This window comes from Mesorhizobium sp. M0522 (genome assembly GCF_040321085.1).
Lineage (GTDB): Bacteria > Pseudomonadota > Alphaproteobacteria > Rhizobiales > Rhizobiaceae > Mesorhizobium.
The window spans coordinates 1-54,572 of sequence record NZ_JAMYQW010000033.1 but is presented as its reverse complement, the minus strand read 5'-3'; the positions used below and the strand labels follow the sequence as shown (position 1 = coordinate 54,572).

The window sequence follows — 54,572 nt, the reverse complement described above, 5'->3', positions numbered from 1 at the left end:
TCAGCCTCTGCCGATGATCGCCTCGGCGGTCGTCGCCCTGGCAATCCTCGGCGTGCTGGCCTGGGTCTTCCTGGCCGGCCATTTCCCCTATCTGTGGCGCGAATGGATCACCAGCGTCGATCACAAGCGGATCGGCGTCATGTACACGCTGCTGGCGCTGCTGATGCTGCTGCGCGGCTTCAGCGACGCCGTCATGATGCGGTCCCAGCAAGCCCTCGCCTTCCAGGCGCCCGGCTATCTGCCGCCCGATCACTTCAACCAGGTCTTTTCCGCCCACGGCACCATCATGATCTTTTTCGGGGCGATGCCGTTCGTCATCGGACTGATGAACCTGGTCGTGCCGCTGCAGCTCGGCGTCCGCGACGTTGCCTTTCCGACGCTCAACTCGGTGAGCTTCTGGCTCACCGCCACCGGTGCGCTGTTGGTCAACATCTCGCTGGTGATCGGAGAATTCGCCCGTACCGGATGGCTGCCCTACCCGCCGCTCAGCGAGACCGCCTACTCACCGGGCGTCGGCGTCGACTATTATCTGTGGGCGGTGCAGATATCGGGCGTCGGAACGCTGCTCACCGGGATCAATTTCGTCACCACGATCCTGAAGATGCGGGCGCCCGGCATGAGCTACCTGCGCATGTCGATGTTCTGCTGGACCTCACTCGCCGCCAGCCTGCTCATCGTCGCCGCCTTCCCGATCCTCACCGCCACGCTCGCGATGCTGACGCTCGACCGCTATTTCGGCTTTCATTTCTTCACCAATGAAGCCGGCGGCAACATGTTGATGTTCGTGAACCTGATCTGGGCCTGGGGCCATCCCGAGGTCTATATCCTCGTCCTGCCGGCGTTCGGCATCTTCTCGGAGGTCATCTCCACCTTCTCCAGCAAGCCGCTGTTCGGCTACCGCTCGATGGTGGCCGCGACGCTCTTCATCTGCATCGTCTCCTTCATGGTGTGGCTGCACCACTTCTTCACCATGGGCGCCGGCGCCGACGTCAACGCCGCGTTCGGCATCGCCACCAGCATCATTGCTGTCGGTACCGGCGTGAAGATCTACAACTGGATGTTCACCATGTATGGCGGCCGCATCCGCTTCGCGACGCCAATGCTGTGGTCGCTGGGCTTTATGGTGACGTTCGTCATCGGCGGTATGACGGGCGTGTTGCTGGCCGTGCCGCCGGCCGATTTCCTGCTCCACAACAGCCTGTTCCTGGTGGCGCATTTCCACAACGTCATCATCGGCGGTGTGCTGTTCGGCGCCTTCGCGGGATATACCTACTGGTTTCCAAAGGCATTCGGTTTCCGGCTGCACGAGGGCTGGGGCAAGCTGGCCTTCTGGCTGACTCTGATCGGCTTCTACGTCACTTTCGTGCCGCTCTACGCTGTTGGCCTGCTCGGCATGACCCGCCGAATGCAGCATTTCGACGTGTCGGCATGGTATCCCTGGGTGCTGGCTGCCGGCGTCGGCATGTTAATCACTACCGCCGGCGTGGTCGCGCAGATCGTACAGCTCGTCGTCAGCATCCGGCAGCGCGCGGCGCTTCGCGACGCCACCGGAGATCCCTGGGACGGCCGCTCGCTGGAATGGGCCACGCCCTCGCCGCCGCCGGTCTTCAACTTCGCCGCGCTTCCGCATGTCGAGGGCGAAGAGCCCTACTGGAGCATCAAGCAGCGGGCACGCGAGCAAAACCGGCTGCGCGACGAGCCTGACTACGAGCCGATCGAGATGCCGCGCAACAGTCCCACCGGGTTCATCTGCGCCTTCTTTGCGACCGTAATGGGTTTTGCCCTCATCTGGCACATCTGGTGGATGGTGGCGCTCGGCGCTCTCGGTGCTTTGGCCACCTTCGTCGTATTCGCGTGGCGCGACATCCCCGAATACGTCATTCCTGCCGCCGAAGTCGCCCGGATCGACCGCGCCAACCGAAGTGCCCGCCGCGAGGCGCTGGTTACCTACACAGGGCCAAGGCCATGACCGCGATCGATGTTCGAGAGCGTGACCCTTACCGCCTCCATGGCGGGCACGGCCATGCACCTGGCCACGGCGACGGCGGCCCGGCACCGATCCGGATCGTCGTCGGCTACGGCTTCTGGATCTTCCTCCTGAGCGACATCGTGATGTTCTCGGCCTTCTTCGCGGCCTACGCCGTGCTGGCGGGCAAGACGGCGGGCGGACCAAGCGGGGCCGAGCTGTTCGACCTGCGCAACGTCGCGATCGAGACGGCGGCCCTGCTTTTGTCGAGTTTTACCTGCGGTCTCGCCAGCCTCGCCGTGACAGCGCGGCGAAGCTCCTGGTTCTATGTCGCGATGGCTGTCACTTTCGTGCTCGGCGCCAGCTTCATCCTGCTCGAGTTGCGCGAGTTCGCCCATATGGTTGCCCGCGATGCCGGACCGACGCGCAGTGCTTTCCTGTCGGCGTTCTTCACGCTGGTTGGATGCCATGGCCTTCACGTGACGGCGGGGCTGCTGTGGCTGCTCACGATGATGGCGCAGATCTTCGCCAAGGGATTCCGTGACGATATTCTTCGGCGTTTCATGTGCTTCAGCCTGTTCTGGCACGCCCTCGACATCATCTGGGTCGCCCTGTTCACGGTGGTCTATCTCCTGGGAGCAAGTCGATGAGCAATGCGGACGATCGCCACGCGCAACGGCGCGACACCGATGGGCTGGAGCGCTACGACATCGATACGGCGCCGGGTGACGAATACCTCGGCGACACCGAAGTCGGATCCGGGCTACGCGGCTATGTGATCGGCCTCGGGCTGGCAACGCTGTTGACCATCGCCTCGTTCTGGTTGCTCGGAACCAACCTGATATGGGCACCCGGCATTCCGGTGGCGCTGGTCGTGCTTGCGATCGCCCAGATGGGCGTGCATCTCGTCTTCTTCCTGCACATCACGACGGGGCCGGACAACACCAACAACGCTCTAGCGCTTGCCTTCGGCGTGCTGATCGTAGTTCTGGTGATTGGCGGCTCGATCTGGATCATGGCCAACCTCGACCACAATTTGATGCCGATGAACGCGATCATGAACATGAACCGCTGATGCATGTCGCGCAAAAGTGTGCAGCGGTTTTGTGATAACGACATGCGTAAAAACAAGAATCTAAAGCGCGTCGCATGAGGCCGATCGAACGCGACGCGCTTTAGCGATTATTCCGGCCGTTCGCCGCAGTTCATGCGACAGCGAGCTCCGGTCTCAAGCCCGTTCGAATGTGCCGACGAGCTCGGCCTCTCCCACGACGTGCGGCGCGGCCTGTTTCAGCACGTCTTCGACGGCAGCCTTCTCGTCGAGACGCAGCGTCTCGACGTCGACCGCAAGAAGCCGGAAATGGTAATGGTGGAGCCCATGCCCAGGCGGCGGCTGGGGGCCGTCATAATGAGGATTGCCGAAATCATTGACGCCGTGTCCGAGGCTCTCGGTCTTGGCGCCGGCGGTCGTGCCTTCGGGAAGAAAGTTCCGCTGTGCGTCGATGTCGTAGACCGCCCAATGACGGAACATGCCTGAAGGGGCGTCGGGGTCCTCGACGGCCAGGACGAAGCTTTTGGTTCCTTGCGGCGCGTCCGTCCACTCCAATGGCGGCGAGACGTTGCCGCCGTCGCGGGAATAGCGCGGCGGTATTTTTTCGCCATCGGCAAAGGCAGAGCTTTGAGCGTGAAAGCCATGGTCTCGATCTCCCTGGCTGAGGTTCCCGCATAACAACCGCGAGCCACCGATGTTCCGGGCAGCCACCTGGTCAAACCCGCAGCCGGCCGTTGGCCGGAACATTCGCCGAGGAAGCGGGTTTTTCGGTTCGGACGCATCGCCGCGGAATGGCGGCAAGAGGCTCGGCAATGGACGAAGGGCGCGACATGACCGGGCTAAGCGGTAAGCAACCAAGCGGGGCGAAAGGTGTTGTGGTCGCATTCTCCGTGCCGGGCGGCGAGACAATCTATACCCACGAGCGGGAAACCGTCGCTGCCGTTGCGCGCACGATTGCGGCGTTGAAGGGCTTTGCCTTCCGCCAGGGCCTGCGTGACGGCGGCGGTGACAGTGGCCGACTGTATTTCGTGCCGGACGACAGCCTGCTTGCCGTCGATGCGCTCCAACTGGGCATAAACGGGCCGGACGACCTCTTCGGCGGTGTGGTGCCCTGGCGCCTCGCAACCACCAAGGCCATAACCCACGAGCTGGTGGACGGATCGGCGGCACGGCCAAAAGAATGGCACGCCGGCTTCGGCAGGGCCGTCGCCGCGGCCGTACTGCCCGGTTACACCGCATTTTCACGCCACGACGCGCTGCGCGCAGCGCAACGTCTGCTGGAGCTCGGGCTGGTCCGGTTCAAGCCACCGCGCGCTTCGCGGGGCCGCGACCAGCACACCGCCGCGACGGTCGGCGATGTCGAAAGGCTGCTGGACCAATATCCATCCTCTGACCTAAGCGAATACGGCCTTGTTCTCGAAACGCAGCTTCGCGACATCGTTACGCTGAGCGTTGGCAGAACCATGATCGACGAATTGTCGATCAGCTATTACGGCACCCAGCGGACGACGACCGACAACGACGGACAGCCCGTTTACGGCGGATCCGATCTGGTCGTCGTGCGCGGCGGATGGGAGGCGCTGGATGAGCTGCGATTATCGCCGACGCTGGGTTTGGCCGTGGCGCAGGCGAGAACCTATGACGCAGCGATGGATGGTTATCCCGGATTTTTCGCCTCACGGCGCAACTACGACATCGGCCAAGGTGTCGATTCCTCGGGCATCTGGCGATCGGGTGTGCTGGAAGCCAGCTGGCGGATCGGTGGCAGCAGCAGCGCCGAGCTGGCAGCGATGGACGCCATGAAGCGCGACCCCGACATGCAGATCGTGCATGTCTCCGCCGTCAAGCAGTTCGGCAGCACTGCGCGGCTGCCGCCGAACGCAGCAATCCACTTCCACGGGGAGGACCCCGAGGAGGGTCAAATCACGCGTTATACCGTCGTCACCCAGGCGATCCGAGGGCCGATCGGGGAAGCCGGCCGATCGTCATTCTAGCCATGTCAGGTTGAAGTCAAGCACGCCTCCGGCAGGGAACATCCACCAATGGCCGAGTTTGTTTCGGGCAGGCAGCAAGTCAGAGACCGGAGGAAAAAATGATCGAGATGATTTCCGCTCCCCAGAACGTAGCCGCCTTTCGTGTCACCGGCACCGTGACGGCGGACGACTACGACAAAGTCATCCCGGCAATCGAAGCGAAACTGAGCGACCACAAGGACATCGGCGTCCTGACCGATCTTGCCGATTTCGAGGACATGACGGCTGGCGCCTTGCGGCGCGACCTGCAGTATGGGCTGAGCAAACTTGGCGAGCTCCACCGCTTCAAACGTGCCGCGGTGATTTCCGACAAGCAGTAGATCAAGGCCGCCACGGAAATGACGGACGCGCTGTTTCCGCAAATCGAGGCGCGGGTGTTCCCGGAGGACGAAAAGGCCCAGGCCCTGAAATGGGTGGCGGGCGTGCAATAGCGGCGTTGCCTGCAGGAGTGGTTACGGAAATGGCCATGCCAACCGTTTACGACAAACGACAGGATCCGGAAGGCCTCTGGGAGGTCTATGACAGCGAGAGCGACGAAGCCGTCGTGGTCGATGGATTGCCGCTTTCCGGTCTCGACGAAAGCGAAGCCGATGAAGCGATTGAAAAGCTCAATCGGGGCGATCTGACGTCGGACAACATCCCCGAGACGGTTCGGTCAGGGTGGCCTCCGACCAAGGACGGTTTGTGATGACAGCCTGACGGACGTCACCGAGGCGATCGGTCGCGGATCTACGACGAGGCCTTGACCCCGAGCTTGCGGGCCTTGTCCTCGAAGTCGTCACGAATGTCCTCGATCGTCGGCAGATGCAGTCGGCGCAGCTGGGCGTGCAACTTTTGGCAGCGTCGGAATTCAGGTCGCGCTTGAAATTGGTCGCGACCTCCTCGGCCGAGCCGTAACGGCGATAGCGCTCAATCTCGGTCTTCGTGGCCTGCTGGACATGTTCGAGCGTCTTGCGCTCGGCATCGGATTTTCCGTCCGGTTTGGCCCGCATGACCGGGTTGAAGGCTTTGCTGATAACGAATTCGACCAGTTCCTGCTGGGCGTGAGCCATGATTGTTCTCCCTCGAAGGAGGCCTGTCCGGGCCTAGAACGGTTCGTCGTTTCCCGGAAACGCTGAACCGCTCTATTTTTTCGTTTTGACGCAATTCCGAACGGAAAACCGTTCCACACTTTTACTGGAATTGCTCTAACCGCGGCGACAATTGAAGGTTCCTTGGCGGATTTCGTTACCGCTGCAGGTCAAGCGCAGTTCCTCGAAGTCACAGCCGAGCCTTGGTGGTGCGTGGCGTTGCCAGGAGCAGGCTTGTTTCGCTGCCGGTAATTCCGGGGATCAGGCGGATACGTCTCAGCACCGCATCGAACTCGCTCAGGGTCTGGGTTCCGAGTTCTATCACCAGATCCCAGCGGCCATTGGTGGTGTGGATGGTCGAGACCTCGGAGAAGCCGCCCAGCGCCCGAATGACGCGATCGGCGGCGTGGCCTTCGATCTCGATCATCATGATGCCACGCACGCGCTGATCGACCGCGTCGGCGCGCAGAATGACGGTGTAGCCGACGATGACGCCGTCCCTTTCAAGTCGCTCGATCCGGGACCTTACCGTTGCCCGGGAGACACCCAGGCTGACGGCAAGATCGGAAATGCTGCGCCGGGCGTCGTGCCGCAAAGAGGTGATGATCTGCTCGTCGAGCTGGTCCATGATTGCTCACAACGGAAGTAGATGATGCCACAATGGTAAGGCACTTCGACAAATTTGCCAATTTGACATGTTCATTCTGCCAGCGATGCCCGCTTCAATAAAGGCATCGTAATTCGGTGGGGTATGACAAATGCATTGCACAATCGTTGGGGCACCGATCCAGGCCGGCTCGGGTAGGATGGGCTGCGAGATGGGGCCGAGTGCGCTGCGCACGGCCGGCCTGGCCGGCGCGCTGACCGAGCTTGGCCATACGCTGACCGACCTCGGAACGATTGTCCCTGCCGATATGCGCCCTGTCGTACACGGCAATGCGGCGGTGAAGGCGCTGCCGGAAATCGCCGCCTGGACGGCGGCAATCAGCGAAACCGCCTATGCCGCGAGCGCCGATGCGATGCCGATCTTTCTCGGCGGCGACCACAGCATTTCGGCCGGCACGCTCGCCGGCATTGCCCGCCGGGCGGCGAATGCCGGCCGGCCGCTCTTCGTGCTGTGGCTCGATGCGCACCCCGATTTTCATACCCTCGACACGACGACCAGCGGCAATTTGCATGGTGTGCCGCTGGCTTATGCCAGCGGGCAGCCCGGCTTCGAGGGCTATTTCCCCCGCCTTGCAGCGCAGGTGGAGCCGGCTCGCATATGCGCGCTGGGGATCCGCAGCGTGGACCTGGCGGAAAGGGATGCATTGCGCAGAGCCGGCGTGACGGTCCACGACATGCGTTCGATCGACGAGCACGGCATCGCGCAACTGCTTCGCGCCTTTCTCGAACGGGTGAGCGCCGCCAACGGCATGCTCCACGTCAGCCTCGACGTCGATTTTCTCGACCCGTCGATCGCCCCGGCGGTCGGCACCACCGTCCCAGGCGGCGCCACCTTCCGCGAGGCGCATCTGGCGATGGAAATGCTGCATGACAGCGGCCTCGTCACCAGTCTCGACCTGGTCGAGCTCAACCCTTTTCTTGACGAGCGCGGCCGCACCGCCACGCTTTTGGTCGACCTGACCGCAAGCTTGATGGGCCGGCGGATCATGGATCGCCCGACGAGGGGGTTCTGAGCCATGACGGTCAATTTGAACATCGTTCCTTTCGTCAGCGTCGACCGCATGATGAAGCTGGTGCTTGCCATCGGCATCGAGCGCTTTCTGGTCGAGCTTGCCGCCTATATCGAAGAGGATTTCAGGCGTTGGGAGCTGTTCGACAAGACGCCGCGCGTCGCCTCGCACAGCATTGACGGCGTCATTGAGCTGATGCCGACCAGCGACGGGCAGCTTTACGGCTTCAAATATGTCAACGGGCATCCGAAGAACACGCGTGACGGCCGTCAGACCGTGACCGCTTTCGGCGTGCTTGCCGATGTCGGCAACGGCTATCCGATGCTGCTTTCGGAAATGACCATCCTGACCGCCCTGCGAACGGCGGCCAGCTCGGCGGTTGCCGCGAAATACCTCGCTCCCAAGGCCGCCCGGTGCATGGCGATCATCGGCAATGGCGCGCAATCGGAATTTCAGGCCATTGCGTTCAAGGCGCTGCTTGGCGTCGACAGGCTGCGCCTCTACGATATCGACCCGGCGGCCTCGACCAAATGCATGAAGAACCTTGCCGGCATGGGTTTCGACATCAAGCTCTGCGCGTCGGCGCAGGAGGCCGTCGAAGGTGCAGAGATCATCACCACGGTGACCGCCGACAAGCGGTCGGCAACAATCCTGACCGACAACATGGTCGGGTCCGGCGTGCACATCAACGCGGTCGGCGGCGACTGCCCGGGCAAGACCGAGCTGCATCGCGACATTCTGCTGCGCTCGAATATTTTCGTCGAGTATCCGCCGCAGACGCGCATCGAAGGCGAGAGCCAGCAGCTCGATGCGGACCATCCGATCACCGAATTGTGGCAGGTGATGACAGGAAAGGCAGCAGGCCGGACGGACGCCGGACAGATCACGCTGTTTGATTCCGTCGGCTTTGCGATCGAGGATTTTTCCGCGCTGCGCTACGTCCGCGATCAGCTTCAGCGGACCGGCCTTTACGAGGAACTAGACCTTCTGGCCGATCCCGATGAACCGCGTGACCTGTTCGGCATGCTGCTGCGCGCCGAAAAAGTGGCCGGGCTGGCGGTTGCCGGCAGCTGAGCTGCGATCCTGTCGGTCAGTCCTTCTTTTCCTGGTAGAGGCGCTCGGTGGCGCGGTCGCTTTCCCTGCGCTCCGCCGGGCCGCGACGGCGCTGCGTGAGCAGGGCGTAGGCGATCAGGATTGCCAGCAGCAGTGGACCGCCTGCAACAACGAGCAACCACAAACTAGTCTCAAACATCGAACCGTCTCCTTTCCTTCACAACCGGGAAGGACCAGAACCGTTCCTCCGTCTTATCGGAGGTCGCCCGCACGGCGTGGCGCGATTCAGGATTTAATGCTTCGAGCGGGGCGTTCCACGCCTTGTCTGCACTCAGGATGCCCTTATCTAGAGTCTTATCATTCGGTCACAGGCACTCTCTGCAAAGTGAAGGGAACCACAAGGGCTTTCCGACATTTGGTTGTTCAAGAGACAAACGTGCAGCCACACCGGCTCCGGGGCTAGGAATACCATGCGTGAGAATCAATCCGACGTCTTCGATCTGTTTTCCGAGGTTTACAAGAATGCGGCGCAGGAGGAGATAAGCCTCCAGCAATATCTGCTTGCCTGCCGCGAGGACAAGTCGATGTACGCCTCGGCGCCCGAGCGGATGGTCGAGGCGATTGGCGAGCCGACCTTTGTCGATACCAGCAAGGACGAGCGGCTTGGCCGTATTTTTTCGAACCGGACGATCAAGATCTATCCGACCTTCGCCGACTTTTACGGCATGGAGGATACGATCGAGCGTATCGCCGGTTATTTCCGCTATGCCTCGCAAGGGCTCGAGGAACGCAAGCAGATACTCTATCTCCTCGGCCCGGTCGGCGGCGGCAAGTCCTCGCTTGCGGAGCAGCTGAAAAGGCTGATGGAGCAGCGTCCGATCTATACGCTGAAGGTCGGCGGCCAGGTCAGCCCGGTGTTCGAATCGCCGCTCGGGCTGTTCGACCCCGACCGCATGGGCGACCTTTTGGAGGATAAATACGGCATCGCCCGGCGGCGGCTGAACGGCCTGATCTCGCCCTGGGCGGCCAAGCGCCTCGACGAATTGTCCGGCGACATCTCCAAATTCAGCGTCGTCAAGCTGATGCCGTCCAGGCTTCGCCAGATCGGCATCGCCAAGACCGAGCCGGGCGATGAGAACAACCAGGACGTTTCGGCCCTGGTCGGCAAGGTCGACATCAGGCAGCTGGAAAACTTCAGCCAGTCCGATCCGGATGCCTATTCCTATAGCGGCGGCCTGAACCGGACCACGCAAGGACTGCTCGAATTCGTCGAGATGTTCAAGGCGCCGATCAAGGTGCTGCATCCGCTGCTGACCGCGACCCAGGAAGGCAGCTACAACGGCACCGAGAATTTCGGCGCTTTCCCCTATCAGGGCATCATCGTTGCCCATTCCAACGAATCGGAATGGCTGCAGTTCAAGAACAACAAGAACAACGAGGCGTTCCTCGACCGTATCCTGGTGGTCAAGGTGCCGTATTGCCTGCGGGTCACCGAAGAGCGGCAGATCTACGAGAAGCTGTTGCGCGAAAGCGAATTGGCCTCCAGCCCCTGCGCTCCGGAAGTGCTCGATATCCTCAGCCGGTTCACCGTTTCGACCCGCCTGGCCGAACACGACAATTCGCCGCTCTACACCAAGATGCGCGTCTATGACGGCGAGAACCTCAAGGAAACCGATCCCAAGGCGAAGTCGGTCCAGGAGTACCGAAACGCGGCCGGTGTCGATGAAGGCATGACCGGCGTCAGCACCCGCTTCGCCTTCAAGATCCTGTCGCAGACCTTCAACTACGACACCGAAGAGGTGGCCGCCGATCCGGTGCATCTGATGTACATCCTGGAAGAGGCGATCAAGCGCGAGCAGTTCCCGAAGGAAACAGAGGCGGACTATCTCGATTTCATAAAGTCGGAGCTGGCGACCCGTTATGCCGAGTTCATCGGACACGAGATCCAGAAGGCTTATCTGGAATCCTATAGCGAATACGGCCAGAACCTGTTCGACCGCTACATCGCCTATGCCGATGCCTGGATCGAGGATCAGGACTACAAGGATACCGATACCGGCCAGATCCTCAATCGCGAGGTTCTGGACAACGAACTGTCGCAGGTCGAAAAGCCGGCCGGCATCGCCAATCCCAAGGACTTCCGCAACGAAGTGGTGAAGTTCACGCTGCGCGCGCGGGCCAGAAACCATGGCCGCAACCCATCATGGACAAGCTACGAAAAGCTGCGCGAAGTCATCGAGAAGCGGATGTTCGGGCAGGTCGAAGATCTGCTGCCGGTGATCAGCTTCGGCTCCAAGCAGGACAGCGTGACGGAGAAGCGGCATACCGAATTCGTGCAGCGGATGATCCAGCGCGGCTACACCGAGCGCCAGGTCCGCCGGCTGGTGGACTGGTACATGCGGGTGAACAAGGCGGGTTGAAGCCAGCCCGGGGTAACATATGCCGATCTTCATCGATCGCCGACTGAACCCGAAGGACAAAAGCCTCGGCAACCGGCAGCGTTTCCTGCGGCGGGCGCGCGAAGAGTTGAAGCGCACCATCCGCGATCAGATCCGCACCGGCAAGATCGCCGACGTGGACGCCGAGCATGCCGTTTCGATGCCGGCGCGAGGCACCGGCGAGCCGAGCTTCAAGGATGCCCGGAACAGCGGCAGCCGCCAGCACGTCCTGCCCGGCAACAAGCATTTTGCCCGAGGCGACCGGCTGCCTAAACCCGGCCAGGGCGGCGGCATGGGATCCGCCCCGGGGAGAACCGAATCGGAGGACGATTTCCGTTTCGTGCTGTCGCGCGAGGAGGTGCTCGACCTCTTTTTCGAAGACCTCGAACTGCCTGATATGGTCAAGCTCAACCTCAAGGAGATCCTCGCCTTCAAGCCGCGCCGGGCCGGCTTCGCCGCGACCGGCTCGCCGACCAACATCAATGTCGGGCGCACGATGCGCAACAGCCATGGCCGCCGCATAGCGCTCAGGCGCCCCAAGCAGGAGGCGGTCGACGCTGTCGCGCAGGAGATCGCGACGCTGGAGACGAAGCCGCAAAACGCCGAGATGCGGCAGCGCATCGTGGCGCTGCAGGAAGAGCTTGAGCGGCTGGAGCGCCGCCGCAAGCGGATCGCCTTTGTCGATCCGGTCGATATCCGCTTCAACCGCTTCGACGCCCAGCCGGTGCCGAACGCCAATGCGGTGATGTTCTGCCTGATGGACGTGTCCGGTTCGATGGGCGAACGCGAGAAAGATCTGGCCAAGCGCTTCTTCGTGCTGCTGCACCTGTTCCTGAAACGGCGCTATGACCGCACCGAGGTCGTCTTCATTCGCCACACGCACGAGGCGCAGGAGGTGGACGAGGAAACCTTCTTCTACAACACTCAGAGCGGCGGCACGGTGGTTTCCACGGCGCTCGAGGAGATGCACCGCATCGTCGAGCAACGCTATCCCAGCCGCGAATGGAACATCTATGTCGCCCAGGCCTCGGACGGCGACAATTTCGTCACCGATTCCGAGCGCTGCATCGCCTTGCTCGACGAACAGATCATGCGGCTTTGCCAGTATTTCGCCTATGTCGAGATCCTCGACGAGCGTGAGAGCCACATCTTCGGCGCCACCGACAACGGCACGTCGCTGTGGCGTGCCTACAGTGCGGTCAAGCTGAGGTGGTCGAACTTCCAGATGAGCCGCATCGCCACGGCGGCCGACATCTACCCGGTTTTCCGCCAGCTCTTCGCCAGACAGCCGGGTTATCAAAAGAGCGCTGAAAGAGGGGGCTGATGGCGAGCAAATCCGGGTTGCTGTTTTCCGGTTCCGACTGGGATTTCAGGACGCTGTCGCGTGCGTACGAGACCATCGAGGCGGTCGCCACGGAAGAGCTCCACCTCGACGTCTATCCGGTGCAGATGGAGATCATCTCCTCAGAACAGATGCTCGACGCCTATTCCTCTGTCGGCATGCCGCTGATGTACCGGCACTGGTCGTTCGGCAAGCACTACCTCTACCAGGAATTGCTCTATCGCAAAGGCGGACGGGGGCTCGCCTATGAACTCGTCATCAATTCCAATCCCTGCATCGTCTATCTGATGGAGGAAAACACCATGGCTCTGCAGGCCCTGGTGACGGCGCACGCGGCACTCGGCCATAACCATTTCTTCAAGAACAATTATCTGTTCCAGCAGTGGACGGACGCCAGCGCCATCCTCAGCTATCTCGACTTCGCCAAGGGCTACATTTCCCGCTGCGAGGAGCGGCATGGCGTCGATGCGGTGGAAGAGATCCTCGATGCCGCACATGCGCTGATGGAACAGGGCGTGTTCAGATATCACCGGCCGCCGAAACTGTCGTCGGAAAAGCAGCGCGAGGGCGTTCGCGAGCGCCTGGAATACGAGGAGCGTTCCTACAATGACCTATGGCGCACGCTGCCGCCTTCGAAGGACGGCACCAAGCCCCGCGAGACGGATACAATGGCGGAGCGCAGAAGATCGCTCAAGCTGCCCGAGGAAAACCTGCTTTATTTCCTGGAGAAGAACAGCCTGATCCTGGAACCCTGGCAGCGTGAGGTCATCCGGATTGTCCGCGTCATCGCGCAGTATTTCTATCCGCAGCGCCAAACGCAGGTGATGAACGAGGGCTGCGCCACCTTCGTGCATTACACGCTGATGAACCTTTTGTTCGACCGCGGCCTGATCGGCGAAGGCGCCATGCTGGAAGTGCTGCGCAACCATTCGAACGTGATCTTCCAGCCGGGCTTCGACGATCCGCGCTTTTCCGGCATCAACCCTTACGCGCTGGGCCTCGACATGATGCAGGACATCCAGCGCATCTCGACCGCGCCGACCGCCGAGGACCGCGACTGGTTTCCCGATATCGCCGGCAATGGCGACTGGCGCCAGACCCTGCTGGACGCCTGGGCCAACCATCGCGACGAGTCCTTCATCCGCCAGTATCTGAGCCCTACCCTGATCCGGAAATGGCGGTTCTTTGTGCTTGCCGATGCGGCCAACGATCCGCACTACGAAGTCGCCTCGATACACAATGAGCGCGGCTACGAGAGCATCCGCGCCGCACTCGCCCACAGCTACGACATCGGCGCCAGCCGGCCGGACATCCAGGTGGTGGACGTGGACCTGCTCGGCGATCGGCATCTGCGCCTGCAGCATAAGGTCAAGGACGGCATAGTTCTGGAAGGCGGCAGCCGCGACGCCACGCTGCGCCATATCCGCAAGCTCTGGGGCTACGAGGTCAGCATGGCTGCGGTCGACTCACAGACCGGCGCCACAGTCCACGAACGGTCGACCAGCCAGATCGGGGAATGACCGAACCGGACTTGCCGGCGAAGTCGGGTGTCGTTGCCTTTACCGGATCACCAACCACCCTAAGTACGCGCGCGCCACGAGGGCATCATTCAGGGAGCAGGAACATGCGCGCATTGATGATCGCCACCGTCCTTCTGGTCGCTGTCACGATGGCGCTCTCACTTGTGCACGCACTGGAATTGCCCGGCAAGTTGCGCCTCAAGGAGGCCACCTACAGATCAGTGCAGGCGATCTATTATCCCGGCTTCACGATCGGCGGCTTTGCCGAGATCGGCGGCATCATTGCCCTCGCCATCATGCTCTACCTGACGCCTTATCCAAGCGCTCGATTCTGGTGGACCTTGGCGGCGCTCGCCTTCTTGCTGGCGGAACGTGCGACCTATTGGTTGATAACGCATCCCGTCAATAATTTCTGGGTGCAAGACGTTGCCATGCCGAAATCAGCCGCGACGTTTTTTTCAATGTTCTCTCGAAAGCAGACCGGCGACTGGAGAGACTTGCGCAACGTCTGGGAGGCTTCGCATGTCGCCAAGGCAGGCCTGGCGATGCTGAGCCTCGTCTCAATTGCTATCGCCGCGACATTTTTTGCTGAATAGCGCCAGGGATCAAGACGGCCCTCGTCCGCCAACTTGTCGCCACGAACGCTGCATCCGAGATCAGGGAACGGAACCGGCGTACTATCTTAACGTCAAGCGATCCTGCCGTTTCAGCGGTCGGCGCGATGCTTGTTGTGGGCGCTTTCCTGGTGCTCGCCGCGAATTATGTTGCGGTCGTCGGGATCGGCAATGTCCTTCGGGTCCGATCTGAGCTCGGCACCGCGCCGGAACGCCTCGCGCTCTTGCCTGGTCTTTTTCAAATCCGCTTCCGCGTCGAAATCCTTGCCGGCGTTTTTCGTGTTCTCGCGCTCTTCGATAATGCGCAATTGCTGCTCATGAGTCTTTTTTCCGGCCATCGGTGACCTCCTTCTTTTGATTTTCCGCTTTCCCAGGGTCCAAATTCGCTACAGCCCGAAAGGATAGGTCTCGGGAAGGCCTGTCCCCGCATGTTCCGGCCCAAGCGGCGTCACGGCACTGGTTTCATCGAACCAGACGAAAGCATCGAACTGGCGGGCGAGCGAGGCGTCCGCATAATGGCTGTGGAGCTCGGTTTCGGGCCGGTAGATGACGCCGATAAAGCGTTCCAGCCGGCGCTCCAGAAGCCGTTCGCGCAGCGTGTCGTCGCGCTCGAAATCGAGCAGGAAAGGCGAGACGCCGCTGTCGTGGCAAAGCCGCTCATAGCTGTCGTTGTGGGAAGGCCGAACCGGTTTCACTTCCATGTCGCCGTCCCAGTCGGTGGCGGCGGCCACCGTCCCGGAATGCGTACTGAGCCCGATCAAGGCAACCTCGTCGCCAAAACGCTGGCGGCAGAGCTGGCCGATGTTCACTTCGTCCCTGACGATCCCCATCTCGGTGTAGCGGGCATCGCCGATATGGGAATTATGTGCCCATACCACCGCCTTGGCGTTCGGGCCGCGGGCCTGCAGCAGGTGCTCCAGCGTTTCGAACATATGGGTGTCGCGCAGGTTCCAGGATTGCGCGCCGCCGTAATACATGGTGCGGTAATAGCGCTCGGCGGAGGCGACCAGACGGGCATTCTGGCTCGCGTCGAGGAAATCGATGCCGTCCTGCTGCGCATAGTCGAGCTCTCTGGAAAGCAGTTCCCGGCATTGCTCGAGCACGGCCTTCTCGCATTTCTGGTAGCCGGAGGTGAGTGCGACACGGCCATAGGTGGCCGGGTCGTTCTGCCACGGCGTCAAGCAGCCGTAGCGTTCGCGCGCGATCCTTGCCGCCTGCGGATCGACCCGGTCGAGATATTGCAGGACCGCCGCAATCGATCCGCCCATATTGTAGATGTCTAGGCCATAGAATCCGGCCCGCCGGGAGGAAATGCTGATCCGCTCATTACGCACTCGCATCCAGTCGACGAACGCCGCGACGTCGGTGTTGCGCCACATCCAGGTGGGAAAGCGCTGGAAGGGCGGCGCGGCGCCCGGCCGCGGCGGTCGATGGCGGACGTAGCGGTCGATCGCCGCGGCATCGGGCCAGTCGGCCTCGACCGCGACGATGGTGAAGCCATGCTTCTCGATCAGCCTGCGAGTGATCGCGGCGCGCGCACGGTAGAACTCCGACGTGCCGTGGCTGGCTTCGCCGAGCAAGACGACGCGGCGGTCGGCAAACCGGTCGAACAGCGCACCGAAGGCCGGATCGTCGAAATCCGGAAGCGGTTCGGCGGCGGCCGCTATCATCTGCGGCAGGCTGCTCCTGCGCTGATGCCGGTGCGGAAGATCGGCCGCTATTTGGCTGTCGCTGCCTGGCTCGCCCCAGCCTTGCTCGCCGATCAGCGGAACAAACCGCACGCCGCCGAAATCCTCCTCGGTGTAGGTTGCGGCGCCGGTACGGATGACCTTGAGCAGGCGCTGCGAGTCGAATTCATCGCCGACCGGGATGACAAGCCGGCCAGCGACATCGAGCTGTTCTTGCAGAGCGAGCGGTGCGCCGGGCCCAGCGGCCGCAACCAGGATCGCATCGAAGGGTGCCGCCTCAGGCCAGCCCTTGGTGCCGTCGCCGGTGCGGACTTCGATATTGTCGTAGCCAAGCTTTTTGAACCGTTGCCTTGCCGTTTCAGCCAACGCGGCGTGGCGCTCGATCGTGTAGACGCGTTCGACGATCCGGCTCATTACGGCAGCCGCATAGCCCGAGCCGGTGCCAACCTCGAGGACGTGGTCGCCGGCTCCGACCTCGGCCATTTCGATCATGAACGCAACGATGTAGGGCTGCGATATCGTCTGACCTTCGGCGATCGGCAGCGGCCCGTCCTCATAGGCGAATTCTTCAAAGCCAGGATCGACGAAAGCCTCGCGCGGGACCTCGCGCATCGCCTGAAGGACATTGCGGTCGCGAATGCCACGGCGGCTCAAGTGGATGTCGACCATTTGGTTGCGGGCATGGGAGAGATCGAGCATCTTTTTGCTCCTCCTATGGGCCTCCGCTACAATCGCCCAAGCTGCTCAACGCCACCTCGGCCGGCTCGTATCTCAGGGCCTCGGCAGTCCCTTTGGATCCAAGCAATGCGGTGCATCTCCCTAACCGTTGGCAAGCCCCGAGGTTCCCCAAAAGACCGACCCGCTTTTGTCCGGCGAGGCGGGTTGCAGGATCGGCAATCGCTAGCCACGCCGCCCAAACTTATTTCAAGGCAAATCCTTTCTCCGACGCGACGCCACTCCAGATAACGACGGACGAGGGTATTCCGGAGGCATTTCCATGAACGACGAGGTCCGCACCGCTGCGCACACGACCGGCCTTGACCAGATCGATCTGATGGACCGCTACTGGCGCGCCGCGAACTACATCTCGGTTGGCCAGATCTACCTGCTCGACAATCCGCTCTTGCGCGAGCCCTTGCGGCCCGAGCACATCAAGCCGCGGCTGCTCGGCCATTGGGGCACGACGCCCGGCCTCAATTTCATCTATGTGCATTTAAACCGGATTATCCGTGAACGTGGTCTCGATGTCCTGTTCATCTGCGGCCCGGGTCACGGCGGCCCGGCAATGGTCGCGAACAGCTGGCTCGAGGGCACCTACAGCGAAATCTATCCCGAGGTCGGCGGGGACGAAGACGGCCTGCGAAAGCTGTTCCGGCAGTTCTCGTTTCCCGGCGGAGTGCCGAGCCACGCGGCTCCGGAGACACCCGGCTCGATCCACGAAGGCGGAGAGCTCGGCTATGCGCTGGTCCATGCCTTCGGCGCCGCCTTCGACAATCCGAACCTTGTGGTTGCCTGCGTCGTCGGCGACGGCGAAGCCGAGACCGGCCCGCTCGCCGCGGCCTGGCATTCCAACAAGTACCTGAACCCTGCATCCGACGGTGCCGTCCTGCCGATCCTGCATCTCAACGGCTACAAGATCGCCAGCCCGACCATCCTCGGCCGCATGGAAGACGAGGCGTTGCGCAGCCTGTTCCTCGGCTATGGCTACGAAACCTTTTTCGTGGAAGGCCATGAGCCTGCCCCGATGCATCGGGAGATGGCCCGCACGCTCGATACCGTGCTCGGCCGGATCCACTCCATCCAGGAGCCCGCACGAGCCGCGGGCTGGAAGGGAGAGCGGCCGCTGTGGCCGTTGATCGTGCTGCGCAGCCCAAAGGGCTGGACCGGGCCGAAAGAGGTCGACGGCAAGAAGGTCGAGGATTTCTGGCGTTCGCACCAGGTGCCGGTGTCGAATGCACGCGGCGACGCGGCGCACCGGCAGATCCTCGAAGACTGGATGCGCAGCTACGAACCGAAGACGCTGTTCGACGAAGGCGGGCATCTCCTGGCGGAGCTCGCGGCGCTGGCACCCACAGGGTCAAGACGCATGGGTGCAATACCCTACGCCAATGGCGGCCTGCTGAAACAAGACCTCGTGCTTCCCGACTGGAAAGGCCTGGCGCTCGACGTACCGCGTCCGGGCGGCACTGTCGGGGAGGCGACGCGGACCGTGGGGAGCTATCTTCGCGATGTGATCCGCTTGAACGCCGAGGCCAGGAATTTCCGGCTGATGGGACCCGACGAGACGTCCTCCAACCGCCTGGACGACGTGTTCGAGGTCACGGATCGGATCTGGATGGAGCGGATCGAGCCTTACGACGTCCATCTTTCCCGCGACGGCCGCGTCATGGAAGTGCTCAGCGAGCATCTTTGCCAAGGCTGGCTGGAGGGCTATCTGCTGACCGGCCGCCACGGCCTGTTCTCGTGCTACGAGGCGTTCGTCCACATCGTCGATTCCATGGTCAACCAGCACGCCAAATGGCTGAAGACCTCCGGCGAACTTGCCTGGCGCAAGCCGATCGCCTCGCTCAACTACCTGCTGACCTCGCATGTCTGGCGACAGGATCACAACGGCTTCAGCCATCAGGACCCGGGCTTTGCCGATTTCGTCGCCAACAAGAAGGCCGACACGGTCAGGCTCTATTTCCCGCCCGACGCCAACACGCTGCTGTGGATCACCGACCATTGCCTGAAAACCTACAACCGCATCAACGTCATCGTCGCCGGCAAGCAGCCGGCGCCGCAATGGCTGTCCGCCGAAGACGCGGAAGCACACTGCAAGGCCGGCGCCGGCATCTGGGAATGGGCCGGGACGGTTGCCAAGGACGAAGATCCGGATGTGGTCCTGGCCTGCGCCGGCGACGTGCCGACGCTGGAGACGCTGGCTGCAGCCGATATCCTGCGCTCGGGCATTCCGGACCTGAATATCCGCGTCGTCAATGTCGTCGACCTGATGATTTTGCAGTCGAATTCCGAGCATCCGCATGGCTTTGCCGATGACAGGTTCGACGCGCTGTTCACCAGGGCCAAGCCGGTCATCTTCGCCTATCACGGCTATCCCTATCTCATTCACCGTCTGACTTACCGGCGCGCCAACCACGACAACATGCATGTGCACGGCTTTCGCGAGGAAGGCACGACGACGACGCCGTTCGATATGGTGGTGGTCAACCAGCTCGACCGCTATCATCTGGCGCTCGCCGCGATCGCGCGTGTGCCGGGGCTGGCCGAGCGGGCGAAGGATCTTGCCGCGGCGTTGCACGGGAATTGGCTGAGCACACGGCCTATGTCCGCGAACATGGCGAGGACATGCCCGAGATCCAGAAATGGTCCTGGCCGCAGGACGGCGCGACGAGGGCCGGCGATTGATGCGACGATCGATCCTCGCGCTGAATGCCGGCTCTTCCAGCATCAAGTTCGGGCTTTACGATCTTGGAGTGTCCGCCGAGCTGGATCTTGCCTCGCGCGGTTCGCTGGATTTGGGCGATGCGCCAAGGCTGACCGCAAAAGCCGCCGATGGGGCGGTGCAGTGCGATCGGCCACTTGCAGCAGACGCATCGCCCGATTTAGGCATCGGCCAGATGCTGCAATGGATCGAGAACGAACTTGGCGGAAGGAAACTCATCACCGCCGGCCATCGCATCGTCCATGGCGGCCGCGACTTCGTCGAACCTGTCCGCCTGACGCCGACAATTGTCGAGGCTCTCGACAGGCTGACGCCGCTTGCGCCACTGCACCACCCGCGCAGCCTCGCGCCGATCCGGGCGCTTGCCGCGTTGCGGCCCGACCTGCCGCAGGTCGGATGCTTCGACACCGCCTTCCATCGGACCATCGAGCCTCTGGTCAGCCGTTTCGCGCTGCCGCGCCGCTATGAGGCAGACGGCATCCACCGCTACGGCTTTCACGGGCTTTCCTACGAATATGTCGCCGGCCGGCTCAAGCAGATATCGCCCGATCTGGCGGCGAAAAGAACCATCGTCGCCCATCTCGGCAACGGGGCGAGCCTGTGCGCCATGCGCGCCGGGCGCAGCGTCGATACGACGATGGGCTTTTCGGCGCTTGACGGCCTGGTCATGGGCACGCGCTGTGGCGCCATCGATCCGGGCGTGCTTTTGTACCTGCTGCTGGAAAGAGGCTTTTCGGGAGAGGCGCTGCAGCACATGCTCTATGAGGAATCCGGGCTGCTCGGCGTGTCCGGTATTTCCGGCGACATGCGCTCGCTGGAGGCCAGCGACGACCGCCGGGCGCGCGAAGCGCTGGAGCTTTTCGCCTTCCGCGCCGGCAGGGAAGTTGCCGCCCTCGCCAACACGCTGGGTGGCCTCGAATGCCTGGTGTTCACCGCCGGCATCGGCGAGCACTCGGCCACGGCCCGTAAAGCGATTTGCGACAGGCTTGGCTGGCTTGGCGTGGCGATCGACGAGGCCGCCAACCGCTCTCATGCCGCGCTGATGAGCCAGGCGGAGAGCAAGGTGGAAGTCCGCGTCGTGGCGACCGACGAAGAAGGTGTCATCGCCCGCCACACGCGCAAGGTGATGGAGGGGCCCGGCTGAGGCGGATGGCCTCGAATGGCGGCGCTTGCTCGACCGGCTACGTCGCGAGGGCGGCCGATCTGTTGAACACGATGGTCACCCGCGTTCCTTTGCCGGGGGCAGAATCCACCTCGAACCGGGCTTTGGCATTTTCGGTCAGCGATTGAGCGATCAGTGCTCCGAGCTTGCCGGGTTTCGGCCAGGTCTCGCCTTCGCTCGGTTTTTTCGGCTTCGGCGGACATTCCAAGCTTTCAATGTTTTGGGTGGGACCATGATCAATATTAGGTCGCTCGCCAACTGCGAAGTCCGCTCATTGCCACCACGCGGCCAGGCATGGCGGAGAGCCGAGATCGTGGTTGAGAAGCGGCTGAAGGCTCAGCTCGAATGGCTCTGCTCGACCAGATGGTATTTGTACCGGTCGCGAATATGCTCGTTGAAGAACCGGCCCTTTGACGAGGCTTTGCGGAATGCCGCGTGGACCTGCGGCGGCACGTCCTCGTAATCATAGCGGTTTCCGCTCGGGGCGAACCATACGGAGAGGATCCTCGTCGCCGGTTGGTAATCGATGCTTCTGATCGCAGTTGAAGGCATCCTCGACAGGTCCAATGCTCGGCAGTGCTCCATTCCATATCGTCATGTGAATAACCCTGCACGGAGAGCGAGGTTCCTTGCTACCGAAGCAGCCTTGCCGCTACGGGCCGGCTTCACCAAATACGGTTGATGCCATCGCCCAAGACATCGGCTGCAGCCCGCCAGGGCGATCTCTTTGCCGCCGCCGACGACCTGCCGGAAGGATTCCGCTACCGGCCCGAACTGATCACGCCGGACGAAGAAGCAGCGTTGGCGAGCCAGCTCGCAAGCCTGCCTTTTCAGGCCTTCGACTTTCACGGCCATCTGGCAAACCGGCGGGTGGTCGGTTTTGGGCTGCGTTATGATTACGACCGGCGCGAAGTCGTCGAGGCACCGCCGATACCCGGCTTTCTGCTGCCGCTCAGGGAAAAGGTTGCAGCCTTCGCCCGCCTGCCCGCCGAGACCTTCGTGCAGGTGCTGATCAACGAGTACCGGCCGGGCGCCGGTATCGGCTGGCACCGCGACAAGCCTCATTTCGAGGCCGTCGCCGGTGTTTCCCTGCTGGCCGCCTGCAGCTTTCGCCTGCGGCGGAAAAACGGCACGCGATGGGACCGCAAGACGGTCACCGTCGAGCCAAGATCGGCCTATCTGATGACGGGCGCCGCGCGCAGCGAATGGGAGCACAGCATTCCGCCGGTTGCGGAGCACCGCTATTCGATCACGTTGCGCACGCTGCGGCCGCAACGCGCTTAAAGCAGAGCGGTGAGGAAGCCCGAGCACTGCCCTAAGAACTGGGCTGAAACAAATTCATCCGTCGCCATGCCGGCCGGCAAAGTCCGCCAACATGGCGCGCTGGCCTTTCAGGATCTTGAGGTTGGCTTCAGGCAGGGAGAACCAGCCCGCTTTGTCGACTTCGGCAAATTCCTTCATCGAGCCGGACCTTGGCGGCCATTCCATGACGAAGGTGTTGCTGCTGATGGCGTCGCTGTCGAAATCCGTCTCGACGCACCATGCGATGACGAGCTTGCCGCCCGGCTGCCTGTAGCTGCCAAGGCTTTCGAAATCCCCGTCGATGGCAAGGCCGAGTTCCTCTTCGGCCTCGCGTTTTGCTGCCGCCAGCTCGTCCTCGTTCTCGTCGACCAAGCCCTTCGGGATCGACCATGCGCCGTCGTCCTTCTTCGCCCAGAATGGGCCGCCCGGATGCACCAGCAAGACCTGGAGATGTCCTTCCCTTCGGCGAAAGATGAGCAATCCTGCGCTGCGTTGGGCCATTCCGCTATTCCCCTGACGAAAATGAAACAAACGTCCGGGCCGGCATGTGGAGCAGCCTGCCACGGCGGAACGATTTCCGCGCGCAGCCGTTCCGTCCGTTCGACAAATGAGTGATCGACATGGCGACGCCGCGAGCTGCCTGGAAGGGCTTTATGAAAGTCGGATCGGTTTCCTGTGGCGTCAAGATCATCGGTGCCATCAGCGAGGCCGAGAAAGTGCATTTCAGGATCCTGAACCGCAAGGACGGTCTCCCGGTCAAGAGCGCCTATCTAGACGAGGAGACCGGCGACACGGTCGAGGCGGCGGAGCAGGTAAAAGGCTATGAGGTCGAAAAGGGTGAGTTCATCCATATAGAGCCGGACGAAATCAAGAAACTGAAGATGGTATCGCAGCATACGCTCGAGATCGGCGAGTTCGTGCCTGCCGCCGAAATCGATGCACGCTACCTCGAAAAACCCTACTATCTCGTTCCGGCCGACGCGCCCTCCACGGAGGCTTTCGCGGTGATCCGGGACGCCATGGCCAGGAAAAAGGTAGCAGCCCGCTCCTGCGTCGTGCTGTACCAGCGAGGCCGAGAGGTGCTGATCCAGCCACTGGGCAAGGGCATGCTGATGACGGAATTACGCAACCACAATGAAGTGGTCGCGGCGGACGCGGTGTTCGAAGGGCTGAAGGCTCGCAAGGTCGATCCCGAGATGCTGGAAATCGCGCAATTGCTGATCGACAAGAAGCCCGCCAAATTCGACCCGTCGGAGTTCGACGATACTTATGAAAAGGCGCTGGTTGCAATGATCGAGGCCAAGCGCAAGGGCAAGAAACCGCCCAAGCCGGCACCTGAGCCCAAGACGAACGTCATCAATCTCGCCGATGTTCTGCGCAAAAGCCTGGCGCAGGAAGGCGGCAAGGCTCCCAGCAAAAAGCCGAGAACGGCCCCGAAACGCAAATCAGCCTGAATGTCCGAAAGCGGATCGAACGGAACCGAAAACGCTCGCGCGCATTTAGATGACGTAGCAATCCGTCGGCAAGCCAAGCGGAGCGGGGGACTGGTGGACGTCGTTGAACTAAGGACTGGCGGGATCCCGCAAGTTTCCTCCGCCGATCTGATGCAGGCGTTGCCTGTGGCCGTCTACACCACCGACAAACAAGGCTACATCACCTTCTTCAACGAAGCCGCTGCCGATCTATGGGGATATCGTCCGGTTATCGGCCAGGATCGCTGGTGCGGGTCATGGAAGCTTCGCCACCTCGACGGGCGACCGATGACGCATGACGAGTGTCCAATGGCCGTTGCCTTGCTCGAGGAGCGGGACGTTCGTGGGGGCCGAGCCATCGCCGAGCGGCCGGACGGCCAACTCATCCCGTTCAGTGCGCATCCGGTCCTGCTTCGCAATGAAGCCGGCGAGGTTGTCGGCGCCATCAACACCCTGCTCGACCTGCGCGTGCAGACGCTGGCCGACGACGCCGGCATAAGGCTCGCCGCCATCGTCGAATCCTCGATGGACGCCATCGTGTCCAAAGACCTGAACGGCATTATCACCAGCTGGAACGACGCGGCACAACGCCTGTTCGGCTATACGCCCGCCGAGGCGATCGGGCGCCCGGTGACGATCCTCATCCCGCCCGACCATCTGGACGAGGAAGCCATGATCATCAGCCGCATTCGCGCCGGCGAACGGATTCCTTCATACGAGACTATCCGGCAGCGCAAGGACGGCACCCTGGTTCCGGTTTCGCTCACCATCTCGCCGATACGCGACGGCATCGGGCGTATCATCGGCGCCTCCAAGATCGCGCGCGACATCAGCCCCCACAAGGAAAGCGAACGGCGCATCCGCACACTCATGCGCGAAGTCAACCATCGCGTTAAAAACCAGTATTCGGTGATCGTCTCGATGATCCGCGAGACCAGCAAGCTGGCGGGTACGCCAGAGGCCTTCCTTTCACGGGTCCGGGAACGCATCATGGCCCTTTCGGAATCGCACGACCTCCTGGTCGATGCGGAATGGCGTGGCGCGACCATCGGCGAATTGATCCATGCACAGACCAAGGCCTTCGCGACACAGGCCCGTCTGTCGATGAGCGGGCCGACGATCATGCTGCAGCCGAACGCGGTGCAATATCTCGGCATTGCCTTTCACGAGCTGGCCACCAATTCGGTAAAACACGGAGCGCTGTCGCACCATGACGGACGGGTCGAGGTCGAATGGACCGTGACCCCAGCCGCCGATGGCAGCGACGGCTTCCGCCTTGTCTGGCGGGAACTGGACGGACCATTGGTGGATGAAAACACGCGACGCGGTTTCGGAACGGTTGTGCTCAAACGCGTCACGCCGCAGGCGCTCAGCGGCACCGGCCGCCTGGAATTCGCCAGGCACGGCATCACCTGGACGCTGGAAGCGCCGCTGCGCTTCGTTCAGATGTCGATGGCTGGCATCGCGGCTGATTGAAGGCCCGCTACACCGGCCGCGGCTTGGCGGCCGTGTGGCAACGCAATCCCTTTGGTAGCAATCAGGAGGAGCAGCGATGAGTTGGCTGGGCACCTGGCGGAATCAGTACGGGTCGGTCGTCGAACTGACCAGCGAAGAGGGCGGACGGATCAGCGGAACCTTCAGGACGGCGCTGGAGGACAGCGCCTTCTTCGGCATGACCGTGCCGCTGTTCGGAGCCTGCCATGGAGACGTCATCGGCTTCGCCTGCGCGGCCGAAGGGCGGGTCGGAGCCGCGGCGGTGAGCTATACCGGCATCCTCAGGAACGGGAAGCTGGAGATGCTGTGGCACACCGTTGCGGATGCCGCTTTGTCGGCGGAAAAGGAAGGTGCCCCGGCCCGAGCCAGGAAACTGCCCGCCTGGCGCGCCTTTGGAACCAGCCTCGACAGTTTTGAACGCGTCTCCTGACGTGTCGGGCCCGCCGCCGCGGCATTCAGCTCGCAAGTGAGGCAGCAGGGTTCCCGCGGTGCATCGGAACTCGCGCTGACGATGGCGCGTTAGCCAGGACATGCGCTGTTCGTTACGGGGTCGACCCAATGAGCGTGCTTTATCGCGCAGCGAAAATCGCCGAACAGGCTCATGCCGGGCAGACGGACAAGACAGGGCGGCCTTATATCGAACATTGTCGCCGGGTCGTCGATGCCGTCGAAACGCTCGACCAGAAAGCCATCGCCTATCTTCACGACGTCATCGAAAAAGGCGACGGCTGGAACCGCGACCGGCTTGAGGCGGCCGGGTTCGGGCCGTCCATCGTGTCTGCCGTCGACGCCATGACGCGGCGGCCGAACGAGGGCGATGCCGCGTTCGTTCGCAGGGCTGCGGCCAACCCGCTGGCATTGCCGGTCAAGCGCGCCGATCTCGCCGACAATCTATGGCAGGCACGGCAGATCGGTGCCTCGACAGCGAAATACGAAGACGGCCTGCGCATTCTCAGGGAAGAGTTCGCGAGCTGACGGACAGCTGGCGGCTGTCGCCGATGTGGGTCTACTCGGTGACGTGCGGCGTGTGCCGCTTGTCTTCCGCGGGATCGGCGTCGATCCGCGCCCTGCCGGGATCGAACGCACCATGGCGGGCGATCGCCAATGCCGGGGTGTCGGGCGTCTCGTAGGCCCACATGAAGTCTTCTGCCGACGAACCGACCGCATGAACACGCCAATAGCTTGCCGTGCCCTTCAGCGGGCCGTGGCTCGTCGTGTTCGTCTTCTCCAAGAGGTCGAAATAGATGTCCTCGAAGGGTATGTAGAAAACAGGATCATGGCCGTCTTCATAGAGCACCTTTGCCCGCTCGCTCGACGCAATAATGGCATCGGAGAACCGGACGGTCACGGTTCCATCAAACGGGACAATCCTGAGCGGGCCTGGGCGGGGGGCGGAATCTGCGGCTAAGGACTGCATTCGACTTCTCCGTTGACTGCGCTGCCTTCCCGAAACGTGTTGTTGCCCGTCAGGGTTCCAGACCGCGGGCGCGCCGAGGCCGGGTGGTGGAACGGTTTTGCAAGGTCGTCGTTGTTTCAGACCTCCGCACGCGCCATACTCGCAATGGCCGCCACTCGCCGACTCAACAGCAAATGGACCACATGCTGGATCGATCGCCTACCCTCCCAAGGTCGCTTGGCGCTGCGCTGCGAAGGGAAGTGCCGCGGTTTGCGGCACCCGGCAATGAAATTTCATGCACTACGGTCGCATCCTACAATGTGCATAAATGCGTCGGCACCGACGGCAGGTTCGATCCGGAGCGGGTCGCAGCCGTGGTCAAGGAACTCGATGCCGATATCATTGCTTTGCAGGAGGCCGACGAAAGAACCGGAAGCAGGCAGGGATTGCTGGATCTCGCGGCGCTCGAGCGGGACAGCGACCTCGTCCCCACCCATGTCCCGGAAAACCGCCGCAGCCATGGCTGGCACGGAAATCTGATCCTGGCACGCCGAGGCGTGGTCGAAAGCGTGAACCAGATCCGGCTGCCCGGCCTGGAGCCGCGCGGCGCGGTCATCGCGGACCTGGAGCTGAAGGGCGTCTCGCTTAGGATCATAGCCGCGCATTTCGGCTTGCTGCGGCGCTCGCGCTCGCAGCAAGCCAACGCACTTGTCGAAGCCACGCACCCGGTTCTGCGGCCAACAATCCTGCTTGGCGACCTCAACGAATGGCGGGTCCGCAACAGGTCTTCGCTGCTGGCCCTGCTGCCGCATTTCGGTCCGATCGATGCGGTTCTGCCGAGCTTTCCGTCGCGCTTTCCGCTGTTTGCGCTCGACCGCATCCTGGCCAGGCCGCCGCACCTGATTTCCAGCATCGAGGTGCACAAGACGCCGCTGGCGCAGCGGGCTTCCGATCATCTGCCCATCAAGGCCCGGCTGAACCTGGACGCGATACGGCAGCCGCGACTGCAACCAGAATGAACCTGAAGGGTTGTTAGTCAGATTTCAGACGGTTTGCTTCGCTGATGTTTGTCGGTGCACTTTATGGATACAGCCATTTCGCGGTTTGCCCGGGACAAGATCGCTGCCGGCAATAGCGGGCTGCTGCTGATCGCCGACAATTATGACGCGTTTGCCGCACGAATCCTTGCCGCGCGCAGTGCCACCAGCAGCCTCGACCTGATGTACTATCTCTGGCACGACGACCATAGCGGCCGGCTGCTGATGCAGGAGGTCGTCAAGGCGGCGGCGCGCGGTGTCCGCGTCCGCATGCTGCTGGACGATATAAATCCGCGCAACAGCGACGCCGCTTACCTGGCGCTCAACAGCTACAAGAACATCGAGCTGAGGCTGTTCAACCCCAGCGGCATGAGGAACGGCAGCATCTTTCGCTCGCTGGAGATGGTCGCCCGGCTGTTTGCGATGACCCGCCGCATGCACAACAAGGCCTGGATCGCCGACGGGAGCCTGGCCATCGTCGGAGGAAGAAATATCGGCGATGCCTATTTCGACGCCGCGGAGACAAATTTCCGTGATCTCGACCTGTTGCTTCTCGGTCCTGCCGTTGGGCAGACGATGCAGATCTTCGAGGCGTTCTGGAATTGCGAGGCGGCAAAGCCGATCCAGCTGCTCAACCCGGCTGCGGTGGGCTCGCGCGCCGATTTCCTCGATAATCTCGATGCGTCGATGGACGGCCAGCTTTTGAACAGCCTCAGTGCCTGGCGCACGATCACGGAGTTCATTGCGGCGCATAACGAGGTCTGCTGGACGAAAGGCGTTCGCGTCATTTCCGATCCGCCGGAAAAGGTGCGCGGCAAGCGGCGCAGGAACTGGCTGACCAAGGAGCTGCTTCCCGCTATCGCGGCGACCAGACAGCGGCTCGAAATCGTCTCGCCCTATTTCATCCCCGGCCGCACCGGGTTGGCCATCCTGTCGAAGCTGGTGGACCGTGGCGCCGAGGTTGCAATCCTGACCAACTCGCTCGCCGCGACGGACGTCGCCGCAGTGCACGGCGCTTACGCCAAATACCGCCGCAAGCTGCTTAAAAAAGGTATCCAGCTTTTCGAATTGCAACCCTTCAACCGCCAGGCCAACATCTCCGTTTTCGGCTCAAAGGGAGCCAGCCTCCATACCAAGGCCTTCACGGTCGACGATACGCTCGGGTTTGTCGGTTCCTTCAATTTCGATCCGCGTTCGGTGTCGTTGAATGCGGAAATGGGCGTGCTTTTCCACGATGCCAATCTGGTGATGGAGTTGCGCCGGCTGTTCGAGCACGAAAAGTCGCCGCAGACGAGCTATCAACTGGTCCTGGACAAAGGCGCCGTGCGGTGGCTCGGCATCGCGGATGGCGAGATGCGGCAATGTTCGCGTGAACCGGAGGCCAGTCTCTATCGGCGTATCGTTGCAGCGTTGGTTGGCTGCCTGCCGATCGAATCGCAATTATAGAAGCGACGGATTTGTCGGAACGCAACTCTTTGTCGGAACGGAAATGCGGGACCACGAGTTGTAACCGTTGTCCGGAGCATGCCGATGAAGACCACGATATGCAGTTTTCTTGCCGAGCTCTTGCCGTTCTGGATGGCGCATAAACGCAAAATGCGCGCCGACCGCGCCGCTGAGCGGCCGACACGACCGGCTGCTGCCGATGACGATGGTCGGCCGACAAGCGATCCGAATCGAGCAACACCGGCGCGTCGGCGCAACACGTCTTAGGCGGGATGCTTTCAAATTAGATCCCGCTCCAACTGTCTGGTTAGACGCAATTCCGCGACGCCAAGTGATTCCATTTGGCTGCAGAAGCTCCAGTTCCTAAGCGATCACGCTATCGTCAAGTATCGCTACCCGAAATCCGGCGTTGCCAAGCATCCATTTTGCAACACGTACGTTAATGTGCACTACAGGGTTGCCGCTATAGGTGAGCGCCATGAGCGACAGTGCGATAGAATTCTTGCAGGACTGGATCCACGAAAACGTTCATGTGCCGCCGCCTCCGATCAAGCTTGAAAGGGAGGCGGAAATCCTCGCCAGGGAATGCAAGGAAGAGGCGGCCGATGCCGGCGTACCCATCGAAGACATCGAGGAAGAGGTTGGCGACCTCAAGGATCTGCTCGTCGCCAAGCTCGAAGACGCAGCCGAGGACGAGGCCAGGCAACTCAACGGCCATGGCCAAAAGATTTCTACGTCGGCGGCCGAGCAAATGCCGGCCCTGTAAGGCCGGTCCGAGCGCAGGCAAGGCATCACGAGGTGCGCCGCTTCGGCCTATTGTCCGATCAGCGTCAGCCCGAACAGGATCATCAGCCAAAACCCGGCAGCAGCGACCGCAAGACGCGGCAGGACGCCGTCGCTGGCCAGATGCATGAACAGGATGGCGATGACGGCGGTCTTGGCCGCGGCGATCACCAGATTGAGTGCCGAATTGAAGCCGCCGAGCGCGAGGAAGGACGAGCCGACGGTCAGGGCCAGCAAGGCTAAAAGCCCGATATAAGCAAGCGTGAGTTTGCGGAACTCGCTCATCTGTTGATCAGATAGAGGACGGGGAACAGGAAGACCCAGACGATATCGACGAAATGCCAATAGAGGCCGATTGCCTGCACGCGCCGGAACCGGCTGGCCTCGATCGTGCGTGGCCACAGCGCGAGGATGCCGCCGATGACGATTACGCCGCAAATCAGATGCAAGGCGTACAGTGACGTCATCGCGAAATAGAGGCCGAAGAAGAATTCGGCATGAACAGTATCCGGGCCCTTATAGATGAAAGGTGCGCCGAGCACCGGCGCCAGCCCTTCGCTGAATTCCCTGGCGTACTCCGTCGCCTTGATCGCCAGGAAGACGACGCCGAGCAGCGCCGTCGCAGCCAATGCCCAGCCAGCGGCGCGCCATCGCCGCGCGGCCGTGTACATATGGGCGAGCGCCATAGCGAAACTGCTGGTGATCAGGACGACGGTGTTGGCCGTGCCCAACGGCAGCGACAGATGCTTCGCCGCGCCGGCGAAGGCGTCGCCATAACTCAACCGGGCAAACATGAAGACGAGCAGGATGGCGCCGAACAGCATCACCTCGGAGCCGATGAACACCCACATGGCGAAGCTGTCGGCTGCCGTTTCGCGAGCCGGCCGGTCGAAGGCGATGCTTGTCGTTGGTGACTTCAAACCAGATCCTCCACCGGGTCCGACCGTTTCTCGGTCAGGCCTTTCATCGGATAGTCGTAGGCTGGTCTGGTGACGGTCGGCATGCGATCGAAATTATGCGCTGGCGGCGGCGAGCTTGTTTGCCATTCCAACCCGGTCGCTCGCCACGGATTGGCCGGCGCCTGCGCGCCTCGAAACAGCGACCATGCCAAGTAGAGGAGCGGCATCAGATAGCCAATCGCCAGCACCACGGCGCCAGCCGACGACAGGATGTGCCAGAAAGCGAATTCCGGCGGATAGGTATGGTAGCGCCGCGGCATGCCCAGAAAGCCGAGCACATATTGCGGAAAAAAGGTCAGGTTGAAGCCGATGAAGGTCACAGCCGCGGCTATACGGCCCCAAACCTCCGAATACATTCGGCCGGTGAGTTTCGGCCACCAGAAATGCAGCCCTGCCATGTAGGCGGTCACCATGCCGCCTACCATGATGTAGTGGAAATGGGCGACGACGAAATAGGTGTCGTGAACGTGGACGTCGATGGCGAGCGCGGCAAGGAAAAGGCCGGCCAGCCCGCCGAAGGTGAACAATGCCAGGAAGAACAGCGCATAAAGCATCGGCGTCTCGAAGCTGATTTCGCCCTTGCGCAGCGTCAGGCTCCAGTTGAAGACCTTTATCGCCGATGGGATCGCGACGCAGAAGGACAGGAACGAAAACACCACGCCGGCATAGGCCGACTGCCCGCTGACGAACATGTGGTGGCCCCAGACGAGAAAGCCGAAGACGGCGATCGCCATCGAAGCCAGGGCGACGGCCTTGTAGCCGAACAGCGGCCGGCGGCTAAAGCAAGGCAGCACTTCCGAGACCACTCCCATGCCTGGCAGGATCATGATGTAGACGGCGGGGTGCGAGTAGAACCAGAACAGATGCTGGAACAGCAGCGGATCGCCGCCGAGGTCGGGATTGAAGATGCCGATGCCGAAGACGCGCTCCAGCACGATGAGGATCAGCGATGCTGCAAGCACCGGCGTCGCCAGCACCATCACCAGGCTGGTGGCGTACAGCGTCCAGACGAAGATCGGCAGCCGGAACCAGGTGAGGCCAGGCGCTCGCAAGGTGTGGACGGTGACGATGAAATTGATGCCGGTCATGATCGTCGAAAAGCCGACGATGAAAACGCCGAATGCCGCGGTCGAGACAAACCCGTTGGCATAGAACGTCGACAGCGGCGTGTAGAAGGTCCAGCCGGTGTCGACGCCGCCCAAAACCACCGAGGCGAGCGCGAACAGGCTGCCGAACATGAAGACGTACCAGCTTGCCAGGTTGAGCCGGGGAAAGGCGAGGTCGCGCGCGCCGATCATCAGCGGCAGCAGGAAATTGCCGAGCGTTGCCGGGATCGACGGCACCAGGAAGAACCACACCATGATGATGCCGTGCAGCGAAAACAGCCGGTTGTAGACATCGTCGGAGACCAGGTCACCGGCCGGACTCGCAAGCTCGATGCGCATCAGCACGGCAAAGGTTCCGCCGAGGAAGAAGAAGGCCGTCAGCGAGACGAAATAGAGCCACGCCACCCGTTTGTGGTCGGTTGTCAGCAGCCAGGAGCGCGGCCCGGCACCTTCTGCGAGATAGTTTGCCGACGCCAAATCGCTGCTCATTGCGGCGCCTCGTTTTTTGCCGCCGGGAACGAGGGAGATTGGAGCGAAAGGGATTTGAGATAGGCCATCAGCATCTGCAGTTCGGCTTCGTCAACGAGACCGTCGAAGCTCGGCATCACCGGCTGGTAGCCGGCGGCGATTTCCTTGTTCGGGACAAGGATCGAATCGCGCAGATAGCGTTCGTCGGCGATGACCGTCTGCCGGTTGGCCAACGCCACCGGCTGGCCGAAAACCCCATCGAGGCCGGGCGCCCGCACCTTGCTGGAATTGCCGTGACAGCCGGAGCAGCCGAGCGCGCGGAACAGTTTCCCGCCGCTCGTGGCAAGGCTTTCGCCTTCACCTTGACTGCCGAGCCATGATGCATATTGCTCCGGCGCCAGCACCGTCACCCAGCCGCCCATCTCGGAATGCTGCGTGCCGCAATATTCGGCGCAGAACAGGTGATAACGCCCCGGCTGCGTGGCGATGAACCAGACATTGGCCGTGCGTCCGGGAACGGCATCCTGCTTGACCCGAAAGGCTGGCACGTAGAAGGAGTGGATGACGTCCTGTGATGCCAGCGACACCACCACCGCCTTGCCGACCGGCACGTGCAGCTCGTTGATCTCGCGCTGGCCGCCGGGATGGCGGAATTCCCACATCCATTGCTTGCCGAGGCCGGCGATCTCGACGGCGTCCGGTGGCGGACGGTCGCGCCGGACAAAAAGGACTGCGCCCCAGCCGAAGAAGATGAAGGCCATCACCAGGCTGGCAATGGTCCACGTCATCTCCAGCGGCAGGCTGCGGGCACGCGCCCCTGTACGGTCGGCTGCGGAGCCGATACGGTATTTGACGGCGTAGCCGACAACGAGAACGGTCAGGAACAGGCCGAGCGCGAGTGCGAAAGCCAGCAATGTGTAGAACAAGGCATCGACGCTGCCTGCGATGGACGAGGCTTCCTGCGGGAAAAACCGGATGCCGAAGCTCACGCCCGCCTCCCGCGCGCCAGCAGTATGGCCGTCGCCAACCCCACCACCATCACGATGCTGGCGAGCTTCAACGCAGCCCAGATCGCCGGCGTATATCGCCCCTTGGACGCATCGAAGCCGGCGCAGAGCAGGAAGACATGATCGGCGATCGAGCCGAGCCTGCCGGAAGATGCCTCGACAAGGGCAAGCTCAAGATCGCGCGGCGTGAAGCTCAGCGCCGGCAGCACCTGCGCTATCCGGCCTTTTGGCGTCAGCGCGATGACCGCGATCGGATGGGCGAATTGGTCGATCCTGGCGCGGGTGTCGAAACTGATGCCGGCTTCCGCGGCAAGGGCGCCGCCGGCGCCGTCGGCACTGGTCAGGAACCGCCACGCCGACAGGTTCCTCGCGTCGGCCGCCGCGGCGACCGTGGCTTGCGCATCGCCCGCATCTTCGGGCGTGTCGGCGGCATCGATCGAGACGAACAAAGCGCGATAGGTGTCGGGGTCGAGCGAGGTCTTTTTCAAATCCGAGGCGACCGCCTGTTGGGTCACACCACAAAGGTTCGGGCATTTGTCGTAGCCGAAAATCAGCAGCGCCGGCCGGCCGGCAAGCATTTGGCCGATCGTGCGCTGCTCGCCGGACGCATCGCGAAACACCCGGTCGAGGCTGAGCTGCGCGCCGATCTCGGGATCGAAGGCCGGGCGTGCGAAAGCCATGGCCGGCAGTGCCGCGAGAAGGGAAAAAGCGGTTAGCCAGGCCTTCACGGCCGGCCTCCCTGGCCTGGCGCGGTCCGGCAGCGCGCGGCCTGTGGCGCGCGTGGTATCTCGGCCTCGACCAATCGGCAGTCGGCGCCGGCGGCCGGCGCCGGCTGCCCCCAGTTCGGCAAACCATGGCTGACGATCGCCCACATGGCGTCCTCGATCGGAATGCGGGCAATGCCGGCGGTGCGGTCGACCCAGCCGACCTTGTTCAGCTCCTGCTCCTCCGCCTTGCGGAAGGCAGCGAGGTCGTCTTCTGGAAAGCGCTGCAAGGCTGGACTGGCCCGGTTGCCGACCGATGATGGCCCCGGCAGCGGCCCGAACGGCCTGGTGTCGAAGACGAGCCCGAGGACGATGACTGTTGCGGCCAGGAGCAGCAGCAGGCCGGCCGCGAAGGCAAGCAGCGCGCCCGGCCAGACGTCGCGCGTTTCGGGATGGCGGGCTGCCCTAGCCATGGACCGGCCTCCGGCACCAGAGGGCGATCCGGTCCGGCCGGCCAAGCGCGAAAAGCAGCAGCGCAAGCCAGAGGCCGCCAGCTCCTGCCAGCGCGGCAAGATCGTACCAGAATGCGATCACATTACCGTCCGCCAACGGCGGTCTGATCCGCCACAGGACATCGACGTAGTGGCCGGCCAGCACGATGCCGCAGATCGACAGCAGGCCGGCATGGCTGCGCTTCAGATCCCGGCTGAGCAGCCCGGCAAAGGGGACCGCGAATTGCAGCGCAATCAGCAGCCAGAGCAGATACTGCCAGCCATTGCTGCTGCGGATGAGGTACCAACGGATCTCGTTCGGCAGGTCGCCGCCCCAGGTCACCAGCCATTGCATGAACGACAGGTAAGTCCAGAGCAACACGAAGCCGAACAGCATGTTGGCCAAATCCTCGCCGAGCGCGACATCCTCCTCGCCGCCCGGCATGACCTCGATCGAGCGGTTCACGCACAGTACCGTCATCGCCAGGGCGTAAGCGCCAACGACTTCGGCGGACGCTTCCAGCAGCGCATAGATGGTCGAGGAGAACTCCGGCTCAAGCGAGAGCATCCAATCGATGGCAAAGATCGTGACCGCCAGCCCATGCGCAATCAATCCAGCGGCATAGGCCTTGCCGCGGCCGGCGCTGCCACGGCCGCTATCGGTCGTTGTCCAGTCAAGCACGCGCCACGCCACCACCAGCCAGATCGCGGCGCAGGCGGCAAAGCGCAGCAAAAAGAACGGAACGTTCAGATAAGAGAATTTCTGGCGCACCGTCTCGGGCAATGCAGCCGCGTCGGCACTCGCCCAGGGAAAGACCAGGTCGAGCCTGAGCAGAACCGGCAGCAGCAGAAGCAGCGCCAGCGGCAGCGTCGCGACGAGAGCGCGCAGCGGCTGGCGGATTGCCTCGCCCCAGCGGCCGCCGGTCAGCCCATGCACGATCAGGATGGTCAGCGCCCCGAGCGGCAGGCCGAGCAGGAAGAGCGCCGCAGGCAGCCAGCCGGCCAATGTGGCTCTGAAGTCGAAGGCCAATCCCGTGGCGCAAAGCACAAATCCGACGGCGGCCACGGCAAGCGCCGGCAGAATCAAACGTTCGGCGGCAAGCCGCATCATCGCCCGCATCATCGATCCGGCTCCGCATTGAGCTCGGCGCGGAGGCTTTCCGGCAGCTCGGCAATTGGTGCATCGCGCGAATATTGCAGGGCGCGGATATAGGCGACGATCGCCCAGCGGTCGGCAGGCGGGACACGCGCCGCGTAGGAATACATGGCGCCATAGCCGTTGCTGATGACGTCGTAGAAATGCCTGTCGCTCGCCTTGCGCAACGCGTCCTGGTGATAGGTCGGCGGCGCCGGAAAGCCCCGCTCGACGATCATGCCGTGGCCGTCGCCGGCGCGGCCGTGGCAAGGCGAACAGAAGATGTCGAAGCGTTGCTGGCCTCGCCGCAGCAGCGTCATCGTGACCGGATAGGGAAAAGTGTCGGGTACCGGCGAAAGATCGGCATCGCGTGCGACCGTGTCCTCGACCGGCGCCCGCGCCGACATGCCGTCGGCGAATTGGTTGCTGCTTTCGAGCGGATCGTAGCGCGGCTGGTCCTCCATGTCCTGCCGGCAGCCGGCGACCAGCAAGGCTGCCGACAGCAGGATCGTGCGCATGTTCACGCCTCCACCTCCTCGACGGTTTCGGCGCCGAGCCGTGTCAGCTGGCCCTTGGTCACGCCCTTGCCGCCGCGCGCATAGGTGAAGCTCGTGGCGTTGAAGACCGGGTGGTAATATTCGGGCAGGCGATTGGCGGCCAGCATGCCGAAGAATGCGGCCAGCGCAGCGCCAAGTATCGCGGCCTCGAAGGCGATGACGAGAAAGGCCGGCCAGGAATGCAGCGGCCGGCCGCCGACATTGAGCGGAAAATCGATCTCGACCGAATAGAGGATCAGGCCATAGACAAACACCGCGCCGGCGACCGCGCCGCCAAGGATGGCCCATGGCAGGCGCGTCTTGCGCATGCCGAGCATGTCGGCCAGCCCATGCACATGGAACGGCGAGAACGCGTCCATGCGCCGGTAGCCGCGCGCCCGCATGGTGCGGACCGCCTCGGTCAGCGCTTCGGGATCGGCGAAAGCCGCAATGACGCCGTAAAGGCTCATCTTGCGCCGCCCCTCTCCCCGGCCAGCTCCTCGACCTCGAAAATGGTGATGGCCGGCAGGACGCGGATGAACAGGAAGACCAATGCGAAGAAGGTGCCGATCGAGCCGAACAGGATGCCGAAGTCGAGCCATCTCAGTGATTGTTCGCCCCAGGACGACGGCAGGTAATCGCGGCTTGGCCCGGTGACGACGATGACGTAGCGCTCGACCCACATGCCGACATTGATGATCAGGGCAATGGCGAACAGCACCGCCATGTTGAGGCGCACCCGCCGGAACCAGAGCAATTGCAAAACAGCGCCGTTGCAGGCGAGCATGGTCCAGAACAGCGGCGCATAAGGTCCGAAGGCGCGCTGCCACATCATCGTGCGCTCATAGGTTTCGCCCGAATACCAGGCGAAGAAAGCCTCGGAGGCATAGCCGTAGATGACGATCATGCCGGCGGCGATCATCAGCTTGGCGGCATTGTCCATGTGCCGCAGCGTGATCAGATCCTGGACCGAAAACGCCCAGCGCAGCGGGATGGCGATGGTAAGCACCATGGCGAAGCCGGACAGCAGCGCGCCGGCAACGAAATAGGGAGGAAAGATAGTCGAATGGAAGCCCGGCGTGATGGCGAAGGTGAAGTCGAGCGAGACGATCGAATGCACCGAGACGACCAGCGGCGTGGCCAGTGCCGCCATCAGGAAATAGACCGTCTGGTAGCGCGCCCAATGAAAGGCCGAACCGCGCCAGCCGAGCGCCAGTATCCCGTAGAACAGCTGCGCCGGGCGCGATTTCGCCCGGTCGCGCAGGACGGCGAGATCGGGCAGCAGGCCCATATACCAGAACATCAGCGAAACGCTGGCATAGGTGGCGATCGCCGCGAAATCCCAGACCAGTGGGCTGCGCCATTGCGGCCAATGCATATGCGTGTTGGGTAGCGGCAGCAGCCAGTAGAAGAACCACGGGCGGCCGAGATGCAGGATCGGGAAAAGCCCCGCCATCGCCACGGCAAACAGCGTCATCGCCTCGGCAAAGCGGTTGATCGAGGCGCGCCATGGTTGGCGCAGAAGCAGAAGCACCGCCGAGATCAGCGTGCCGGCATGGCCGATGCCAATCCACCAGACGAAATTGCCAATCATCGTGCCCCAGACAACCGGAATGTTGACGCCATAGGCGCCAACGCCGACCGAGATCAGATAGGTAATCGAATAGAGAAAGATGAGGACGAAGACGAAGCAGGCGAAAAACGCGGTCCAGAAATAGCGCGGCAGCCTGCCGTCGAGGACGATCGCACTGATACGGCCGCTGATCTCCGGAAGGTCGTGCCGGCCGCGCAGAACGGGCAGTGCGCCCGGTTTTCCAGCAATAGCCTCAGCCATCGGCTTTCCCGCCTGGCGAGAGACGGCCGTTGATATTCCTGATCTTGCCGAGATAGGTGGTGCGGGGTCGCGTGTTGAGGTCCTCGAGCAAGGCGTAGTGTTGCGGCGCTGCTTTTTCCTGCACGACAGCGGCGCCCTTGCTGTTGAGGTCCCCGAAAACGATCGCCTGTGTCGGGCAGGCCTGCTGACAGGCGGTCACCACTTCGCCGTCGGCGATGTGGCGGTTTTCGATCTGCGCCTTGATGCGTTTTTCGGAAATGCGCTGGACGCAGTAGGTGCATTTTTCCATCACACCGCGCGAACGGACGCTGACGTCTGGATTGTGCGCGGCCTGTTCCGGTCCGGCCGCATCCTTGTCGAATTCCTGGAAGTCCAGGAAGTTGAAGCGCCGCACCTTGTAGGGGCAGTTCTGCGAGCAGTAGCGCGTGCCGATGCAGCGGTTGTAGACCTGCGCGTTCAGCCCGTCATGGGTGTGGGTGGTGGCGTTGACCGGACAGACGACCTCGCACGGCGCCTTCTCGCAATGCATGCAAGGCACCGGCTGGAAAAAGACGTCGGGATCGTCGAGCGGGCCGGAGTAGTAGCGGTCGATCCGCAGCCAATGCATCTCATGGCCGAGTGCCGACTCGTCCGGCCCGACGGTGGCGATGTTGTTTTCCGCCTGGCAGGCAGAAACGCAAGCCATGCAGCCGATGCATGCCGACTGGTCGATCGACATGCCCCAGGCTTCCTGGCTGTATTGCCAGTCGGGATAGAGCGATCCGGTTGGCGCGGGCGGGGCGCCGGCGCGCACGAAGTGTGGATTTTTGCGGAAGGCCTCGAGCGAGGCATGGCGAACGATCGCCCTGCCCTCCATCGCCTGATGGTGTTGCGTGGTCATGACCCGCGCACTGCCGTCCCGCGGCGCGACCGTGGCGCCATAGACGATCCAGGGAGCCTCGAGGCTTCGCAGCCTGTACGCGTCGTGGCCATCGGCGAGTGCTGCCACCGAACCGAGCTTCCGGCCGAAGCCCAGAGCAAGTGTCACGGTCTCGTCGGGATGGCCAGGCATGATCCAGACCGGCGCATCGATGTCCGTGCCGTTCGAGGCGATATTGACGACCCGGGCGTTTTCCACCTGAAGCCGCCCCGCCGTCGCTGGCGACATCAGCGCTGCATTGCCCCAGACGATCTTGCTCAGTGGCCGCGGCAATTCCTGCAGCCAGGACGAGTTGGCATTGCGTCCGTCGCGCAGCCAGGGATCGGCGACGAAACGGATTTCGACGCCTTTGGCCGCTTCGACGCGCGGGTTCAGGCCGCGCAAATCCGCCGGCATCGCAACATCGACTGGAGTGCTGGCACTGCCGGATACAAAGCCGTCGCGAAGCGCCTTTCGCCACGCGGGATCGTCCAGTGCTTGCGCCCAAGTCGTTTGTGCCCATGTCCGGCGGACGAGCGGCAGCACAGAAACAGCGAATTCACCGCCAAGCACGGCCAGGATTTCATGCACCGCCCGCCCCTGGTAAAGCGGCCTGATCAGCGGCTGCACGATCGACGCGGTTCCGTCATGGGCGCGCAGGTCACTCCAGCTTTCGAGATCATGCGCAGCAGGGACATGCCAGTGTGCGGCGAAGGCGGTTTCGTCGCGGTAGAGACCCCAGTGGACAAGAAGCTTCAGCTGCGAAAACACGTCGCGGACATCGAACCCCGCAGGTGCGGTGTGGAGAGGATTGGCGCCGAGTATGACAACGGTGTCGATATCTCGCGCGGCGATCGCCTGGCAAAGTGCAGCGAGGTCGCCCTCGATGGGCATCGCGTCGGGCGGCTCGATCAGTTCCACGGTGTTGCCAAGCGCACCAAGCCGCGCATTCATGGCAAGAGCCGCGGCATGGACGAACGGTGTTTGATGGACGCCCGGCACGATCAGCGCCGAGCGGCCGGCCGCCTTCAGATCGTCCGCAGTGGCAGCCAGCCAGGCCGGGTCCAGTGCCAAGGCGCTTGGCGCCGCTTCGCCGCCAAGCACCGCGCTCAGCGCCGCGGCGACGGCTTCGACCTCGCTCGGCCGCACCGGCCTGCGGTGATCGGCGGCAGCGCCGGTGATCGTCGGCGTCGATTCCACCGCATAGACCCGGCTCATCGTATCGTCCGCCCGGCGCACGCGACGCCGCGCGGCAAAGTCACGGGCGTAAGCGAGACGGCCGGGGCCCTCGCCCAGGAAATCCGCGTCGAGACTGACAATCGCGTCGGCGCGATCGAACCGGTAGACCGGTGCAAGCGCCCTGCCGAAAAGGGTCTGCGTGGCTTCGGCGCCGGACGGCGTTGCCAAGGGATCGTGCTGGAACAGCCTCAGCCTGGGGTAGCGCGCGCGCAGCGCCTCGAGCTGCGCCTTCATGGTGGGCGAGGTCGTCGCCTCGATCAGCAGCGCCGCGCCGGCACCGCCTGAGCCGGCCAGCCGCGAGGTGAGCTCGGCCATGTCGGCAAGGAAGTCGCCATAGGCCGCCGGTTCGCCGTGTTTCAGCGGCATGCGCGAGCGATCGGGGTCGAAAAGCGACAGCACCGCCGCCTGCATGATGGCGTCCGTCGCACCGCGCGAGGCCGGATGGTCGGGATTGCCTTCCACCTTGGTCGGCCGGCCCTCATGGCTTTCGACCACCGCACCGATACCGTAGCCATCGCTCGAAAGCGTGGTCGCGTAATAAAGCGGCTTGCCGGGAACGATGTTTTCCGGCTGGCGGATATAAGGCAGGATGTCTTCGGCCCGGCTGCAGGCGGCAAGCCCGGCCAGCGTCAGCGATGCACCCATCAGCTTCAGCAGCGTGCGCCGGTCGAGCCGCGGGATGCGCTCGGCGATCGAGGGAAATTCGGCATCGACGAAGCGGCGGAATTCCGGCGTATCGGCGAGCTCGTCGAGGCTTCGCCACAGCTCCGGGCCGGGCGAAAGCCGTTCGCGCAGGCCGGCCATGTCTGGAGCCGCGATCGGTTTGTCAGCGGTGGCAGACATAACAGTCGGTCATGGTCTCGGGGTGGATATCGAGAAGGCTGATGAGTGACCGGCGGATTTCGGCGATGCCGGCCGGTGGCTTCCAGTGCATCAGGAACACGTCCTCCGGCGGACGCAAATTAGGCTCGGGATCGCGATGGCATGCCAGGCACCATTCCATCGATAGTGCGTGCGCCCGCCGCATCAGCGGCATGTCGTCGACCTCGCCATGGCACGTCTCGCAGGCGACGCCTTTAGCGATATGGATCGAATGATTGAAATAGACGAAGTCGGGGACACTGTTCACCCGCTGCCACTGCAATGGCTGCCCGGAAGCAAGGCTTGCCCGTATCGGCGCCAGCATGTCCAGGTTGGTGAACAGCTGCGAATGGCAGGTCATGCACACCTCGGTCGCCGGCAGACCCGCCGATGACGAAGTCTCGGCGCCGCTATGGCAATAACGGCAATCGAGGCCGAGCTCGCCGACATGGTGCCTGTGGCTGAACGGCACTGGTTGCGCCAACGGCCGGCCAACGCCGGTGACGAAGTCCGAACGCAAGACGGCGGTACCGCCGAGAGCCGCAAAGATCGCCATGAAACACGCGCCCCACAGAGCGAAGCGTGAAATGCCGTTGGCACTCCTTGAAAAGACCTGCGGCATCCCCTCGCCGATTTCGCATCCAGCAAACCGTATTCACCCCCCAAAGTGCCTAACTAAGGCTGCGTGGGTAAGTTCCGGCTGGAGCAGCGGAGATCACAGAATGGTTACCCCGCCCTGGCCCATCAGGTCGGGGTGACCGGAAACCATCGAACCCTCCATACGTTCGGATGAGGTCACGTTCTGTTTCACCCGGATAAGCATCATGACCATCCCCCACCCCATCCCATTCGCCGCCGGTCCGGCGTTGCCTTCTGGTGGACGATGTTCGTCGGCGCGCTGCTGACGATCCTCGGCCTGCCGATCGGAGGGGGCGGTGCCTGGCTGATCGCGCTGGGCGGATCCTGGTACTATCTGCCCGCCGGGATCGCCCTGCTGGCCGCCGGCAGCCTGCTGCTTGCCGGCAATGCCGCCGGTGTATGGCTTTATGTCCTGACCTGGCTGGCGACACTTGCACCCGGCGGACACCATTTCATGGAGACCAGGATCGGCGACGACGTCATTGCCGACGTCATTGCCTACGCATTGCCTAAAAGCTGACGCCAGACGATGACGGCTTCGCGGGACGCTTCCATCCTGATCGTCGGCGCCGGCCCGACCGGGCTGACGGCGGCAGTCGAACTGGCAAGGCGCGGCATTGCACCTCGCATCATCGACCGCAAGGAAGGCCCGACGCCGCTCGCCAAGGCGGTCGGCATCAGTTCGCACAGCCTCGACATCCTTGAACCGTCCAAAGTCGCTGCCCGGTTGCTCGCCGAAGGATTGAAAATTCGCCGAGCCCGTTTCTACTTCGAAGGACGAGCGCTCGGCGAGATCGATTTCTCGATCCTGCCGCACCGCCATAATTTTCTGCTGTCGCTGCCGCAGCGCGACACCGAATCGCTGATGACCGATACGCTCAAGGGATTTGGCATCGACGTCGAATGGCGAAGCACATTTGTCGGCATGGCCGAGCACAAAGGTCGGGCCGAGGTGCGGATCGAGGCGCCAGACGGCCGTGACGAGGCAAGTTTCGACCTTATCTTCGGAGCCGACGGTGCGCAAAGCACGGTGCGTGATGCCATGAGCATCGGCTTCGATGGCTACACGCATCGGCGGCAATGGAGCATTGCCGACGCCGACATCGACGATTGGCCCTATGAGCCGATGGCCGCCCACGCATTTCTTCACAGGAACGGCGACGTCGGTTTCATCATCCCGATCGGCGAGAAGCGCTATCGCGGTCTCCAACACCGAGGATGCGCTGGCCCGCATCCCCGGCAATTACCGGATCACGCGGTTGTTGGGGACCGACCGCTTCCATATTCCGGTACGACAGGCGCCGCGTTATCAAACCGCATGCGTCTTCCTGGGAGGCGATGCCGCGCATGTGAATTCGCCGTTGGGCGCGCGCGGCATGAATCTCGGCATCGAGGACGCCGCGTCATTCGCCAGGCGTTTCGTCGACGGCACGCTTGCCGGCTACACAAGCGAACGCCACCCGGTGGGGCAACGGTGGATCACGCTCAGCGAGCGCATCCTCTCGCTGGCCCAATCGGACAACGGCATCATGCAAGGCGTCAGGAACGCGGCCTTCAGCGTCGTCGGCCATCTGCCGCTGCTGCAACGGCCGCTGCTGGAGCGTGTCGCCGGGCTCAAGGAATGACGTGGTCGCATCAACCTTTTCGCTGGACATGCGTTGTTGGGTTTCAAGCCAGGGAGATGACCATGCAGATAAAATCGGAAATCGCCGGCGAGGCCGCCAAGCAGCGGCATATCCAGCGCCGTATCGACGAGAAGGACAAGTCCAAATCCAATGGCAAGCAAAAAGGCGCCATGCAGGCCGGCGCCCGCAAATATCCGGAGCCGCCCTTCCCCGAGCAGCACCAGCCGAAGCCGGGCCATGAATGGGCGATCGAGCCGGCGCCGCTTTACGATGCGCCATTTTATATCGGATCGAAAAAGCTCGACGGCAAAGTGGCCGTCATTACCGGCGGCGATTCAGGCATCGGCCGTGCGGTGGCCGTGCTCTATGCGCGTGAAGGCGCCGATGTGGCGATCGTCTATCTCTCGGAGGATAGGGACGCCAAAGATACCAAAAGGGCCGTCGAAGCGGAAGGCCGGCGCTGCATCCTGATCAAGGCCGACGTCAGCGAACGCAACCACTGCCACAACGCGGTGGCTGAGATCGTGCAGGAGTTTGGGCGGATCGACGTGCTGGTCAACAACGCCGCTTTCCAGATCCACTCCAGCGATTTCAGCGAGCTGACCGAGGAGCATTTCGACACGACGCTGAAGACCAACCTCTACGGCTATTTCCACATGGCGCAGGAGGCCGTGCCGCACATGAAACCCGGTTCGGCGATCATCAATACCGGTTCAGTGACCGGCATCGAGGGCTCGAAGCAACTGGTCGATTACTCCATGACCAAGGGCGGCATTCATGCCTTCACCCGCGCGCTCTCAGGCAACCTTGTCGACAAGGGCATAAGGGTCAACGCCGTGGCGCCGGGCCCGGTTTGGACGCCGCTCAACCCCTCGGACAAGGAAGCCGGCGATGTTTCGAAATTTGGCGCCGATACGCCGATGAAACGGCCGGCCCAGCCGGAGGAGATCGCGCCGGCCTACGTGTTCCTCGCCTCGCCACACTGCTCGAGCTACATCACCGGCGAGATATTGCCGATCGTGGGCGGCTACTGACGGCATGTATTTCATTGCCCTGGCCACTGACTATGACGGCACGCTGGCGCATGAAGGGGTCGTTGCCGAGAAGACGCTTGCGGCGCTTGAACGCTTCAAGAAGAGCGGCCGCAAACTCATTCTCGTCACCGGGCGCGAGCTGCCCGACCTGAAACGCGTCTTTCCCGAAGTCGCGATCTTCGACAAGGTGGTCGCGGAAAACGGGGCGCTGATCTACACGCCGGCCAGCGAGGAGGAGCGGACGATATCCCCGCCGCCCGCCCCCGAGTTCATCGCCAAACTCAGGAAACGCGGTGTCAAACCGCTTTCGGTCGGACGCTCGATCGTCGCAACCTGGGAACCGCATCAGGCTACCGCGCTCGAGGTCATCAAGAAATTGGGGCTGGAGCTGGAAATCATCTTCAACAAGGGCGCGGTGATGATCCTGCCCAGCGGCATCAACAAGGCGACCGGGCTGACAGCCGCGCTTCAGGACCTCAGATTGTCGCCGCACAACGTCGTCGGTGTCGGCGACGCCGAAAACGACCACGCCTTCCTGCGCGCCTGCGGCTTCAGCGTGGCCGTCGACAACGCACTGCCGGCAGTCAAGGATACGGCGGATCTCGTGACACGCGGCGCGCGCGGAAAAGGCGTCGAGGAACTGATCGCCAAGGTGGTCGAGCGCGATCGCGAGCTTGTGCCGAACCGCGACGGCATTCTGCTTGGCTCGGAGGATGGCAAGGAGGTGTATCTGTCGCCAACCGATACGGTGCTGATCGCCGGCAGCTCCGGCATCGGCAAATCGACCCTGGCGACTGCACTGACGGAGCGCTTCGTCGAGAGAAAGTTCCAGTTCTGCATCTTCGATCCGGAAGGCGACTATGACGGTCTCGAAGGCGCCGTCCGGCTGGGCGACGGCTCGAACGCGCCGACGAAGACGCAGTTGCTCGATCTCCTGGAGAAGCCGGACAACAATCTGGTCGTCAATGGCCTGGCGCTGCGCGTTAACGAGCGGCCGGACTTCTTTGCCGACCTGCTGCCGGGCCTTGGCGGTGTTCGCTTCCGCACGGCACGACCACACTGGCTGATCATCGACGAGGCGCATCACCTCTTGCCGAAGCGGCGCGACGACACGCCAATGGTGCTGGCCATGGAATTGCCGGGCACGATCCTGATCACGGTTCATCCGGACGCGATCTCAACCGAGGCATTGCGGCTGGTCACCGCCGTCATCGCACTCGGCCCCAAGGCGAAAAAGGTCATCAAGACGTTCTGTCACGAGACCGGCACCGAACCGCCAAAGGACAAGGACCTGAACTCTCCAAAAGACGAGCGCGTGCTGTTCTGGCGGCCGCAGGCGCGCAAGAAACCTGCCATGGTCGAGCCGATCGAACCGCGACAGTCGCTCAAGCGGCACAGCCGCAAATATGCCGAGGGCCAGCTGGACGAGAAGGGCAGCTTCTATTTCCGCGGCCCCGACAATGCGATGAACCTCCGCGCCCATAATCTGATGATTTTCGCCCAGATCGCCGAGGGCATCGACGACAGGACCTGGGAACATCATTTGCGCGCCGGCGACTATTCCGAATGGTTTCGCCACCAGATCAGGGACAAGGAACTGGCGCGCGAAACCGCCGAAGCGGAGAAAGACGGCACACTTTCGGCGCAGGAGAGCCGCAAGCACGTCCTGGACGCGGTGCGCCGCCGCTATACCGCGCCCGCGACCGCGCCGAAGGAATAGATGCAAACGGCGCCCAGCCGGTCCCAAGCCGGCTGGGTTCACCTCGTGGTCGATCTCCGTCCCACCTCGGCAGACGGCCGAGTCCCAGTCAGTTCCAACCGTCGATGGTCCATCGTGGAACCTCATCCGCCAAACGAGATTGTGTTCTATCGGGCGCCAGATCTATTCAATGCTGAATAATTGCTCGAAAGGAGACGATGGATGAGCAACGACCGGGACAAGGATGGTCCTGTCTTTTCAGCGGAACAGGCGCGGCAGGGCGAGATCATCCTGCGGACGCGGGCGCGCCGGATCATTTTCATCGCCGGCCTAGTGGGTCTCGTCTTGCTGGCATTGCTGGTGTGGTGGATTTGAATTCCTGACGGCTGGAGCGAAATCATGAAATCACAGCTTGTTGCCGAAAGCGCCGGACAGAGAACGTTCGTCGTTGTGCTTGATCCCGGCGAAGAGGCGTTTGCGCAGCTGACGTCATTTGCAGTCGACCGTGGCGTCGGCGGCGCGTCGCTGACCGCGCTCGGCGCTTTCGAAAGCGCAACCGTCGGCTGGTTCGACCCTGGAGAAAGGACCTACCGGAAAATCCCCGTCCGGGAACAGTGCGAAGTGCTGAGCGCGATCGGCGATGTTGCTATCGGCGACGACGGCAAGCCCAGCCTGCACGTCCACGCAGTCCTTGGATTGAGTGACGGCACCACGAGGGGCGGTCATCTGCTGGACGGCATCGTGCGGCCGACGCTCGAGGTCACATTGGTGGAGACGCCTGGCCATCTGCGCCGCAGGCACCGTCCGGAACTCGGCGTCGCCCTGATCGACTTGGAGGCTTGATCCGAGCCGATCACTTCGTTGATTTGACTGCGGCCGTTTCGGGCACGACCTCCCAACCGAAGACGCTGCGGCCGCCGAGCAGATGCGATTGCTCGAACTCCCCGGCGACGATTTCCTTCAGGCTTGGGCCGGTGACATAGCGCTCGACCTGCCTCGACTGGTCGTCCAGCCGCCGCAACGCGCCGATCTCTTCGTCACGGCCGAGCCTGGCCTTCTGGACAGCCGACTTCAGCACGCCGATCGTCTCGTCATAGACCTTCAGCGGCACGGGGAACGGGTGCCTGTCCTTACCGCCATGCGCCAGCGAGAAACGGCCTGGATCGGAAAAACGGCACGGCGCGCCATGCACGACTTCGGCGACCAGCGCCAGCGCCCGCACCGTGCGCGCGCCGACATTGGGCACCAGGAGAAGCCCGGCGAAATCTGTCGGGCCGCGCTCGGCCGCCGCCGCGATGTTGCCGTGCAGGCGGCGCATGACGACGTCGCTTTCGCGCACATCGTGGTGCGCCGGCATCACCAGATGCGGCAGCAGCTTTTGTGCCGGCTCCGGCGCTGGCGCCGAACCCCGCTCCAAAGCGGCAAGCTCCCTCACGATGCGATCCGGTCCAAGGTCGTGCAGAAGGTCCAGTTGTCCCTGGCGCGACGCTTCAGCGCGCCGGTCGGTCAGGTTGACGATCTCGCCCTGGTTGGCGCCCTCGATGGCAGCATGCGGCTGGTCGACAAAGCTCTTCAGGCCTTCGGACAGCCAGTGATAGCGGCGCGCCACCTTGCTGTCGCCGTTCATGCCCTGCTGCACCACCACCCACTTGCCGTCGTCGGTGACGATAAAGCCGTGCAGATAGAGATCGAAACCGTCCTGGACCGCGGCGCTGTCCACCTTGGCGACAAGCCGGCTGGCAGTCGCGAGGCCTTGCCCGTCGAGGCCGACACGCTCGCCGATCAGGGCAAGCTCGTGCGGGGTCTTGCGCGAATGCGCGCCGCGGCCGCCGCAAACGTGGATGCCGAGTTCGCCGGAAAGCGGCGACAGACCGCGCTTCAACGCTCCGACGACGCTGGTGGTGATGCCGGAAGAGTGCCAGTCCATCCCCATTACGGCGCCAAAGGACTGGAACCAGAACGGATGCGCCAGCCGGCGCAGCAACTCATCGCGGCCGTAATGGTGGATGATCGCCTCGCACATGACCGCGCCAAGCCGCGTCATGCGGTCGCCGAGCCATTTCGGCACGCGTCCGCCGTGAAGTGGAAGATCAGCACTTCCCGATCGCTGTGCCACGCTCTTTTGCTTGCTCCTTGAGTCCTGCCTCCACAGATAGGTATCGAAAGCGCCGCGAAGAAGCGATGGCCTGATTCCAGGCCGCGATCGTTGCGAGCCGCTAGAGCAATTCCAGGAAAAGTGTGAAACGGTTTTCCGTCCGGGATTGCGCAGAAACAAAGAGATAGAGCGTTTCGGCGTTTCCGTGAAACGATGAACCGCTCTAGCGGGCAGGCTCGCTGAGGAGATCAAACTTTTGAATCTCGCAATGCTCGCCCACCGATGCCAGCAGATCCATTGGCGGTGCGCCAGTGTCGGGCCGCCTCCAACTGATCTCGAACGAGAACACAGGGTCCTTGAGATCTGGGCGCCTCTCTATTGCGACGAGGCGTGCCTGGTAGCCAAGCGGCCCGATGAGCGCATCGATCTCCTGTCGAGCCGCGGCCTTCCACGTCAGTGCCAACTGGGCATGGTGTTCGCGCGACATTCGAAGGTCCACCCATTTCAGGACCAGCAAGGTGGCCAGCGTCAGCGCCGTGCCGGCAGCGCCCAAGCCGTATTGGCCACCACCGAAAGCCAATCCGATCGCCGTCATCACCCACAATGTGGCCGCCGTGGTGACGCCGCTGACAAGATTGCCGCGGCGAAGAATGGCGCCACCGCCGATAAAGCCGACGCCGGTCAACACGCCCAGCGGAAAGCGCAAGACGTCCATCGATGCAAACGAATCCGGGTGCTTGCCAACGGTCTCGAGCAGAATACTGGCCTGGATCATTGTGATGGCGGCGGCCAATCCGACCAGCACGGTGGTGCGTAGCCCCGCCGCGTGCCCGCGCGCCTCGCGGTTGAGGCCTATCAACAGGCCGGCGAGCGCGGTCAGAAGCAGTCGTGCCGCGATGTCCTGCCAGACCGGAACAACGAGGAGCATCGCGGTCACCCGTCAGGCCAAGCGCTGCTGGCCAGGAATAGCGCCAGGGTCAAAGCGAACAAGGGCAAGAGCGTCTTCATCGCAAATTCTTTTCGTCGATAAGCAACAAACGATGCGCTTGGATTTTGGTTGCGCCGCCGACGATTCACCCCGGCGATGGGCAGCGGCGGAACAAAACCCTCGGCCTGCGGGTTGGTGGGTTCACGCCAACGAAGGATTTGCAGTCATGGTCCGCTTGCTGCTTGCCGGAGCCGTCGCTTATCTGGCCTATCGCATCACCAAGGAGATCGGTGGGTCCGACGAGGTCGATCCGCGGTCGCCTTCACCCGACCAAACCGGCCGCAAGGTGCCGAGGCGGGAAAGCGGGGCGCAGGGGAATGGCCGACGGCGGTAGCGAATGCCTCAGCGGCGGCGCGGACCAGCCATGACCGCATTTCCGTTGCCGCTCGACCTTCGTCCGATGGAAGCCAAAGCCGCCGACGCAATTCCTGGCGGCGACGGGCTTTGGCAGTACGAACCGAAATGGGACGGGTTTCGCTGCCTCGTGTTCAAGGGCGACGATGCCGTCGATCTGCGTGCAAAATCGGGCAAGCCGCTTGGCCGCTATTTTCCCGAACTGGTCGCGGTGCTGCGCGATTTGAGGTCGCGACAGTTTGTGGTCGACGGCGAGATCATCATCGAGGTCGACGGATCGACTTCATTCGAGGCCCTGCAAATGCGCCTCCATCCCGCCGAAAGCAGGATCCGCAAATTGAGCCTCGAGACGCCCGCCATGCTTGTCCTGTTCGATGTGCTGGCCGAACCCGGCGGCAAGGTCATCATCGAACAACCGCTCAGCGCCAGGAGACGGGCGATCGAGGCCTTTGTCGCGTCGGCGGCACGGCCCGAACTGCGCCTGTCCAAATGCACGCACGATGCCGCTGCCGCCGAGCGCTGGCTGCAGGGCTCCGGCCATGGCTCGACCGACGGTGTCGTTGCAAAACTGATCGCCGGGCCATACCGGCCCGGCGAGCGCGCCATGGTCAAGGTCAAGCGGCTGCGCACTGCGGATTGTGTGGTCGGCGGCTTTCGCTATCTCGCCGGCAGCAACGAAGTCGGATCCCTGCTGCTCGGCCTCTACAACAACGAAGGCAGGCTGGACCATGTCGGGTTCACCTCGACCATCGGCAAGGACGACCGGGCGGCGCTGACCAGGCGGCTGGAAAAACAGCGGGCCAAACCGGGTTTCACCGGCAAGGCGCCGGGCGGGCCAAGCCGCTGGAGCACGGAGCGCAGCGGACAATGGGAGCCGATAAAGCCTGAACTGGTGGTCGAGGTTCGTTTCGACCATGTGACAGGCGACCGGTTCCGGCACGGAACCAAGCTGTTGCGCTGGCGGTCGGACAAAGAGCCCCGGCAATGCACGTTCGATCAGATCGAGTAAGCCCGCAGCGATGCACCGCTTCAAGGCTCCAGCTGCCCGCTCTACCGTTCATGACAGACCAATGCAGAATTCACCGGTTCACCGCGGCCAACCGAGCCTTGGCAACCATTTCCGAGGCTCGGTTGCGGTTTTGAAATCAAGCGGCTTCTTGCATTGCGCGTTCGTTGACACCGCTTTCGCCGAGCTTGGAAAGCGCTTCGTCGGTCGCGACCTCTTCCTTGAGAGTTGCCCTGAGCAGCTCGACAACGTCGCTCTTGCCGAGTTCTTCCGCCCACGCGATCAAAGTGCCGTAGCGAGCGATCTCGTAATGTTCGACGGCCTGCGCCGCGCCGACAAGCCCGGCGTCGAGCGCGGGAGCACCGTTATACTCCTCGAGCACTTCCGAGCCCTCTTCGATAATGCCGTCAATCGCCGGGCAGGTCTTGCCACGGGCCGGCTTGCCGAACTTCTCGAACACCTCCTCCAGGCGGTCGACATGTCCTTCGGTTTCCATGCGGTGTTTCTCGAAGGCGGCGGTCACTTCTTCCGACTCCGCGCCCTTGGCCATTTTAGGCAGCGCTTTCAGTATCTTCTTCTCGGCGTAGTAGAGGTCTTTGAGCCCGTCGAGGAACAGATCCTCAAGGCCCTTGCTTGCCGCCTTCGCGGCCTTTTTCGTGGTCGCCATGATCCTCTCCCGAATGGTTGGTGCCGCCTCGCAAAGTAGAGGCGTCCCATAACCCTCCGACGGGAAACAAGTTCCCTGACGGTCCGGGAGCTTTGAAAATTTTTCCGACCCGCCGTGTAGTGTCGCAAGGGGCCTCGACCTGCGGCAGCAATCGGCCAGGAAAGCGCCGTCAGCGCTCGCCGATATGCTCGACCAGGCGGGTATATTCGGCCTCGGCCAGGCCGTAGCCGCCATCCGCCAGTGCGACGAGACCATCGCGATCGCGAATGATAATTTCGCCGCGCCGGGACCGGATGAGCCCTCGCCCCTCGAGCAGCTGCAGCGCGACCGTGACACCCGGACGCCTTACGCCAAGCATGATCGACAGGAATTCGTGAGTGATCGTCAGCCGGCCGCCGTCCACCCGATCGTCACACATGAGCAGCCAGCGCGCCAGCCGGTCTTCAAGTTTCGATCGCGCGTTCACCAGCGCGGTATAGCCAGTCTGGACATGCAGATATTGCACGTAGCGCAGCAAGAACAGCCGCAGCGTCGGGCTTTGCGTCAGCGCCGCCTTGAACGGCTCGGCGTCGATCCTGGCGGCTTCTCCCGCCAGCTGCACATAGCAATCATGGACCGTACGGTCGTCGCCCATTATCAGGGCCGAGCCGGTCATACCTTCCAAGCCGACAAGGCCAACTTCCGCATCGCTGCCGTTCGGCATTTTCGCAACCACCGAACCGATGCCGTCCTCGAGGAAATAAATGGCCTCGATCGGCGATCCGGACACTTCGAGCGATTGCCGTAACTCCAGCGAACAGCGCTCGATGTGCGGCTCGAGAGATGCGAAATCGTCGGCGCTCATCCGGCGCAACAGCTTGTTTCTGTATAGATTTCTATTGAAAATTGCTGGATCAGACATAGCTGGCCCCAAAACAGGGCAAGAGCTTTTTTATCTCCCAGCCGTCCGCGCCCGGTATAACCTGCGGACGATAACGCTCATATAAGCACTCAAAGGTATGGAGCCTACTAAATAAAAAAATGAATCGATGCACGACAGTTTCTCCTGCCGCTTGCCTACGAAACCATCCGACTGAAAGTTAGAGTTGGAAACGTACCAAAGACGGTTTGGTACGAAAACGACAATTGAGGTCACCGGACGCGAAAGAGCCCGTCGCGAGGGATGCAACGGGCTCCATTCGGGCGTCGTGGGCTACGCCCAATGATCCAAATGAGGGGTGGGTTGGATCGCAGCAACAATGCAGGTGCAAGGCAGTCGTTCCCAAACTGTCTGTTTGGTAATTTCCGTACATTGAGTTTGGACGAGAGCGGCGCTAATTGAATTGGAGTCGTCCACACAGACATGGCGAGTGGACGCTTGAAAGACGCTTCGCGCTTTCGCCCTTTTTCAAGGGAGGATGGTATGTCGATGCAAGGTGCAGCAACTCCAGCCGAACTGAGCGTGCTGAAAAAAGCGCTCGACGACTGCTGCCGTGAGTTGGGTGTTGCGGACGACAGTCCTGTCCGCGAGCGGTTGGCCGCCCGTATCATGTCGCTGTTCAACGAGGGTGTGCTCAGCGCCGATCTGAAAGAAGCGCTGGCCGCCGATCGCCAACACTAAGCTGCTGCTATGGTGGTGTCCTCGGTGCCGAAAGGTTCGGGACCGGGTCGCCGTTTTTAGCCAAGGATCCTGGTTGGCCAAAGGTCTTGGAAATCTCGTCTCTTCACGACAAAACGCCCGGCGCTTGTTGCCAAGCGGCAGGCGTTTTTGTCGTGAGCGGACACTAAGGCGCGTCGCGTTCGACCGGCCTCATGCGATGCGCTTTAGGTTCCTGTTTTATGCATGTCGCTATCACAAAACCGCTGCACACTTTTGCGCGACGTGCATCAAATGCGCCCAAGCAGGACCAGGATAATGACGATAAGCAGCACCAGGCCGAGGCCGCCACCACCGTAATAGCCGGTGCCATAGAACGGTCCGCCGCCCAAGCCGCTGAAGCCGCCAAGCAAGGCAAGGACCAAGATTATGATGAGAATGGTTCCAAGGCCCATGATGTCTGCTCTCCTTGTTTGCGCTGCCGCCATTCGCATCAGCGCGTCGCATTGTACAAAGGTATGAACTCGCAAGAAGCATTCCTGTTCCGGCGGAACGGTAAGGCGTACGCTCATGCGGCGAGCAAAATGCCGGGCTGTGCCGTTAGAAAAGTCCACAGATGCGTGCCCGCGGAGAATGGCATGGCGGCCACCTTGAACACCTGAGAACATGCTGAATTCATAGGAGATTTGTCGGAACCTTCGCTCGCCCGAACGGTTGTTTTCGTAGTCGCAACGCGACGACCCTCGTAAAAAGGAGAAGCATCATGCTCACGAAAATTCTCGCAGCTTCGGCGCTTACGATCGGTCTGGCTACGTCAGCGATGGCGCAGAACGTCGGCGACGCTTCCGGAGCCGCTGCCGACGGTAGCGGGCGGACGATCGTAGTCCCGGATAATGGCGGCCCTGACACCGGCACGGATTCGACCATCACCAATAGCATTCGCGATTTCTCAACGACGAATTCGAATGCCGACCGGAATTGCCCGCCGGGCCCGCAGGGGGCTCTGCCCGATGCGACCGGCAAGGCTCCGGGCACGATGGCGCCGACGGTGAACGACAACCACTGCGGCAAGTAAGCGCCCGGTCATCACAGCCTGACGAGGCCGCGGAGCTCAAGCTCCGCGGCCGGCTGGTTTTGCGTAAAATCAGCCTAGCGGCCGCGGTGGTCGAAGCTGACCGCGATATCCCGACCGTCCAGCGCCCGAACGATGAAGCCAACCAGCTCCTCGTCGGTTTGCCGGAACCAGGGAAAGCGTTTGCGCAAATCGGCTATGACGACGGTGGTCGAGAGAATGTCACCGGCATGATAGTCGGCCATGATGGTATGAACGGCAGCGTCGGTGTCAATACCGATTCCTAGCGGCGACTTGATCTGCCCCACGGAAGCCTCCACCCATCTCTCCCAGCCAACGATAGCAAGACTGCCGCAAAGCGAAAGAGCTTGTACGATTCCGTACGATCTCGTGGCTTGCGTTGCACTTTGCAGGACGCAGCCGGCGTCTTTTGTTTTGCGTTTCCAAACCATTGTCTGGCGTGGTGGGGGGGGGGGGGGGCCCCCCCCCCCCCCCCCCCCCCCCCCGGGGGGGGGGTGCGCCGGCGGGGGGGCGGACACCCCGGGGGGCCCCCCCCCAAAAACCAAATTAAAAAAAAAGGGGGGGGGGGGT

General features: G+C 62.6%; 58 protein-coding genes and 3 pseudogenes (1 of these 61 running past the window's edge). 34 read left to right on the top strand and 27 right to left on the bottom strand.

Features of this window, described 5'->3' with window-relative positions; all coding sequences use genetic code 11:
• The 3 genes in view from cyoB to cyoD are tightly spaced (each overlapping or abutting the next) and all read left to right on the top strand, a layout consistent with a single transcriptional unit that may run on beyond the window.
• Positions 1–1,969: the 3' portion of a cytochrome o ubiquinol oxidase subunit I gene (gene cyoB / locus NKI58_RS27420; RefSeq protein ID WP_023677047.1), read on the top strand. It extends 38 nt beyond the left edge of the window; only the last 1,969 of its 2,007 coding nucleotides appear in the window; the start codon falls outside the window, past its left edge; its stop codon occupies positions 1,967–1,969.
• Positions 1,966–2,616, top strand: coding sequence for a cytochrome o ubiquinol oxidase subunit III (gene cyoC, locus NKI58_RS27415; RefSeq protein ID WP_023677048.1), 651 nt, complete (start codon positions 1,966–1,968; stop codon positions 2,614–2,616). The genes cyoB and cyoC overlap by 4 nt, the downstream gene beginning before the upstream one ends.
• Complete coding sequence (gene cyoD / locus NKI58_RS27410) at positions 2,613–3,041, top strand: cytochrome o ubiquinol oxidase subunit IV (RefSeq protein WP_023677049.1); 429 nt, start codon at positions 2,613–2,615, stop codon at positions 3,039–3,041. The genes cyoC and cyoD overlap by 4 nt, the downstream gene beginning before the upstream one ends.
• 153 nt (positions 3,042–3,194) lie before the next feature.
• Here the strand turns inward: cyoD and NKI58_RS27405 are convergent, their stop codons facing one another.
• On the bottom strand, positions 3,195–3,698 hold the full coding sequence (locus tag NKI58_RS27405; protein ID WP_352588960.1) for a YbhB/YbcL family Raf kinase inhibitor-like protein: 504 nt from the start codon (positions 3,696–3,698) through the stop codon (positions 3,195–3,197).
• Positions 3,699–3,829: 131 nt separating this feature from the next.
• On the opposite strand from NKI58_RS27405, the gene NKI58_RS27400 reads away from it, so the two are divergent.
• From NKI58_RS27400 to NKI58_RS27385, 4 genes are all read left to right on the top strand, one after another.
• Positions 3,830–5,011, top strand: coding sequence for a DUF3182 family protein (locus NKI58_RS27400; protein ID WP_352637321.1), 1,182 nt, complete (start codon positions 3,830–3,832; stop codon positions 5,009–5,011).
• 98 nt (positions 5,012–5,109) lie between these two features.
• Positions 5,110–5,370, top strand: coding sequence for a SpoIIAA family protein (locus tag NKI58_RS27395; RefSeq protein WP_352588764.1), 261 nt, complete (start codon positions 5,110–5,112; stop codon positions 5,368–5,370).
• 146 nt (positions 5,371–5,516) lie between these two features.
• Positions 5,517–5,738: a hypothetical protein gene (locus NKI58_RS27390; RefSeq protein WP_352588767.1), complete on the top strand. Its 222-nt coding sequence runs from the start codon at positions 5,517–5,519 to the stop codon at positions 5,736–5,738.
• A 250-nt stretch (positions 5,739–5,988) separates the two neighbouring features.
• Positions 5,989–6,168, top strand: a complete 180-nt coding sequence (locus NKI58_RS27385) for a hypothetical protein (protein WP_352788094.1) — start codon at positions 5,989–5,991, stop codon at positions 6,166–6,168.
• A gap of 142 nt (positions 6,169–6,310) precedes the next feature.
• On the opposite strand, the gene NKI58_RS27380 is transcribed toward NKI58_RS27385, so the two are convergent.
• Entirely contained in the window at positions 6,311–6,748 is a 438-nt protein-coding gene (locus tag NKI58_RS27380; RefSeq protein WP_352588773.1) for an Lrp/AsnC family transcriptional regulator, read from the bottom strand.
• A 130-nt stretch (positions 6,749–6,878) separates the two neighbouring features.
• Here NKI58_RS27380 and rocF point away from each other — a divergent pair, with 130 nt between their 5' ends.
• Positions 6,879–7,799 carry an arginase gene (gene rocF / locus NKI58_RS27375; protein WP_352588776.1) on the top strand — a complete coding sequence of 307 codons (921 nt, stop codon included), beginning with the start codon at positions 6,879–6,881 and terminating at the stop codon, positions 7,797–7,799.
• A gap of 3 nt (positions 7,800–7,802) precedes the next feature.
• A complete protein-coding gene (gene ocd / locus NKI58_RS27370) occupies positions 7,803–8,870 on the top strand; it encodes an ornithine cyclodeaminase (RefSeq protein ID WP_352571844.1) in 1,068 nt (355 codons plus the stop codon).
• A gap of 16 nt (positions 8,871–8,886) precedes the next feature.
• On the opposite strand, the gene NKI58_RS27365 is transcribed toward ocd, so the two are convergent.
• Positions 8,887–9,048, bottom strand: a complete 162-nt coding sequence (locus tag NKI58_RS27365; protein ID WP_023677058.1) for a hypothetical protein — start codon at positions 9,046–9,048, stop codon at positions 8,887–8,889.
• A 271-nt stretch (positions 9,049–9,319) separates the two neighbouring features.
• Here NKI58_RS27365 and NKI58_RS27360 point away from each other — a divergent pair, with 271 nt between their 5' ends.
• From NKI58_RS27360 to NKI58_RS27345, 4 genes are read left to right on the top strand one after another with little or no spacing between them, the layout of a single operon-like run.
• Positions 9,320–11,269, top strand: coding sequence for a PrkA family serine protein kinase (locus tag NKI58_RS27360; RefSeq protein ID WP_023677059.1), 1,950 nt, complete (start codon positions 9,320–9,322; stop codon positions 11,267–11,269).
• A 19-nt stretch (positions 11,270–11,288) separates the two neighbouring features.
• Positions 11,289–12,611, top strand: a complete 1,323-nt coding sequence (locus NKI58_RS27355) for a YeaH/YhbH family protein (RefSeq protein ID WP_023677060.1) — start codon at positions 11,289–11,291, stop codon at positions 12,609–12,611.
• Positions 12,611–14,149: a SpoVR family protein gene (locus NKI58_RS27350; protein WP_352788089.1), complete on the top strand. Its 1,539-nt coding sequence runs from the start codon at positions 12,611–12,613 to the stop codon at positions 14,147–14,149. The genes NKI58_RS27355 and NKI58_RS27350 overlap by 1 nt, the downstream gene beginning before the upstream one ends.
• Before the next feature lie 11 nt (positions 14,150–14,160).
• Positions 14,161–14,745 (top strand): DUF1772 domain-containing protein, encoded by a 585-nt coding sequence (locus NKI58_RS27345; RefSeq protein WP_352853971.1) that lies wholly within the window; start codon positions 14,161–14,163, stop codon positions 14,743–14,745.
• A gap of 110 nt (positions 14,746–14,855) precedes the next feature.
• Here the strand turns inward: NKI58_RS27345 and NKI58_RS27340 are convergent, their stop codons facing one another.
• On the bottom strand, positions 14,856–15,101 hold the full coding sequence (locus tag NKI58_RS27340) for a hypothetical protein (RefSeq protein ID WP_023720508.1): 246 nt from the start codon (positions 15,099–15,101) through the stop codon (positions 14,856–14,858).
• 48 nt (positions 15,102–15,149) lie between these two features.
• Positions 15,150–17,150, bottom strand: coding sequence for a protein-L-isoaspartate(D-aspartate) O-methyltransferase (locus tag NKI58_RS27335; RefSeq protein WP_352788083.1), 2,001 nt, complete (start codon positions 17,148–17,150; stop codon positions 15,150–15,152).
• Positions 17,151–17,448: 298 nt separating this feature from the next.
• On the opposite strand from NKI58_RS27335, the pseudogene NKI58_RS27330 reads away from it, so the two are divergent.
• Both NKI58_RS27330 and NKI58_RS27325 read left to right on the top strand, forming a co-directional pair.
• Positions 17,449–19,859: pseudogene (locus NKI58_RS27330) on the top strand (phosphoketolase family protein).
• The gene (locus NKI58_RS27325; RefSeq protein ID WP_352853969.1) at positions 19,817–21,040 is read left to right on the top strand and encodes an acetate/propionate family kinase; all 1,224 of its coding nucleotides are present in this window, start codon (positions 19,817–19,819) and stop codon (positions 21,038–21,040) included. The pseudogene NKI58_RS27330 and the gene NKI58_RS27325 overlap by 43 nt, the downstream one beginning before the upstream one ends.
• 37 nt (positions 21,041–21,077) lie before the next feature.
• On the opposite strand, the pseudogene NKI58_RS27320 reads toward NKI58_RS27325, so the two are convergent.
• Together NKI58_RS27320 and NKI58_RS27315 are read right to left on the bottom strand one after the other, a co-directional pair.
• Positions 21,078–21,233 (bottom strand): annotated as a pseudogene (locus NKI58_RS27320) (histidine kinase); the annotation flags it as partial.
• 161 nt (positions 21,234–21,394) lie between these two features.
• A complete protein-coding gene (locus tag NKI58_RS27315; RefSeq protein WP_352788078.1) occupies positions 21,395–21,610 on the bottom strand; it encodes a KTSC domain-containing protein in 216 nt (71 codons plus the stop codon).
• Positions 21,611–21,739: 129 nt separating this feature from the next.
• Between NKI58_RS27315 and NKI58_RS27310 the strand changes: the two genes are divergently transcribed.
• Entirely contained in the window at positions 21,740–22,342 is a 603-nt protein-coding gene (locus tag NKI58_RS27310; RefSeq protein WP_023677069.1) for an alpha-ketoglutarate-dependent dioxygenase AlkB, read from the top strand.
• A 54-nt stretch (positions 22,343–22,396) separates the two neighbouring features.
• On the opposite strand, the gene NKI58_RS27305 is transcribed toward NKI58_RS27310, so the two are convergent.
• Complete coding sequence (locus NKI58_RS27305) at positions 22,397–22,861, bottom strand: NUDIX hydrolase (RefSeq protein WP_352684389.1); 465 nt, start codon at positions 22,859–22,861, stop codon at positions 22,397–22,399.
• Positions 22,862–22,980: 119 nt separating this feature from the next.
• On the opposite strand from NKI58_RS27305, the gene ku reads away from it, so the two are divergent.
• The 4 genes from ku to NKI58_RS27285 all read left to right on the top strand — a co-directional run bounded on the left by ku (position 22,981) and on the right by NKI58_RS27285 (position 26,301).
• Entirely contained in the window at positions 22,981–23,814 is an 834-nt protein-coding gene (gene ku, locus NKI58_RS27300) for a non-homologous end joining protein Ku (protein WP_352827419.1), read from the top strand.
• A 93-nt stretch (positions 23,815–23,907) separates the two neighbouring features.
• Positions 23,908–25,308: a PAS domain-containing HWE histidine kinase family protein gene (locus NKI58_RS27295; protein ID WP_352449556.1), complete on the top strand. Its 1,401-nt coding sequence runs from the start codon at positions 23,908–23,910 to the stop codon at positions 25,306–25,308.
• 76 nt (positions 25,309–25,384) lie between these two features.
• Positions 25,385–25,756, top strand: coding sequence for an avidin/streptavidin family protein (locus NKI58_RS27290; protein WP_352788070.1), 372 nt, complete (start codon positions 25,385–25,387; stop codon positions 25,754–25,756).
• Between the two features lie 128 nt (positions 25,757–25,884).
• Positions 25,885–26,301 carry an HD domain-containing protein gene (locus NKI58_RS27285; RefSeq protein WP_352788067.1) on the top strand — a complete coding sequence of 139 codons (417 nt, stop codon included), beginning with the start codon at positions 25,885–25,887 and terminating at the stop codon, positions 26,299–26,301.
• Between the two features lie 31 nt (positions 26,302–26,332).
• On the opposite strand, the gene NKI58_RS27280 is transcribed toward NKI58_RS27285, so the two are convergent.
• Entirely contained in the window at positions 26,333–26,743 is a 411-nt protein-coding gene (locus NKI58_RS27280; protein ID WP_352473066.1) for a DUF427 domain-containing protein, read from the bottom strand.
• A 182-nt stretch (positions 26,744–26,925) separates the two neighbouring features.
• On the opposite strand from NKI58_RS27280, the gene NKI58_RS27275 reads away from it, so the two are divergent.
• From NKI58_RS27275 to NKI58_RS27265, 3 genes are all read left to right on the top strand, one after another.
• Positions 26,926–27,741 (top strand): endonuclease/exonuclease/phosphatase family protein, encoded by an 816-nt coding sequence (locus tag NKI58_RS27275; protein WP_502897026.1) that lies wholly within the window; start codon positions 26,926–26,928, stop codon positions 27,739–27,741.
• Positions 27,742–27,804: 63 nt separating this feature from the next.
• Positions 27,805–29,205 carry a phospholipase D family protein gene (locus tag NKI58_RS27270; RefSeq protein WP_352788061.1) on the top strand — a complete coding sequence of 467 codons (1,401 nt, stop codon included), beginning with the start codon at positions 27,805–27,807 and terminating at the stop codon, positions 29,203–29,205.
• 478 nt (positions 29,206–29,683) lie between these two features.
• Positions 29,684–29,971 (top strand): hypothetical protein, encoded by a 288-nt coding sequence (locus NKI58_RS27265; protein ID WP_352577673.1) that lies wholly within the window; start codon positions 29,684–29,686, stop codon positions 29,969–29,971.
• A gap of 47 nt (positions 29,972–30,018) precedes the next feature.
• Here NKI58_RS27265 and NKI58_RS27260 read toward each other — a convergent pair whose 3' ends face one another.
• Genes NKI58_RS27260 through NKI58_RS27205 form a run of 12 tightly spaced genes read right to left on the bottom strand, consistent with a single transcriptional unit; the run spans position 30,019 to position 41,848 of the window.
• A complete protein-coding gene (locus tag NKI58_RS27260) occupies positions 30,019–30,273 on the bottom strand; it encodes a cytochrome C oxidase subunit IV family protein (RefSeq protein ID WP_023677081.1) in 255 nt (84 codons plus the stop codon).
• Positions 30,270–30,908, bottom strand: coding sequence for a cytochrome c oxidase subunit 3 (locus NKI58_RS27255; protein WP_352788057.1), 639 nt, complete (start codon positions 30,906–30,908; stop codon positions 30,270–30,272). The genes NKI58_RS27260 and NKI58_RS27255 overlap by 4 nt, the downstream gene beginning before the upstream one ends.
• Positions 30,905–32,542, bottom strand: a complete 1,638-nt coding sequence (gene ctaD / locus NKI58_RS27250; RefSeq protein WP_352788055.1) for a cytochrome c oxidase subunit I — start codon at positions 32,540–32,542, stop codon at positions 30,905–30,907. The genes NKI58_RS27255 and ctaD overlap by 4 nt, the downstream gene beginning before the upstream one ends.
• Complete coding sequence (gene coxB / locus NKI58_RS27245; protein ID WP_352691334.1) at positions 32,539–33,510, bottom strand: cytochrome c oxidase subunit II; 972 nt, start codon at positions 33,508–33,510, stop codon at positions 32,539–32,541. Before coxB ends, ctaD begins: the two co-directional genes overlap by 4 nt.
• Complete coding sequence (locus tag NKI58_RS27240; RefSeq protein WP_352457816.1) at positions 33,507–34,256, bottom strand: SCO family protein; 750 nt, start codon at positions 34,254–34,256, stop codon at positions 33,507–33,509. Before NKI58_RS27240 ends, coxB begins: the two co-directional genes overlap by 4 nt.
• The gene (locus NKI58_RS27235; RefSeq protein WP_023677086.1) at positions 34,253–34,705 is read right to left on the bottom strand and encodes a hypothetical protein; all 453 of its coding nucleotides are present in this window, start codon (positions 34,703–34,705) and stop codon (positions 34,253–34,255) included. The genes NKI58_RS27240 and NKI58_RS27235 overlap by 4 nt, the downstream gene beginning before the upstream one ends.
• Entirely contained in the window at positions 34,698–35,846 is a 1,149-nt protein-coding gene (locus NKI58_RS27230) for a hypothetical protein (RefSeq protein ID WP_352788052.1), read from the bottom strand. The genes NKI58_RS27235 and NKI58_RS27230 overlap by 8 nt, the downstream gene beginning before the upstream one ends.
• The gene (locus NKI58_RS27225) at positions 35,843–36,376 is read right to left on the bottom strand and encodes a c-type cytochrome (protein WP_352457837.1); all 534 of its coding nucleotides are present in this window, start codon (positions 36,374–36,376) and stop codon (positions 35,843–35,845) included. Before NKI58_RS27225 ends, NKI58_RS27230 begins: the two co-directional genes overlap by 4 nt.
• A gap of 2 nt (positions 36,377–36,378) precedes the next feature.
• A complete protein-coding gene (locus tag NKI58_RS27220) occupies positions 36,379–36,864 on the bottom strand; it encodes a DUF3341 domain-containing protein (RefSeq protein WP_352853967.1) in 486 nt (161 codons plus the stop codon).
• The gene (gene nrfD, locus NKI58_RS27215) at positions 36,861–38,228 is read right to left on the bottom strand and encodes an NrfD/PsrC family molybdoenzyme membrane anchor subunit (protein ID WP_352788048.1); all 1,368 of its coding nucleotides are present in this window, start codon (positions 38,226–38,228) and stop codon (positions 36,861–36,863) included. The genes NKI58_RS27220 and nrfD overlap by 4 nt, the downstream gene beginning before the upstream one ends.
• Entirely contained in the window at positions 38,221–41,208 is a 2,988-nt protein-coding gene (locus NKI58_RS27210) for a TAT-variant-translocated molybdopterin oxidoreductase (protein WP_352788045.1), read from the bottom strand. The genes nrfD and NKI58_RS27210 overlap by 8 nt, the downstream gene beginning before the upstream one ends.
• Positions 41,192–41,848, bottom strand: a complete 657-nt coding sequence (locus NKI58_RS27205) for a cytochrome c3 family protein (RefSeq protein WP_502897027.1) — start codon at positions 41,846–41,848, stop codon at positions 41,192–41,194. Before NKI58_RS27205 ends, NKI58_RS27210 begins: the two co-directional genes overlap by 17 nt.
• Positions 41,849–42,109: 261 nt before the next feature.
• Between NKI58_RS27205 and NKI58_RS27200 the strand changes: the two genes are divergently transcribed.
• From NKI58_RS27200 to NKI58_RS27170, 7 genes and pseudogenes are all read left to right on the top strand, one after another.
• Positions 42,110–42,385, top strand: coding sequence for a hypothetical protein (locus tag NKI58_RS27200; protein WP_051406139.1), 276 nt, complete (start codon positions 42,110–42,112; stop codon positions 42,383–42,385).
• A 9-nt stretch (positions 42,386–42,394) separates the two neighbouring features.
• Positions 42,395–42,994 (top strand): annotated as a pseudogene (locus NKI58_RS27195) (FAD-dependent oxidoreductase); the annotation flags it as partial.
• Complete coding sequence (locus tag NKI58_RS27190) at positions 42,924–43,490, top strand: FAD-dependent oxidoreductase (RefSeq protein WP_352853973.1); 567 nt, start codon at positions 42,924–42,926, stop codon at positions 43,488–43,490. The pseudogene NKI58_RS27195 and the gene NKI58_RS27190, both read left to right, overlap by 71 nt.
• A gap of 62 nt (positions 43,491–43,552) precedes the next feature.
• The gene (locus NKI58_RS27185) at positions 43,553–44,524 is read left to right on the top strand and encodes an SDR family oxidoreductase (RefSeq protein WP_023677096.1); all 972 of its coding nucleotides are present in this window, start codon (positions 43,553–43,555) and stop codon (positions 44,522–44,524) included.
• 4 nt (positions 44,525–44,528) lie between these two features.
• The gene (locus tag NKI58_RS27180) at positions 44,529–46,244 is read left to right on the top strand and encodes an HAD family hydrolase (RefSeq protein ID WP_023677097.1); all 1,716 of its coding nucleotides are present in this window, start codon (positions 44,529–44,531) and stop codon (positions 46,242–46,244) included.
• A 201-nt stretch (positions 46,245–46,445) separates the two neighbouring features.
• Positions 46,446–46,598 carry a peptide ABC transporter permease gene (locus NKI58_RS27175; protein ID WP_352457805.1) on the top strand — a complete coding sequence of 51 codons (153 nt, stop codon included), beginning with the start codon at positions 46,446–46,448 and terminating at the stop codon, positions 46,596–46,598.
• Positions 46,599–46,622: 24 nt separating this feature from the next.
• The gene (locus tag NKI58_RS27170; protein ID WP_352637306.1) at positions 46,623–47,066 is read left to right on the top strand and encodes a PPC domain-containing DNA-binding protein; all 444 of its coding nucleotides are present in this window, start codon (positions 46,623–46,625) and stop codon (positions 47,064–47,066) included.
• Positions 47,067–47,076: 10 nt separating this feature from the next.
• Here NKI58_RS27170 and NKI58_RS27165 read toward each other — a convergent pair whose 3' ends face one another.
• Together NKI58_RS27165 and NKI58_RS27160 are read right to left on the bottom strand one after the other, a co-directional pair.
• Positions 47,077–48,339, bottom strand: a complete 1,263-nt coding sequence (locus tag NKI58_RS27165; protein WP_352449581.1) for a DUF763 domain-containing protein — start codon at positions 48,337–48,339, stop codon at positions 47,077–47,079.
• Between the two features lie 202 nt (positions 48,340–48,541).
• A complete protein-coding gene (locus tag NKI58_RS27160; protein ID WP_352577685.1) occupies positions 48,542–49,246 on the bottom strand; it encodes an MgtC/SapB family protein in 705 nt (234 codons plus the stop codon).
• Positions 49,247–49,472: 226 nt separating this feature from the next.
• On the opposite strand from NKI58_RS27160, the gene NKI58_RS27155 reads away from it, so the two are divergent.
• On the top strand, positions 49,473–49,640 hold the full coding sequence (locus tag NKI58_RS27155; protein WP_023677102.1) for a hypothetical protein: 168 nt from the start codon (positions 49,473–49,475) through the stop codon (positions 49,638–49,640).
• Positions 49,641–49,670: 30 nt separating this feature from the next.
• On the top strand, positions 49,671–50,669 hold the full coding sequence (locus NKI58_RS27150) for an ATP-dependent DNA ligase (protein ID WP_352788036.1): 999 nt from the start codon (positions 49,671–49,673) through the stop codon (positions 50,667–50,669).
• 136 nt (positions 50,670–50,805) lie between these two features.
• Here NKI58_RS27150 and NKI58_RS27145 read toward each other — a convergent pair whose 3' ends face one another.
• Positions 50,806–51,333 (bottom strand): YciE/YciF ferroxidase family protein, encoded by a 528-nt coding sequence (locus tag NKI58_RS27145; protein ID WP_023677104.1) that lies wholly within the window; start codon positions 51,331–51,333, stop codon positions 50,806–50,808.
• Positions 51,334–51,502: 169 nt separating this feature from the next.
• Complete coding sequence (locus NKI58_RS27140; RefSeq protein ID WP_352492201.1) at positions 51,503–52,177, bottom strand: Crp/Fnr family transcriptional regulator; 675 nt, start codon at positions 52,175–52,177, stop codon at positions 51,503–51,505.
• A 558-nt stretch (positions 52,178–52,735) separates the two neighbouring features.
• Between NKI58_RS27140 and NKI58_RS27135 the strand changes: the two genes are divergently transcribed.
• Positions 52,736–52,933, top strand: coding sequence for a hypothetical protein (locus NKI58_RS27135; protein ID WP_292655400.1), 198 nt, complete (start codon positions 52,736–52,738; stop codon positions 52,931–52,933).
• Positions 52,934–53,199: 266 nt separating this feature from the next.
• Here the strand turns inward: NKI58_RS27135 and NKI58_RS27130 are convergent, their stop codons facing one another.
• The gene (locus NKI58_RS27130) at positions 53,200–53,364 is read right to left on the bottom strand and encodes a DUF3309 family protein (RefSeq protein WP_023677107.1); all 165 of its coding nucleotides are present in this window, start codon (positions 53,362–53,364) and stop codon (positions 53,200–53,202) included.
• Positions 53,365–53,672: 308 nt separating this feature from the next.
• On the opposite strand from NKI58_RS27130, the gene NKI58_RS27125 reads away from it, so the two are divergent.
• Positions 53,673–53,984 carry a hypothetical protein gene (locus NKI58_RS27125; protein WP_352788030.1) on the top strand — a complete coding sequence of 104 codons (312 nt, stop codon included), beginning with the start codon at positions 53,673–53,675 and terminating at the stop codon, positions 53,982–53,984.
• Positions 53,985–54,058: 74 nt separating this feature from the next.
• On the opposite strand, the gene NKI58_RS27120 is transcribed toward NKI58_RS27125, so the two are convergent.
• The gene (locus tag NKI58_RS27120; RefSeq protein ID WP_352788027.1) at positions 54,059–54,289 is read right to left on the bottom strand and encodes a hypothetical protein; all 231 of its coding nucleotides are present in this window, start codon (positions 54,287–54,289) and stop codon (positions 54,059–54,061) included.
• Positions 54,290–54,572 lie beyond the last annotated feature (283 nt).

Excerpts from the sequence above, each read along its gene's own strand:
- nrfD (WP_352788048.1), bottom strand. The coding sequence starts at position 38,228 with ATGGCTGAGGCTATTGCTGGAAAACCGGGCGCACTGCCCGTTCTGCGC.
- NKI58_RS27175 (WP_352457805.1), top strand. The coding sequence starts at position 46,446 with ATGAGCAACGACCGGGACAAGGATGGTCCTGTCTTTTCAGCGGAACAG.
- NKI58_RS27235 (WP_023677086.1), bottom strand. The coding sequence starts at position 34,705 with ATGGCTAGGGCAGCCCGCCATCCCGAAACGCGCGACGTCTGGCCGGGC.
- NKI58_RS27170 (WP_352637306.1), top strand. The coding sequence starts at position 46,623 with ATGAAATCACAGCTTGTTGCCGAAAGCGCCGGACAGAGAACGTTCGTC.
- NKI58_RS27325 (WP_352853969.1), top strand. The coding sequence starts at position 19,817 with ATGGTCCTGGCCGCAGGACGGCGCGACGAGGGCCGGCGATTGATGCGA.
- NKI58_RS27355 (WP_023677060.1), top strand. The coding sequence starts at position 11,289 with ATGCCGATCTTCATCGATCGCCGACTGAACCCGAAGGACAAAAGCCTC.
- NKI58_RS27200 (WP_051406139.1), top strand. The coding sequence starts at position 42,110 with ATGTTCGTCGGCGCGCTGCTGACGATCCTCGGCCTGCCGATCGGAGGG.
- NKI58_RS27155 (WP_023677102.1), top strand. The coding sequence starts at position 49,473 with ATGGTCCGCTTGCTGCTTGCCGGAGCCGTCGCTTATCTGGCCTATCGC.
- NKI58_RS27365 (WP_023677058.1), bottom strand. The coding sequence starts at position 9,048 with ATGTTTGAGACTAGTTTGTGGTTGCTCGTTGTTGCAGGCGGTCCACTG.
- NKI58_RS27270 (WP_352788061.1), top strand. The coding sequence starts at position 27,805 with ATGGATACAGCCATTTCGCGGTTTGCCCGGGACAAGATCGCTGCCGGC.
- NKI58_RS27360 (WP_023677059.1), top strand. The coding sequence starts at position 9,320 with ATGCGTGAGAATCAATCCGACGTCTTCGATCTGTTTTCCGAGGTTTAC.
- NKI58_RS27350 (WP_352788089.1), top strand. The coding sequence starts at position 12,611 with ATGGCGAGCAAATCCGGGTTGCTGTTTTCCGGTTCCGACTGGGATTTC.
- NKI58_RS27230 (WP_352788052.1), bottom strand. The coding sequence starts at position 35,846 with ATGATGCGGGCGATGATGCGGCTTGCCGCCGAACGTTTGATTCTGCCG.
- NKI58_RS27135 (WP_292655400.1), top strand. The coding sequence starts at position 52,736 with ATGTCGATGCAAGGTGCAGCAACTCCAGCCGAACTGAGCGTGCTGAAA.
- NKI58_RS27140 (WP_352492201.1), bottom strand. The coding sequence starts at position 52,177 with ATGAGCGCCGACGATTTCGCATCTCTCGAGCCGCACATCGAGCGCTGT.
- NKI58_RS27290 (WP_352788070.1), top strand. The coding sequence starts at position 25,385 with ATGAGTTGGCTGGGCACCTGGCGGAATCAGTACGGGTCGGTCGTCGAA.
- NKI58_RS27315 (WP_352788078.1), bottom strand. The coding sequence starts at position 21,610 with ATGCCTTCAACTGCGATCAGAAGCATCGATTACCAACCGGCGACGAGG.
- NKI58_RS27310 (WP_023677069.1), top strand. The coding sequence starts at position 21,740 with ATGCCATCGCCCAAGACATCGGCTGCAGCCCGCCAGGGCGATCTCTTT.
- rocF (WP_352588776.1), top strand. The coding sequence starts at position 6,879 with ATGCATTGCACAATCGTTGGGGCACCGATCCAGGCCGGCTCGGGTAGG.
- NKI58_RS27395 (WP_352588764.1), top strand. The coding sequence starts at position 5,110 with ATGATCGAGATGATTTCCGCTCCCCAGAACGTAGCCGCCTTTCGTGTC.
- NKI58_RS27130 (WP_023677107.1), bottom strand. The coding sequence starts at position 53,364 with ATGGGCCTTGGAACCATTCTCATCATAATCTTGGTCCTTGCCTTGCTT.
- NKI58_RS27220 (WP_352853967.1), bottom strand. The coding sequence starts at position 36,864 with ATGAGCCTTTACGGCGTCATTGCGGCTTTCGCCGATCCCGAAGCGCTG.
- NKI58_RS27335 (WP_352788083.1), bottom strand. The coding sequence starts at position 17,150 with ATGCTCGATCTCTCCCATGCCCGCAACCAAATGGTCGACATCCACTTG.
- ctaD (WP_352788055.1), bottom strand. The coding sequence starts at position 32,542 with ATGAGCAGCGATTTGGCGTCGGCAAACTATCTCGCAGAAGGTGCCGGG.
- cyoD (WP_023677049.1), top strand. The coding sequence starts at position 2,613 with ATGAGCAATGCGGACGATCGCCACGCGCAACGGCGCGACACCGATGGG.
- cyoC (WP_023677048.1), top strand. The coding sequence starts at position 1,966 with ATGACCGCGATCGATGTTCGAGAGCGTGACCCTTACCGCCTCCATGGC.
- NKI58_RS27205 (WP_502897027.1), bottom strand. The coding sequence starts at position 41,848 with ATGCCGCAGGTCTTTTCAAGGAGTGCCAACGGCATTTCACGCTTCGCT.
- NKI58_RS27275 (WP_502897026.1), top strand. The coding sequence starts at position 26,926 with ATGCTGGATCGATCGCCTACCCTCCCAAGGTCGCTTGGCGCTGCGCTG.
- NKI58_RS27400 (WP_352637321.1), top strand. The coding sequence starts at position 3,830 with ATGGACGAAGGGCGCGACATGACCGGGCTAAGCGGTAAGCAACCAAGC.
- NKI58_RS27280 (WP_352473066.1), bottom strand. The coding sequence starts at position 26,743 with ATGCAGTCCTTAGCCGCAGATTCCGCCCCCCGCCCAGGCCCGCTCAGG.
- NKI58_RS27340 (WP_023720508.1), bottom strand. The coding sequence starts at position 15,101 with ATGGCCGGAAAAAAGACTCATGAGCAGCAATTGCGCATTATCGAAGAG.
- NKI58_RS27390 (WP_352588767.1), top strand. The coding sequence starts at position 5,517 with ATGCCAACCGTTTACGACAAACGACAGGATCCGGAAGGCCTCTGGGAG.
- ku (WP_352827419.1), top strand. The coding sequence starts at position 22,981 with ATGGCGACGCCGCGAGCTGCCTGGAAGGGCTTTATGAAAGTCGGATCG.
- NKI58_RS27145 (WP_023677104.1), bottom strand. The coding sequence starts at position 51,333 with ATGGCGACCACGAAAAAGGCCGCGAAGGCGGCAAGCAAGGGCCTTGAG.
- NKI58_RS27180 (WP_023677097.1), top strand. The coding sequence starts at position 44,529 with ATGTATTTCATTGCCCTGGCCACTGACTATGACGGCACGCTGGCGCAT.
- ocd (WP_352571844.1), top strand. The coding sequence starts at position 7,803 with ATGACGGTCAATTTGAACATCGTTCCTTTCGTCAGCGTCGACCGCATG.
- NKI58_RS27210 (WP_352788045.1), bottom strand. The coding sequence starts at position 41,208 with ATGTCTGCCACCGCTGACAAACCGATCGCGGCTCCAGACATGGCCGGC.
- NKI58_RS27190 (WP_352853973.1), top strand. The coding sequence starts at position 42,924 with ATGGCTACACGCATCGGCGGCAATGGAGCATTGCCGACGCCGACATCG.
- NKI58_RS27185 (WP_023677096.1), top strand. The coding sequence starts at position 43,553 with ATGCAGATAAAATCGGAAATCGCCGGCGAGGCCGCCAAGCAGCGGCAT.
- NKI58_RS27380 (WP_352588773.1), bottom strand. The coding sequence starts at position 6,748 with ATGGACCAGCTCGACGAGCAGATCATCACCTCTTTGCGGCACGACGCC.
- NKI58_RS27125 (WP_352788030.1), top strand. The coding sequence starts at position 53,673 with ATGCTCACGAAAATTCTCGCAGCTTCGGCGCTTACGATCGGTCTGGCT.
- NKI58_RS27225 (WP_352457837.1), bottom strand. The coding sequence starts at position 36,376 with ATGCGCACGATCCTGCTGTCGGCAGCCTTGCTGGTCGCCGGCTGCCGG.
- NKI58_RS27265 (WP_352577673.1), top strand. The coding sequence starts at position 29,684 with ATGAGCGACAGTGCGATAGAATTCTTGCAGGACTGGATCCACGAAAAC.
- NKI58_RS27285 (WP_352788067.1), top strand. The coding sequence starts at position 25,885 with ATGAGCGTGCTTTATCGCGCAGCGAAAATCGCCGAACAGGCTCATGCC.
- NKI58_RS27260 (WP_023677081.1), bottom strand. The coding sequence starts at position 30,273 with ATGAGCGAGTTCCGCAAACTCACGCTTGCTTATATCGGGCTTTTAGCC.
- NKI58_RS27305 (WP_352684389.1), bottom strand. The coding sequence starts at position 22,861 with ATGGCCCAACGCAGCGCAGGATTGCTCATCTTTCGCCGAAGGGAAGGA.
- NKI58_RS27160 (WP_352577685.1), bottom strand. The coding sequence starts at position 49,246 with ATGCTCCTCGTTGTTCCGGTCTGGCAGGACATCGCGGCACGACTGCTT.
- NKI58_RS27150 (WP_352788036.1), top strand. The coding sequence starts at position 49,671 with ATGACCGCATTTCCGTTGCCGCTCGACCTTCGTCCGATGGAAGCCAAA.
- NKI58_RS27385 (WP_352788094.1), top strand. The coding sequence starts at position 5,989 with ATGTTCGAGCGTCTTGCGCTCGGCATCGGATTTTCCGTCCGGTTTGGC.